Consider the following 57,259-nt stretch of genomic DNA (forward strand, 5'->3'; position numbering starts at 1 on the left):
TCAGGGCAGCCTCGCCGCTGCGCTGCACTTCAAGGCGCAGGGTCTTCATGTTGACCGGGCTCACCTCATGCAACAGCGGCACAATGATGACGCCACCATCCATGATGACTTTCTTGCCGCCTGCTCCGGTTTTGACCAGGCTGACTTCGCGGGTCGCGCGACGATAGAGACGGCCCAGCACAAGACCGATGAATAAAAGTACCGCTAAAATGGTCACAACTGTGACGGCCAGGAATTGAAGTTCCATGCAAATCCTCCTTCTTGGGGTTAAAAAAACTTGGTTAGTCAGACATGCCGACCAGAACGAACCGGTCGCGCCGTCGATCACGCAGAACAAGGACTTCGGTTCCCTGATCCAGCGCATCCTTGTCCTGCAGCGGTTCTGCGCGCAGGTAATGAGTGTTTCCGAACCGATCCATCACGCGCACCTCGGCGGGACGGCCTCGGGATGCAGTGCCCTGCGTGATCACGCCCCGACGTCGGGCGAGCATCCGTTCGGACATCGCTTCGGTTTCGGTTTTGGGCAGAAGGCGGGCAAAAACGCCGCCAAATCCACGTGCGAACCACAGGCCGAAGGCGCAGGCAGGGATCGCGGCCATCCAAGTCGGCAGGTCAAAGTCCAACAGGTCACGCAGGGCCAGTTGCAGACCCATGCCGGACAGACCAAAGCCTGCAAGCAGAACCACCAACCAGATCATGAACGGCATCTTGCCAATGCCCAGCCACCCGAAAGGCCCAGCTGATGCGCCCTCGGGCATCTCGGCCTCAACCTCGGCCAGTTCGAAATCGCCCAGGTCGATATCCGCATCGATATCAAGATCAAAATCAGCGACGTCCAGATCGGGGGCATCGATTACTTCCAGATCAACGTCGCCCTCGCCCGTCATCAGACTGCCGCCCAGCATCAGCGCAATCAGTTCCAGCCCCAGAAGGCCGAACAAGAGCGCAAGCGCAATGGTAAAGGGCACAAACGCACCCTCAAGCAGAAAGCTGAACATCAGCACAATGTCCCTTTTATTGTATACTTTGGTATGCAATTAAGATGGGAGGTCATCTCATTAATTTCAAGAGTTTGTGATTCTATATTTCAACCTATGGATAATCCCGCCAATCCCAGAGTTGCAATCCGGCAGCGCAAAACAAGTCTGTTTTTGAATTCCCGGGGGACTAAAACGACAACACCATGAAAGCCGGGCTTTTGCTGGGCGGTCACATAAGGTAGACGAGCGCGCAGTTAGATACGTGGAAACGGAACATGGCTCGGATTCTCATCACCTCGGCGATCCCCTACATCAACGGGATCAAACACCTCGGCAACCTGATCGGCTCGCAGCTGCCCGCCGATCTTTACGCACGCTATCAGCGTGGCCGGGGGAACGAGGTCATGTTTTTGTGCGCCACCGACGAACACGGCACTCCTGCTGAACTGGCAGCAGCCAAGGCGGGCAAGCCGGTTGCCGAGTATTGTGCGGATATGTACGCGGTACAGGCCGATATCGCCAAGCGTTTCGGGCTTAGCTTCGATCACTTTGGCCGCTCGTCCAGCGATCAGAACAAGCATCTGACCCAGCATTTTGCGGGCAAGCTGGACGAGGCCGGGCTGATCCGTGAGGTCAGCGAAAAGCAGGTCTATTCCATTGCCGACGGCCGCTTCCTGCCGGACCGCTATATCGAGGGCATCTGCCCCAATTGCGGCTATGACCGCGCGCGCGGTGACCAGTGCGAGAACTGCACCAAACAGCTGGACCCGACCGATCTGATCGAGCCGCGCAGCGCGATCAGCGGCTCGACCGATCTGGAGGTGCGCGAGACCAAGCACCTCTATCTGCGCCAGTCGGCGATGAAGGATCAGCTGGATGCGTGGATCGACAGCAAGACCGATTGGCCGATCCTGACCACATCCATCGCCAAGAAATGGCTGCATGATGGCGACGGGCTGCAGGATCGCGGCATCACCCGTGATCTGGACTGGGGTGTGCCGGTCAAGAAGGGCGATCAGGACTGGCCCGGCATGGAGGGCAAAGTCTTCTATGTCTGGTTCGATGCCCCCATCGAATACATCGCCTGCGCCAAGGAATGGGCTGATTCCACTGGCAAACCGGATGCCGAATGGGAACGCTGGTGGCGCACCGACAAAGGAGCGGATGACGTGCGCTATGTCCAGTTCATGGGCAAGGACAACGTGCCCTTCCATACGCTTTCTTTCCCGGCCACCATTCTGGGTTCGGGTGAGCCGTGGAAGATGGTCGATCACCTGAAATCGTTCAACTATCTGAACTATGACGGTGGCCAGTTCTCGACCTCGCAAGGTCGCGGCGTGTTCATGGATCAGGCACTGGAAATTCTGCCTGCCGACTATTGGCGCTGGTGGCTGCTAAGCCATGCGCCCGAGAGCAGCGACAGTGAGTTCACATGGGAGAACTTCCAGCAGTCCGTGAACAAGGACCTCGCCGATGTGCTGGGCAACTTCGTCAGCCGGATTACCAAATTCTGCCGTTCGAAGTTCGGCGAGGCTGTGCCCGAAGGCGGTTCGCACGGTGAACGCGAACAGGCTTTGATCACGGAGCTCACGAAACGCGTTCGGGCCTATGAGGGCTTTATGGAGGCGATGGAGGTTCGCAAATCCGCTCAGGAACTGCGGGCCATCTGGGTTGCTGGGAACGAATATCTGCAAGCCGCCGCGCCGTGGTCGAAATTTAAGGAAGACCCCGAGCAGGCAGCGGCACAGGTGCGCCTGGGTCTGAACCTGATCCGTCTGTATGCCGTACTCAGCGCACCGTTCATTCCCGATGCCTCAGCCCGGATGTTCAGCGCGATGAACACGCTGGACACGGGTTGGCCTGACGATGTCGAAGCCGCGCTGAACGCCCTGCCCGCGGGTCACGAGTTCACGGTTCCCGATGTATTGTTTACCAAGATCGCCGATGAACAGCGCGAGGATTGGCAATCCCGCTTTGCCGGTACGCGCACCTGAGCCATTCAAACGCACATGAGACCAGAGGGGAAACCCTCTGGCCGTTACACCTGCGTTTGACATTACCTTTGTTCCGTCACCCGCTGATTTGCGAGGTGTGGCGGTAAGCCTGCGCTGCGAAAGCATATTTTCTGCACGCAAACGCCTGTCGTGGCGACCAACACGCTTGAGTAATTCGGGCAAACCCGCCATCCTCAAGCCAAGCTCAGATGACTCGGTCGGCTAAACCCGATTGGCGTCGCGCCCTGATTTACCATGACGAGGCAATTATCATGTCCCCTGTACCGATCTTCGCAACATCCCGCTCCGGCAGCTTTTTGCGTGGGATTTTAACCTGTTCGGCGATGGTGATCTGCTCGAGCCTGGCGCAGACCGCCTTTGCACAAGGTGCCGAGGACGCTGCTCCGCCCAAAGTGTCCATCGCAGCCGCCTACACGCAGGAGATTACCGAAGAGGCTGTCTTTATCGGTCGGGCCGAAGCGCTGAACAAGGCGGATATCGTGGCCCGCGTCAGTGGATTTCTGGATAGTCAGAATGTCGAAGACGGCGCATTGGTGAACGAAGGCGATGTTCTGTTCACAATCGAACCCGATCTTTATGAGGCCACGCTTGAAGCGCGAAATGCCGACCTGGACCGGGCGCAGGCAAATCTGGAGCTGGCCAAGGTCGATTTGGCGCGCAAGGAAGAGCTGTACAAGCGAGACGCCACACCGGAATCCGAACGCGATATCGCGCGAGCCAATGAATTGGTGGCCGAAGCCGAGGTCAAAGCAGCGAAGGCCGCAATCCAGCAAGCCGAACTGGACCTGAGCTATACAGAAATTCACGCGCCCTTTACTGGGCGTATCGGACGGGTTGCGATCAGTGTGGGTGACGTGGTCGGACCTACGAACCCGCCTCTGGTGAATATCGTCAGCGAAGCTCCGATTTACGTCAATTTTTCACTAAATGAAAAACAGTTTACCAGCGTTCTGGAAGTGGTAGGCGAGAATGCTGCCAGCCTGGCGGAGAGCAACAAAAGCCCAATCGTCCGCGTGACGCTCCCGAATGGGTCGGAACTGGATGAAGAAGGAAAAATTGTCTTTGTGGACAACAGGATCGACCCTCTGACCGGCGCAATTACCATGCGCGCCCAGTTCGACAATTCCAGCCGATTGATCATTGATGGGGCGTTTCTGAGTGTTCACATTGAAGCCCTGCAACCGACACTGGAGGTTCTGATCCCGCAGGCCGCGTTGCAGCGGGACCAGCGCGGCGCATTTGTTCTGGTCGTCAACGATCAGCAGATGGTCGAACAGCGTTACATCACCACAGGCGACAATTTTGAGACATCTGTCATCGTCAAGGACGGGCTTCGCGAAGGCGAAAGTGTGATCGTCGAGGGATTGCAACGCGTGCGCCCCGGCGTGGCCGTGGACGCTGTTGTCGCGTCTGATCAGCCGGGAGAGTAACAGATGTTCTCAGCCCTGTTCATCAGCCGGCCGAAGCTGGCGCTTGTCATCTCGCTGTTGCTGACCATCATGGGCGGCATCGGCTATCTGGTCCTGCCCGTTGCGCAGTTCCCTGACATCACGCCGCCCGTTGTAAGTGTTTCAGCCTCGTATACCGGCGCGAACGCAGAGACCGTAGAGAACACCGTTGCCGCCCCGATCGAGGCGCAGGTGAATGGTGTCGACGACATGATCTACATGACGTCGACTTCCTCCGATAACGGTTCTTACTCGCTGAACGTGACCTTCGAGGTGGGCACCGACCCTGACATTGCGTCGGTCAACGTGCAAAACCGGGTGGCGCAGGCCATGTCATCGCTGCCAACCGAGGTGACAGCCTCGGGCGTCGTCACGCAAAAATCGTCTACAAACATGCTGCTTCTGGTGACCCTGACATCACCGAACGGCACCTATGACAGTGTGTTTTTGTCCAACTATGCGTCGATCAACCTTAAAGACGCGCTGGCGCGGATTCAGGGCGTCGGCAAGGCCGACGTCCTGACCAATCTGGAATACGCCATGCGGATCTGGATGGACCCGGACAAAATGGCGGCCCTGTCGATCACGCCCGGGGATGTGATCAGCGCCATTCGGGAACAGAATATCGAGGTCTCAGCCGGTTCCATCGGCGCGCCCCCGGTGCCCGAAGGTCAGACGTTTCAATACACGATCAAGACCAAAGGCCGGCTGACATCAGCTGCGGAATTCGGCGATATCGTGATCCGCACAGGTGATGCGGGCTCGATCGTTCGGGTTCGTGACATTGCGCGGGTCGAACTGGGTGCACAGTTTTATGCCGCCTCGGGCTTTTACCAAAGCGTTCCAGCCACGGTGATCGGTATCTATCAGGCGCCGGGCGCCAACGCTTTGGCGGTGGCCGAGCGTGTTCAGACCGAACTGGACCGTCTGTCCCGAACCTTCCCGACAGATGTGGAATATGATGTTCCGTTCAACACCACGGATTTCGTCGAGCAATCGTTAAATGACGTGGTTTCCACCCTGATCCTGACCTTCATTCTGGTGATCTCGGTTGTGTTTGTCTTCCTTGGCAGTTGGCGGGCCACCATCATTCCTGCCGTGGCTATTCCGGTGTCTCTGATCGGAACATTTGCCTTCCTGCTGTTGTTTGGAATGTCGCTTAACACGATCTCGCTGTTTGCCTTGGTTCTGGCCATCGGGATCGTGGTGGATGACGCGATTGTCGTGGTCGAAAACGTTGAACGTATCATTGCCGACGAAGGCTTGCCTCCGGCCGAGGCGACACGAAAGGCGATGGGGCAGATCACTGGCCCTGTCATCGCAACAACACTGGTTCTGCTTGCCGTTTTCGTGCCCGTCACCTTCATGCCGGGTATCTCGGGGCGACTTTACTCGCAATTCGCGGTGACGATCTCGACCGCTGTGGTCATCTCGTCGATCAACGCGCTGACCCTGTCGCCCGCATTGTGTGGTCTTGTGCTGCGCGCACGCTCTGGCCCGCCCAAGGGCATTCTGGCCGTCTTTGAATCGTTCATCGGCGGCATCCGAGGCGGCTATGTATCCATTGTGCGCAAATTGCTGATCCTGCCGGTGGTCTCGCTGGCGATCATCGGCGCCTTCGCTTTTGGCGGCGTGACCATCATGTCGAACACCTCGTCGGGCTTTCTTCCGCTGGAGGATAACGGCTATCTGTTTGTAGACGTGCAACTGCCCGACGCCGCGACGCTGGAGCGGACAGAGACCGTGACCAAACGGGTCGACGATCAGATCCGAGAGATTCCCGGCGTCGCCAATACGGTTCTGGTGAACGGGTTTTCGTTGCTGAACGGCACGATCACCAACGGCGCCGCGATCTTTGTCAACCTTGACAACTGGGAGGAACGGCAGGACGAAGACCTGACCGCCGACGCCATTCTGGGCAAGGTTCTCGCCATCGCGAACGGCGAATCCGCCGCGTCAATCGTGGCATTCAATCCCCCGCCAATTCAGGGTCTTGGCATGTCAGCGGGCGTCGAAATGGAAGTTCAGCAAACCGGTGGCGGATCGCCACAGGATCTGGCCTCGGCTGTCGGCTCTTACGTCTACGCAGCCAACCAGCGGCCGGAAATCGGACAGGCCTATACCACCTTCCGGGCCAACGTTCCGCAGCTGTTCGTCGATCTGGATCGCGAGAAAGCAAAGACCCTGCAAGTGTCGGTCTCAGAGATTTTCCAGACCATGCAGGCGCAGCTGGGGTCGTATTACGTCAACGACTTTAACCTGTTTGGCCGCGTCTACCGCGTCATGATCCAGGCCGATGGCAGCTATCGTGACAATGTCGAGGATATCTCGAACCTCTATGTCCGCTCGACCAAAGGTGAGATGGTGCCGCTGGGCACATTGATCGACGTGGAAAACGTGTTGGGGCCGGTCTTGCTGAAACGGCATAACCTGTTCCGTTCGGCGACGGTGACTGCCGTCCCGGCAGAAGGGTTGTCTTCGGGGGATGCGATCCGGGTCATGACGGAAGAGTCGGAGACCGCCCTGCCCCCGGGTTACACGTTCGAATGGACCGGCACGGCACAACAACAATTGGCGTCCGGCGGGCTGGTGATTGTGATCCTCGGGCTGGCGGTGTTGTTCGGTTATCTGTTCCTTGTGGGACAATATGAAAGCTGGACGATGCCTGTCTCGATCCTTCTGTCGGTGATCGTGGCTCTGTTTGGCGCGGTAGCCGCCGTGGCAATCGTGGGCAGTGACATCAACCTGTATACGCAGATCGGGATGATCATGCTGGTGGGGCTTGCCTCGAAGAACGGGATTCTAATCGTGGAATTCGCGATGGAACAGCGCGCCAGTGGGCGTTCGATCAAGGACGCCGCAGCCGAGGCCGCGTACCAGCGTTTCCGCGCGGTGATGATGACGGCCCTGTCCTTCCTGTTGGGTGTGGTCCCGCTGCTGGCCGCCAGCGGCGCGGGTGCGGCCAGCCAAAAGGCGATCGGGGTCGCCGTGTTCGGCGGAATGCTTGCAGCCACGCTGTTTGGCGTGATCCTTGTACCTGTCCTTTACGCCGTGATGCAGAGTTTGCGAGAGCTTCTGAAGGGCGGCAAGAAAGACCCGGACCCAACTGAAACAGCGGCCTGAGCGCCAAAGCTGAAAGCCCCGCCAAGCTGGCGGGGCTTTTTTTTGATTACTGCATTTGCCTGCTAAAGCTGAGTCGCCATCCACGCATCGATCCGCGCGATCTGGGGTTCAGACAATCGTAGTCCCTGCTTGTTGCGCCGCCAGACAACGTCTTCGGCGCAGCGCGCATATTCCTTGTCGATCAGCCATTTCACCTCTGCCTCGGTCAGTGTCGCACCGAAGGCTTCACCCAGATCTTCGGGTTTTTGCGCCGACCCGAGGATGATACGTGCGTCGGTGCCATAGGCACGTACCAGGCGCTCTGCCCAGGGTCGGTCCAGAAAACCGCAATCCCGCATCAGGGCATCGACCAAAGCCTCCACCCCGTCCACCGGGAAGTCCCCACCCGGCAATGGAACACCCGCCGTCCATGGCCCTGCAAGATCGGGAAAATGCTCGGCCACCTTTTCCAATGCGCTTTCGGCAAGGCGGCGATACGTTGTGATCTTGCCGCCAAAAACATTGAGCACAGGCGCCCCACCCTCGGCGTCCACCTTCAGCGTATAATCCCGCGTGGCCGCCGTCGCGCTGCTGGCCCCGTCGTCGTACAAAGGACGCACACCGGAGTAGGTCCAGACAACATCATCGCGGCTGATTGCGGTTTCAAAATATTTTGACGCGAAGGCACACAGGTAATCCTGTTCGGCTTCGGTACAGACCGGGCGTTCCGACGGATCAGAGTGATCCTGATCGGTCGTTCCAATCAGAGTAAAATCCTGCTCATAGGGAATGGCGAAAATGATGCGACCATCTTCGCCCTGAAAGAAGTAACACTTGTCATGATCGTATAGCTTACGCGTCACGATATGGCTGCCGCGCACCAGACGGACACCCTCGCGCGAGTTAATTCGGATTTTGGTCTGGATGATATCGCCAACCCACGGCCCGCCTGCGTTAATCAGCATCTTTGCGTGGATTTTTTTGACTTCACCACTGTCGCGATCCCTGATCGTAACCTCCCAAAGATCGCCCACACGCTCAGCCGATACAACCTCGGTCCGGACCATGATTGTCGCGCCGCGCGCCTCGGCATCGCGGGCGTTCAGGACCACCAGACGGGAATCCTCGACCCAGCAATCCGAGTATTCATAGGCAGTTTCGAACTTGCCCAGCAACGGCTTTCCTTCGGGCCCCATGCGCAGATTGACCGAGCGGGTTCCCGGCAGAATCTTTCGTCCGCCGAGATGGTCATACATGAACAATCCCAACCGGATCAGCCAGGCTGGGCGCCGGCCGCGCATCCAGGGCATCACCAGCCCAAATAAACGCGAGGTCGGTGTATCGGAATCGAAACGCATATCAGCGTGGTAAGGCAAGACGAACCGCATCGGCCAGCTGATATGAGGCATCGCGCGCAGCAATGTCTCGCGTTCGATCAACGCCTCGCGCACCAGGCGGAACTCAAAATACTCCAAATACCGCAGCCCGCCGTGAAACAGCTTGGTCGAGGCCGAAGACGTGGCCGAAGCCAGATCATTCATCTCGGCCAACGTCACCGACAGACCACGCCCTGCCGCATCACGTGCGATACCACACCCGTTGATCCCGCCACCGATCACAAAAAGATCGGTCACCTCAGCGTTTTGCGACGACATAATCAGCCGATTCCCTATCCGATGGAGTTGCGCGCATTAACCGGATCGGCGCGCGCACCGTCAACTATATTTTTCGATTTCTTTCGATTTTACGCGAATAATCGCGATATCCTAAACTTCGAGTCATTTTCGCGCTGATCTTACCAAGTTTTTATTGCCTTAAGGGGAGAAAAGAACAAAAACGAAAATAACCCCATCCGGAGCACCTCATGTCCCTCTCATTCCGTCAATCCGACATTCTAGACATCGCCAGACAAGACGGTCGCGTCGCGGTCGAGGACTTGGCAGCGCGCTTTGACGTCACTGTACAAACCATCCGCCGCGACCTGACCGAATTGTCAGAAGCGGGACTGCTGGACCGGGTTCATGGCGGTGCCGTCTTGCGGTCTGGCGTCTCGAATATCGGCTACGATGACCGGCGCGCACTGAACGCCGACATCAAGGCAGAGATCGCCAAGCGTTGCGCCGACGGCATCTCGGACGGAAGCTCAGTCTTTCTGAACATAGGCACATCGACCGAGGCCGTTGCCCGGCAACTGCTGTCTCACAGGAACCTGTTGGTTGTGACCAACAACATGAATGTTGCCAACATTCTGGTCGACAATCCGAATTGCGAGATCGTGCTGGCGGGCGGCGTACTGCGCCGGTCGGATGCCGGTTTGGTGGGAAATCTGGCAGTATCGACCATTCAGCAATTCAGATTTGATAACGCAGTCATCGGATGTTCGGCCCTGGATGCGCAGGGCGATCTGCTGGACTTTGATCTGCAAGAGATTCTGGTCAGCCAGACGATAATTGCACAGGCGCGACACACGTGTCTTGTGGCGGATCATTCCAAATTCCAGCGCACAGCCCCCGCGCGTATTGCCTCGCTTGCCGATATCGACACGTTCTTCACCGATGCCCCGTTAAACAGCTCTTTGGCGCGCGCCTGCCAGGACTGGCAGACGGAGATCGTGGTCTGCAGGTACGCTGACGAAACAATGTCTGGTTGATTCGCCCTATCTGCCGAACTTCTACCGCGTTTGGTGTTTTCGAAATGCGGCATCAACTTCGGAAAACGTGCCAAATCCGTTTTACGGCCAACACCGGGCACGCGACGGCGTATATGGGTCGGGCCGCGAGAAACTGATTGACGAACGACGCGGCAACACCTGAGGATAGACACAACCTTCCCAAACGGAGGCAAGGATATGGGACTGTTGGGGCAGCCGCTGGGCTACTATGACTATCTGACATTTGTGGCACTGATCCTGCTGCTTGCAGCCGTGATGGCGCTGTTCCTGTTCATCATGGGGCTGCCCGGACGCATCGCGATCAAGCGCAATCACCCACACGCCGAAGCGGTCAAAATAATGGGCTGGATGGGATTTCTGGCCATAATCCCGTGGGTTCACGCTTTTATCTGGGCCTTCCACGATGGGGTCACGGTCGATATGCGGCGCGGCCCCGATGAAGAGAAAGACGCCATTCGCAAAGAAATCGAACGGCTGGGCGGCGAGGTCAAACCCGAATATCAGGACCGGCCCGACAGCGACCCGACGCAGAAAAGCTAACGCCCAAGGAAATCACACATTATGTTCGTCGCCCTCGGCATCACGCTTTTTTACGTCATTTTCGTTTGGTTCATCTTCTTCAAGGTCAAATGGCTGAAATTCAACATCACCTGGGGCATCGTCTCGTTCTGGGTTGGCGCGCATCTGCTGCTGATCTTTCTGGTCGCGCTGCGGTTCTTTCAGCCCTTCTCGCTCGACAGCCACGTGGTCCGGTCGACCATCCAGATTCTGCCGCGTCTCACACAACCGACCATCCTGACCGAGGTTCTGGTCGAGCCGAATACGCAGGTGACAAAAGGCGATCCGCTATATCGGTTTGACGACACGGTCTTCGCGCTGGCGGTTGAAAAGGCTCAGGCACAGCTGGTCGGGGCCGAGCAGAACGCCAAAATCCTGGAACAGGATGTGGTCGCCGCGACCGAAGCTGTTGAACGCGCCAACGCGCAACTGGACTATGCTTTCACTCAGCAAGCCCGATACGAGGCGCTTGTTCCGGCAGGTGGCGCCCGGCAGGACGAGCTGGATCGCTGGAACGAACAGGTGACCGAGGATGAGGCCGCGGTGAAGCAGGCACTGGCCAACCTCAAGAAAGCGGAACTGGCGCTCGAATCTCAGATTGACGGGGTGAACACAGGCATTCTGCAGGCCCAGGCGGAACTGGCCGAAGCCAAGTATTTCCTCGAGAACACAACGATTTATGCGCCTGAAAATGGAATGATCGTATCGCAACAGGCCCGCCCCGGGCTGGTGGTCGGCGATATTCGGCTAGGCGCAATCGCCAGTTTCGTGACCGAAGACAACCCCTATATCCTTGCCACGTTCCGGCAGCAGAACCTGAAATTCGTGGAACCCGGGCAGCCGGTCGAAGTGGCGCTGGACCTGTATCCCGGCGAAATCCTTCCCGGCAAGGTCGAGGCGATCTGGTGGGCCACGCGTCAGGGCCAGTACCTTCCCTCGGGGCGGTTGCCAGGGTTCGAATTGCCCGAGCTGCCCGGCCGCATCGCCGTCCAGATCAGCGTTGAGCTGCCCGAACACCATATCTTGCCTGCAGGCGGGCATGCAGCGGTGGCCATCTACACCGGGCAAGGCAAAAGCTTTGAATTCCTCAGACGCATCAATATACGCCTGTATTCTTTCGCCAACTTCATCAGACCACTGGATATCTGACCATGGGAAAATCGACCTTCCGACGTCTGATGGGATCGGCGATCTGCGCCGCTTTTTTGGTCGGCTGCGCGCCGGTCGGGCCGGATTTTGTTCGGCCAAACTCTCCGGTCGTGAAACAGTGGATCGAGGTCAACAGCCCCGATGCCAATGCCAGCGGACTGACATCGCGCAGCGCGCCCGTGGTGAAATGGTGGGAGACATTCAACGATCCCACCCTGAACACACTGATCGCCGAAGCCTATGCCCAAAACCTGACATTACAGGTGGCCGGAGCCCGCGTCTTGCAGGCCCGAGCCCAGCTTGGCATTGCTTTCGGAGAGCTTTATCCGCAGTCGCAGGCCATCGGAGGCTCGATTGAACGGCGTCAGATCAGCGAGAATTTGGGGCCGATTTCCGACATCAACCGGATCATTCCTTTGGACACCGAGTTTTCGACCTCGCAGGTCGGGTTCGATGCGCAATGGGAACTGGACATCTGGGGGCAGCAGCGGCGCGGCGTACAGGCCGCCCGGTCCAATCTGGCGCTGCAGGTTGCCAATTACGACGACGCTTTGGTGACACTGACCGGGGATGTGGCCGCGCTCTACATCAACATTCGGGCCGTGCAGGAGGGTCTTGGTGTCGCGCGCGAGAATATCAGGCTGCAACAAGAATCTGCCGACCTGACTCAACTGCGGTTCAACAACGGTGTCACGACCGAGCTGGACGTGCAGGAATCCACCGCCTTGCTGAACAACACCAAGGCCGTTGTGCCACAACTGGAAACCGAGTTGCAGCAGGGCAAGAACGCGATGGCGGTTTTGCTGGGCACCACACCATCGCGGGTGAACAGCATGCTCAGCCGCTCGGGGACCATCCCATCGGCGCGGTCCAATGTCGCCGTGGGCGTTCCTGCTGAATTACTGCGGCGTCGCCCGGATGTGCGGGCGGCAGAGTTGGCCGCCGCAACGCAATCGGCGCAGGTGGGAATCGCGCTGGCCGATCTGTATCCGCAGTTCATCCTGTCTGGGTCGATCGGGCTGCAGGCCTCGGGCGGGCGCGATCTGTTTTCGTCCAACAGCACGACCGGGCTGGCCAGTGCCGGGGTCGTCTGGAACGTTCTGAATTACGGACGGATCAAGAACAACGTCCGGGCGCAGGACGCGGCGTATCAGGCGTTGATCGCCAATTACCAGAATACGGTCCTGTCCGCCTATTCCGAGGTTGAAAGCGCCATGGTCGCTTACTCCGAGGCCCGCAAACAAGTCACATTCTACCAACGCAGCGTCGAGGCATCGCGCAAAGCCTCTGAAATAGCGGTCAATCAGTACCGCGATGGCATCGCCGACTATTCGCGGGTCCTGAACACGCAAACCGCGCTGCTGCGATCCCAATCCAATCTGATTCAGGCGCAGCAAGAGGTCTCGGCCAATCTGGTGTCCGTTTACAAAGGGCTGGGTGGCGGCTGGCAAATCCGGCAGAATCAGGAGTTCCTGCCAGAAACGGTTCTGGCCGAGATGGCATACCGCACAGACTGGGGTGATCTGCTGGAGCAGGCCCCGACACGCGCCAGCCTGAACTAGGGATTATTTGGTCAACCCGCGCAGGCCGCCCGAGATCAGGATATTCACCTCGTATAGAATACGCGGAGCCGCCAGCCCGCCGGGGCTGGCCAGGTAATTCGGGCTCCATTCCGGGTCGAATTTCTGCTTGAACGACCGTAGCCCCTCAAAATGATAGAACTGTTCGCCATGCTCGTAGACGAACCCGCCGATCCGGTTCCAGAGCGAGGCCAATTGCCGGTTTTCAATTCCCGAAAACGGCGCAGCACCCAGCGAAAACCAGTGAAAGCCCTGCTCGGACCCCCATGACATCATCTCGGCAAACAGCGCGTCCATCACAAAGCTGGGGCTGTCGGGCTCATATCGCATCAGGTCCAGCGACAGTTCCGACTTGTTGCCGCCCTGAAACAGATTGGCAAAGGCCATGATCTTGCCCGCTTCGTTACGCAGGACCGCGTGGTCAAAATAGGACAGGTACTTCTCATCAAACCCACCCAGCGCAAATCCCTTTTCCTCACCCGACTTGCCCGACAACCAGTGATCTGAAATAGCCTTCAACTCTGGCAGAGCCGGCGCAAGATCCTGTTTCGGAATGATCTCGAAAACATAGCCCTCGCGCGCAGCGCGGTTCCTGGCCTGACGGAAGCGTTTGCGCGATTTGCCGTCCAATGTGAAGTCCTTGAGCGGGACCCGCGCGACCTCGCCGATTTTCAGAATCGACAGGCCCAGATCAAGGAAAGTCGGCAAGTATTTGGTCGACACGCTGTAGAAGGCGCACAGCTTGCCCTCGCGGTCAGCCCGTTCGCGCAACTGCCAGATCAGCTGTTGGCCTGCCGCCTCGTCGCCTACCGGCTCACCTTTGGTAATCAGCGCGTTGCCGGTATCGGCATAGGCGAGGAATGCGCTGTCATCCGGCGCAATCAGGAATTGCTTGTCTCCGGTCAGCGAGATTTGGGATTCGGTGTCCTCACACTCCATCACCAACCGTTCGACCACTTCGGGGATCTCTGTGCGGACTGGTGCCGGTATCTCGCGCCCGAACAAGGAATTCACAGCGACCACACCAAGGATCACGGCCACCACAAGGCTGGAGCGCAAGAACCGCGAAGCATCCCCGTTCCAGGCAAATTCCCACCACAAGGCGTTTTGGTATTCGACATGCGAATAGGCAAACAAACCGACCCAGAAGATCACCGCAAGCAGCGCGACCACGCTGACCAGCCAGGGGATATTCAGACGAAACACCGACGCGCCGCTAACCCGGTAGAACGCATCGCGGAAACTCGCCAATAGCGCGATGGTCGCCAGCATCGAAAGCGCCTCATGCGTGTCCAGCCCCTTTGCCAGCGAGGCGGCAAACCCCGCCACCATCAGCAACATGGCGACAATCCACGCGCGATAGAGCTTGCGGAACAATCCGCGCGAGACCAGCAGCAGCAGGACCCCCACGGCGCTGCCCAGCAGATGCGAAGCCTCGACAAAGGACAGCGGCAGGACCTCTCGCAGAACGCCCAGCTTTTGCGAGCTGCCCGGCAATGCGCCCGAGACCAGCAGGATCACCCCCGCCACTGCGGCCACCCCGGCAGCGACCATCGGAATGATCGGGCGGATCGCGCGGTAAAGCCATGTCGCCGCGCCGCCAATCCGACGTCTGTGATGGATGGCCGATGCCCCCGCGATTGACACGGTGGCAATGCCAAACGGCAGGAAAGTATAGACGGCGCGATACAGCAAGAGCGCGGCAATCACATCAGATCGGCCCGATGCGCCGAGGCCCGCGATTAACGTGGCCTCGAACACTCCGATACCACCCGGCGCATGGCTGATGATCCCAACGGCGATGGCCGCGATATAAATCGTGAAGAAATATGGAAACCCAACACCCAAATCATCGGGCATCAGAACATACAGGGCCATAGACGCACCGAACAAATCGCCAACGGCGGACACGGTCAGCAATCCCGCCAGCTTGCCCCCGGGCAGGTTAAATCCAAACCCGCCATAGCCCAATCGGCGCCCGCCACTGGACAACCAGACAAACAGCCCCGCCAGTGCCGCCAGCAGACTCAGGCCGATCACCGTCTCGACCGTCTCGCTGATCGGCACAACCTTGGCGACACCGTCGGGATGGAAGGTCAGCAGCAATCCCAGCAGCAGCACGAACCCCATCCAGAACGCCACCCACGACGTGGCAATCACCCCCGCAACACGCCCCAGATCCAACCCGAGCGAGGCATAAATCCGGTACCGGATGGCCGTACCCGTGATGTAGGAAAAGCCCAGACAATTGGACACCGCATATCCGCTGGCCCCGGCGAGCCCAGCGACCGGCAAAGGCACTTTGCCATCAGCTACACTCTGCACGGCCAGGACGTCGTAAAAGGACAACGACAGAAAGCTGACGGCGGTCCAACACAGCGCAAAGAACATGAGCCGCCAGGATGTTCCTGCAATGTCGGTCTGAACATCCGACCATTTCACATGCACCGAGAGGTCATGCAGCACAAACAGCGCCAGCAACGTCACCAGCACCGGCACGGCGATCTTGACCAACGGCCTCTCCAAAAGCGCCGTGACGCGCGCAGCCATGCGTGCCACGCGCGACTCGTCCTGTGCGATGTCTGAGTTCATTGCGAACGCCCCTGCCCCATTGCCACTGACCATGCCGATTTGTCTAAGCATCCGTTCAGAACGGCTTTGGGCCAGAGCTTTGCACAGATTCGGTCGATGGCAAAGATCAAGGAAACGTCAGTCATGTTCGCCCCTTACGCGTAGACAGCAGCAGATTGGTTTCAGACCGTGTTACTCCGTCGATCCGCCGGATCTGGAACAGAACCTCATCCAACTCGACCAGAGTTTCAGTACCGATCTCGGCAATCAGATCCCAACTGCCGTTGGTGGAATGAACCGCCCTGACCTGCCGCATAGCCGCGATGCGAGACATGATCCGCTCGGTGCCACGCCCCTCGATCTCCAGCATCATCAAACCTCGAACGGGGCTTTCCGAAACGGCCTGTCGGGTTACCACGGTGAAACCGACAATCTCGCCGGACTGCTTGAGCCGGTGCAACCGGCTGCGCACCGTCGTCCGTGTCACGCCCAGAACATCAGCCAGTTCCGACAGCGACGCCCGGGCATCCCTGTGCAACGCATTCAGCAGCTTGTTATCCAGTTCGTCCATATTTCTTTACCAAAACGAAAGCTCGCATTTCATTTTGAGCATTTTGCTCTCTTTTCGCAACCCAACACGCGCCCATAGATAGGCTTATGGACAAAAGAGACCTCATACTGATCGGCGCCCCCATGGACGCCGGAAAACGGCGGCAAGGATGCCGCATGGGACCTGACGCCTATCGTGTGGCCGGGCTGGCCGAAGCGCTGACCGATCTGGGCCACGCCACACGGGATGTGGGGGATACGCAACCGGATCCGGTGGACACACCCGATCATCCGCACCTGTTTGCACTGCCCGACTGCGTCGGCTGGACCCGCGCACTTAGCCGGGCGGCGCAAGAGGCCGCGCAAGACGGGCTGCCCATTTTTCTGGGTGGGGATCACGCCCTGTCGATGGGAACCGTTTCCGGCATGGCGGCGCATGCGCACGGTATCAACAGACCTCTGTTCGTTCTGTGGCTTGATGCGCATAGCGACTTCCACACTCCAGACAGCACCGCCAGCGGCAATCTGCATGGCACGCCCGTGGCCTATGTCACCGGTCAGCACGGGTTCGAGGCCTTCCCACCATTGGCCGCCCCGGTCCCGACACACCGTGTGGGCATGATCGGGTTACGGTCCGTCGATCCGGCCGAACGGGCGCGGCTGGAAGAAGACAACGCGATGCTGGCTGACATGCGTACCGTGGACGAACACGGTATCAAAGCCCCGCTGCTGGCTTTTCTCGACAAAGTACGAGCGGCCAACGGGCTGCTTCACGTGTCACTGGATGTCGACTTCCTCGACCCATCCATCGCGCCCGCAGTCGGTACGACCGTACCCGGTGGCGCGACCGTACGCGAAGCCCATCTGGTGATGGAGTTGTTGCACGAAAGTGGCCTTGTCTGCTCGCTGGACCTGGTCGAACTGAACCCCTTTCTTGATGAACGCGGCCGCACCGCGAAACTGATGGTCGACCTGACGGCATCCCTGTTCGGCCGCCGCATCTTTGACCGCCCGACCCGGAGCTTCTGATGACCCAACCCTCTGACAAAGCCCTCGTCCCTTTTGTATCCGTCGACAACATGATGCGACTGGTGCATCACGTGGGCGTCGAACGCATGATCACCGAAATCGCAGATCAGATCGAAGCCGATTTCAAGCGCTGGGAAAGCTTTGACAAAACCCCGCGCATCCCGGCCCATTCTCCCCACGGCGTGATCGAGTTGATGCCAACCTCGGATGGCGAGGCCTATGGGTTCAAATACGTCAACGGCCACCCCAAGAACACCTCGGAAGGGCTGCAGACGGTAACCGCATTTGGATTGTTGGCCGATGTCTATACCGGCTATCCGACTTTGTTGACCGAAATGACCCTGCTAACGGCCCTGAGAACGGCGGCGACCTCTGCGCTGGTGGGACGCTATCTGGCCCCTAAACACGCGACAACCATGGCCATGATCGGCAATGGCGCCCAATCCGAATTCCAATGTCTTGCCTTCAAAGCAATGTGCGGGATCAAGACTGTCCGGCTGTATGACACGGATCCAAACGCGACTCAGAAATGCGCATCCAATCTTCAAGGAACTGGTCTGACAGTCATCTCCTGCACAACGCCCGAAGATGCCATCGAAGGCGCACAGATCATCACCACATGCACGGCAGACAAGAAATACGCCACGATTTTGACCGACAACATGATCGGCCCGGGGGTTCACATCAATGCCATCGGCGGCGATTGCCCCGGCAAAACCGAGCTGCACCGTGACATCCTCTTGCGGTCTGACATCTTCGTCGAATACCCGGAACAAACCCGTATAGAAGGCGAGATCCAGGCTCTGGAACAGGATCACCCGGTGACCGAACTGTGGCAGGTCATGACCGGCACAGCCAAAGGCCGCACGGACGACCGCCAAATTACTCTGTTCGACAGTGTCGGCTTCGCAATCGAAGATTTCTCATCCTTGCGTTACATCAAAAGAGCCATCGAAGGCACGGATTACTTTACAGCTCTGGATATGCTCGCGGATCCAGACGATCCACGGGATCTGTTCGGTATGCTTATGCGGGCCACATAACATCCGCAAGGTAAGGGGGCTCTGCCCCCGCCGCGGCAAGCCGCGTCTCCCCCGGGAGTATTTTTTGAAAAGATGAAGAGAATACCTGTACTTCATCTTTTTCAAAATACTCCGGAGCGCGAGGCAGAGCCTCGCAAAAAACTACCCGGCAAGCGACGGCAGATACAATACAATCCCCGGAAAGGCTACGAGCAACGCGATCGTCATCGCATCCGCAAGGAAGAATGGGGTTACGCCTTTGAAAACGTCCTGGACGCTCAGATCCGGTCGGACGCCTGCCACAACAAAACAGTTCAATCCTATCGGTGGGGTGATCAGGCAGAACTCGGCCATTTTCACAACCAGAATACCGAACCAGATGGCACACATTGGTCCGGACATGCCAAAGGCGCTTTCCGCTGCGCTGACAGTTTCACCACCGTTGAGAGCCATCACGGCAGGATAGACGACCGGTAACGTCAGAAGCAGCATTCCGATCGCATCCATGAACATGCCAAGCACAGCATAAGCCAGCAGGATGCAGATCAGAATTAGCATAGGCGACATGTCCAGCGATGTGATCCAGTCGGAAAACGCGCCCGGCAGATCCGCGAATCCCAGGAACCGGACATAGATCAGCACGCCCCAGATGATCGCGAAGATCATTGCTGTCAGTTTAGCGGTTTCAAGCAGCGCCGATTTGAATTGCTGCCAGCGCATCCCGTGAAACAGGGCAAAGCAGAACACGATGAATGCCCCAATTGCACCACCTTCGGTCGGTGTGCCCCAGGCCTGATCGCCAAACGGATTGTAGACAAAGCAGATGATGATCAGGATGACGGCAACAATGGGCAGCGCCCCCGGCAGGGCGGCAAATCTCTGTTTCCATGTAAATCCGGTGACCGGGGGGCCTACGGATTTGAACACAACAGCAATACCTACGATCAACAGACCGTAGATCAAGGCAGAGAACGCGCCGGGAATGAACCCCGCCAAAAGCAGTTTGCCCACATCCTGTTCGACAATGATCGCATAGATCACAAGGATCGCCGAAGGCGGGATAAGCGAGGCGAGTGTGCCGCCGGCGGCAACGACGCCTGCAGCAAAGCGTTTGTTGTAACCTACGCTCAGCATTTCGGGAATGGCGATACGGGCAAAAACGGCCGATGTTGCCACCGATGCGCCGGACACAGCTGCAAAACCGGCCGTGGCAAAAATCGTCGACACTGCCAACCCGCCCGGAACCCAGGCGACCCATCGTTTGGCCGCCTCGAACAGGGCTCGTGTCAGACCGGCGTAATAGGCCAGATATCCAATTAGGATGAATGTCGGGATCAGGCTTAAGGTATGCGAGGCGACCTTGGAATGCGGCACCTGCCCGGCTGTTTTTACGGCCACGGTCAGCGCCTTGCCGAACCGGTCGGGATCATAGCCGAACTTGGCCCAGAAAATCCAAACCAGACCGATCAACCCGGCCAGACCGGCAGCGAAGGCCACGCGCATCCCCACAACAACCAGAACCAGCAACCCACCGGTCACCCAAAGGCCAATGTCAATTGTATCCATGGGTCAGGCTTGCCCTTCGAATTGCTCGGCTTCCGCTGCGGCCTGAGCAGCGGCATCCTGCACCAACGGTACGGCGACCGGGCTTTCAAGGCCAAGAAGGAAGGCGCGGCCATAGCCCCAGACCTGCACCATCAGGCGTGCGCAAAGCACCGAGAAAGCAATCGGCGCCAGTAACTTGGCCGGCCAGATCGGGATGCCGATATCAATGGAGCTGTCGCGGCTCCACAAAGGCGCGCCAAAGTCGAAAGAGCGGTCGAAATGGGACCAGCTGCCCCAGACCAACGCCAGCATCAGAAGCAGGATCAACAGGACCGAGATCAGCTCGAACAGCCAAAGTGCACGTCCCTTGAGACGTGAGATCACGATGTCCATTCGGATATGCCCGCCATCCCGCTGGACATAGGATATACCGAGAAAGGCGATCAGCGGCATCGCTTGTTCGATCCAGTCCACATATCCGGGAAGCGGCGCGTTGAAGGCGTTGCGCCCGCTGACAGAAACAACTGCCAGCACCATCAGCCCAAAGACCGCCATACCGCTGATCAGCGCCAGCACGCGTTCGAGTTTTAACAAGCTGTGATCCAGACGGCTGAGTCGACTGCCGTCTTCCAGCACCGTGGCCTGTCCTGCCATCGCGGTGATCCTTTACTTCGACAAGCTCCGGGCGCCTGGAAAGCGCCCGGTTCTGCGCGATCAGTTGCCGCCGCGCTGCTGTTTCAGAGTCGCCTGAACAAGATCATAAAGATCCTGTGCCGGAAGACCTTGCGAAGACATGGTGGCGATCCATTCCTCGCGGATGGGATCAGCGGCTTTGGTGCGGAATTCGTCGATCACCGACTCGTCGATACTGACCTTTTCGACGCCTTTTTCGGCCAGAACGCCATCCCACTGCTCAAGTAGCCCGGCATAGTTTGCCAGATAGTGATCAATGGCCTCGTCGATCGAGCTGTTCAGAGCCTCGCGATGATCTGCAGGCAGAGATTCATATGCGTCGATGTTCACGACCACCGGGCAATTCACCGTGCCGGGGTTGAGGTTGGCCGTCCACCAGTCGGCCTCGTTAATGGTACCGAAGGACAGATGCGCATGCTGGGCGAAGGCGACGGTGTCAACAACGCCCGATTCCATCGCATTAAACGCTTCGGTCGCTGGCACGGATGTCGGGACACCGCCCACGGCCTCGAATGCCTGACCAAGACCACCTGTGGCACGCACCCGCATTCCGTCAAAATCCGCAAGCTTGTCGCGCGGATCACCGGTGCCGACCAGATTATACTGTGGCATGGGCGAGGTCATGATGATGCGCGCATTCCACTGCGCCATCTCATCTTTGACGGCCGGATGATCGTATACGGCGTGGCTAACCGCAACCTCTTCGTCCAGCGTGTTCACGCCGAGGAAAGGCAGTTCCAGAACGGTGATCGCGCGGTTCTTGTCCCGGTGATATCCGGCGCAGAACTGTGCCATCTCAAACGCCCCGATCTCGATCCCATCCAGGTTTTCGCGCGGCTTGGACAGACCACCATAGCTGACATTGATGGTGAACTCTCCATCGGTTTTCTCGCTCACCAGCTCTGCCAGCTTTTCCACATGTTCAGTAAAGGCGCGACGTTTGCCCCAGACCGATGCGTTCCATTCGGTTGCTGCAGCCTCGGTTACAAAAGCCGCCGCCAAAGCGGCCACAGCGGCGCCGCTCAACATCTTTTTCATCATGAAGTCTCCCTTTGGTGCGCCCCTTTCCCGAGGCGCTTGGACTTCAAGCTAGCGCCAACATAAAAATGTGCCAACCCCTGCTGCCTCTTTACCGAGCGACAGGCGGGATGTGTCATGCGCTAACAACCTGAAGATGCGTTTTAGATGCAGATTATTGTCGTTTCTCGCGGCCTGACTCAAACACTTGTCAATGACATCTATGTTTCGGCAAATTAACGTTTTTCTATAAATTTTTTCACATACATTTACAGTTTAGACCATAGATAAGAAATTTATTTACAAACTAATCCATAGATTTCGGTAATTTATTTCCTTGTTTTCATATCTCCGTATTATTCGGTATTGGGAGGAAGCGGATCGACATTGCCGGTTCTGCGGGCAAGAAAGATCCTACGAATTTCAGTCCTAGAGGGAGGAGCCTCAGAATGACCACCGCTGTTCCGGCAGATGCCAAAGTTTATCCGCCAAACGCAGAAACCGTGGCGCGCGCGCATGTCGATGCCGAGAAATATGACCAGATGTATGCAGCATCTGTGGCCGACCCCGAGGCTTTCTGGGGCGAGCAAGGCAAGCGTGTCGACTGGATCAAGCCCTTTACGCAGGTCAAGGACGTCAACTACGATTTCGGCTCGGTCAAGATCAACTGGTACGCGGATGGTACACTGAACGTATCCGCCAACTGCCTGGATCGCCACCTGAAAACACGCGGCGATCAAACAGCAATCATCTGGGAGCCGGACGATCCAAAGGACCCCGCCCAGCACATCACCTATGCCGAGCTGCATCGCCGCACCTGCCGGATGGCCAACATTCTTGAATCGATGGGCGTGCGCAAGGGCGACCGTGTGATCATCTATCTGCCGATGATCCCCGAGGCCGCCTATGCCATGCTGGCCTGTGCGCGCATCGGCGCGATCCATTCGATTGTCTTTGCCGGTTTCTCGCCGGATGCGCTGGCCGCTCGGGTAAATGGCTGCGACGCCAAGGTTGTCATCACGGCAGACGAAGCGCCCCGTGGCGGGCGCAAGACGCCACTCAAGTCGAACGCCGATGCCGCGCTGCTGCACTGCAAGGACACCGTGAAGTGTCTGGTAGTCAAGCGTACCGGAGGCCAGACCACATGGATCGACGGCCGCGACTTTGACTATAATGAAATGGCGCTGGAGGCCGACGATTACTGCGCCCCCGCCGAGATGAACGCCGAAGACCCGCTGTTTGTGCTCTACACATCCGGCTCGACCGGTCAGCCCAAAGGTGTTGTACACACAACCGGCGGCTATCTGGTCTATGCCTCGCTGACGCATGAGGTCACGTTCGACTATCACGAGGGCGACGTGTACTGGTGTACTGCGGATGTGGGCTGGGTCACGGGCCACAGCTATATCGTCTATGGCCCGCTGGCCAATGGCGCGACCACGCTGATGTTCGAAGGCGTGCCGACCTTCCCCGATGCGGGCCGGTTCTGGGAGGTTTGCGCCAAGCACAAGGTCAACCAATTCTATACCGCTCCCACCGCGATCCGAGCGCTGATGGGCCAGGGCAACGAATGGGTCGAAAAGCACGATCTGAGCGATCTGCGCCTGCTGGGCACCGTTGGCGAACCGATCAACCCCGAAGCGTGGAACTGGTACAATGACGTGGTTGGCAAAGGCAAATGCCCCATCGTGGACACATGGTGGCAGACGGAAACCGGCGGCCACATGATGACCCCCCTGCCCGGCGCGCATGCGCTCAAGCCCGGCTCGGCCCAGAAACCGTTCTTTGGCGTTCAGCCTGTGGTTCTCGACCCTCAATCGGGTGTCGAGATCAACGGCAACGGTGTCGAGGGCGTTCTGTGCATCAAGGACAGCTGGCCCGGCCAGATGCGCACCGTTTGGGGCGATCATGAGCGGTTCGAGAAGACCTATTTCTCGGATTACAAAGGCTATTATTTCACCGGTGACGGTTGTCGTCGCGACGAAGACGGCGATTACTGGATCACCGGTCGCGTCGATGACGTGATCAACGTCTCGGGCCACCGTATGGGCACCGCCGAAGTGGAAAGCGCGTTGGTCGCGCATGCTGCGGTCGCCGAGGCTGCCGTTGTGGGTTATCCCCATGAAATCAAAGGGCAAGGCATCTATTGCTATGTCACCTTGATGAATGACCGTGAGCCTTCGGATGATCTGCTGAAAGAGCTGCGCACTTGGGTCCGGACCGAGATCGGTCCGATTGCCTCGCCCGACGTCATTCAGTGGGCCCCGGGCCTGCCCAAGACCCGTTCGGGCAAGATCATGCGCCGTATCCTGCGCAAGATTGCCGAGAACGACTTTGGCGCGCTGGGTGATACGTCAACACTGGCCGATCCGTCGGTTGTCGATGATCTGATCCAGAACCGGGCGGTGAAATAATGACCATCGCAGCGACAACAACACCAGCCGCGTTGATCCTTCTCGGCCCTCCGGGTGCCGGGAAAGGCACACAGGCGCGGATGCTCGAGGACAAGTTCGGTCTGGTTCAGTTGAGCACCGGAGACCTGCTGCGCGCAGCGGTCGCAGCCGGAACCGAAGCAGGCAAGGCGGCAAAGGCCGTAATGGAAGCGGGTGAACTGGTCAGCGACCAGATCGTCATCAACATCCTGCGCGACCGCATGGCCGAGCCCGACTGCGCCAAAGGCGTCATTCTGGACGGCTTTCCGCGCACCACGGTTCAGGCACAGGCTTTGGATGACCTGCTGTCGGAAAGCGGACAGAAGATCAATGCTGCCATCAGCCTCGAAGTCGAGGACGCGGAGATGGTGACCCGAATTTCTGGTCGCTACACCTGCGCTATGTGCGGTGAAGGCTATCACGACACGTACAAGGTACCTGCCGTCGAAGGCAAATGCGACAACTGTGGCAGCACCGAATTCAAGCGGCGTGCGGATGACAATGCGGAAACCGTGGCTTCGCGGCTGTCGGCCTATCACGCACAGACTGCGCCGCTGATTGACTATTACCAGGGTCAGGGCGTTCTGAAACGCCAACCGGCCATGGGAGAGATCAACGCAATCGCGAACGATCTAGAAACGATCGTCGGCGAAGCGATGTCCTGAAAAGGGGGGAGATAAGCCTTAGGGCTTTGATCCCAAAACAGAATACTTCGAAGGACCCGCCTTGGCGGACCAGAGAAGTTTTGTCTGACGTCACGGGGCGTCTGGCACAATCGAGAAGCGGCCCAACGCACTGGAGGAGTTGGGCAACGGGCCGCCCAACGAGAAAGCGAAGGAGGAACCGCATGGCGGATCAATCTACAAACTCCGCGCAGGCTGCCGAGTCCGACAAGGGCTATTGGCAGGCCAACCTGCGCCTCATCTACATCAGCCTCATCATTTGGGCGCTGGTCTCGTTTGGATTCGGCATTCTGCTGCGTCCGCTGCTGTCGGGCATCTCCGTCGGAGGTACAGATCTGGGCTTTTGGTTCGCTCAGCAAGGATCGATCCTGGTCTTTTTGGTGCTGATCTTCAACTACGCCTGGCGCATGAACAAGCTGGACGCTGAATACGGCGTCGACGAGGAGTAACAGCATGGACCAGTTTACCATCAACCTGCTGTTTGTCGGCGCATCCTTTGCGCTGTATATCGGCATCGCGATCTGGGCCCGTGCGGGATCCACGTCGGAATTCTACGCCGCTGGTCGCGGCGTTCACCCGGTCACCAACGGTATGGCGACAGCGGCAGACTGGATGTCTGCGGCCTCGTTCATCTCGATGGCGGGCCTGATTGCCTTTACCGGCTATGACAACTCGACCTTCCTGATGGGTTGGACCGGCGGCTATGTGCTGCTGGCACTGTTGCTTGCGCCTTACCTGCGTAAGTTCGGCAAATTCACCGTCTCGGAATTCATCGGCGACCGTTTCTACAGCCAGACCGCACGGATCGTTGCGGTGATCTGCCTGATCGTGGCTTCGGTGACCTACGTGATCGGTCAGATGACCGGCGTTGGCGTGGCCTTTGGCCGCTTCCTCGAAGTGTCCAACACCTCGGGCCTGCTGATCGGTGCTGCCGTTGTGTTCGCCTACGCGGTGTTTGGTGGGATGAAAGGCGTGACCTACACTCAGGTCGCTCAGTACTGCGTGCTGATCACCGCCTACACCATCCCGGCGATCTTCATCTCGCTGCAGCTGACCGGTACTCCTATTCCGGCACTGGGTCTGTTCGGTGACACCGCTAGCGGTGAGCCCCTGCTGACCAAGCTGGATGCCATCGTGACCGAGCTGGGCTTCAACGAGTACACGACACACCATTCGAACACACTGAACATGGTGCTGTTCACGCTGTCGCTGATGATCGGTACCGCCGGTCTGCCGCACGTGATCATGCGCTTCTTCACCGTGCCGAAAGTGTCTGACGCACGTTGGTCCGCTGGCTGGGCGCTGGTTTTCATCGCGCTGCTGTACCTGACCGCCCCTGCGGTTGGCGCAATGGCCCGTCTGAACATCAGTGACATGATGTGGCCCAATGGTGGCATCGAAGGTGGCGCTGTCTCGGTCGAGGAAATCGACACCGATCCGCGCTATGACTGGATGGCCACGTGGCAGAAAACCGGTCTGCTGGACTGGGAAGACAAGAACGGCGACGGCAAAATCCAGTACTACAACGACAAGTCGGACGCTCTGAACGCGATTGCCGAGGAAAAAGGCTGGGCGGGCAACGAACTGACCAAGTTCAACCGTGACATCCTGGTTCTGGCCAACCCCGAGATTGCCAACCTGCCGGGTTGGGTGATCGGTCTGGTCGCTGCCGGTGGTCTGGCTGCTGCTCTGTCGACCGCTGCGGGCCTGTTGCTGGCGATCTCGTCAGCTGTGTCCCACGACCTGATCAAGGGCGCGATCAACCCGCAGATCTCGGAAAAAGGCGAGCTTCTGTCGGCACGGATCGCAATGGCTGTGGCCATTGTTGTGGCAACCTATCTGGGTCTGAATCCTCCGGGCTTCGCGGCGCAGACAGTGGCCTTGGCCTTTGGTCTGGCGGCTGCCTCGATCTTCCCGGCGCTGATGATGGGGATCTTCTCGACCCGCATCAACAACACCGGCGCGGTTGCAGGTATGCTGGCTGGTCTGGTCGTCACACTGGTCTACATCTTCCTGCACAAGGGCTGGCTGTTCATTCCGGGCACCAACTCGTTCACCGATGCTGACCCGCTGCTGGGCCCGATCAAGTCGACCTCGTTCGGCGCGATTGGTGCAATGGTCAACTTTGCTGTCGCCTACTTCGTTTCGGGCGCAACCAAAGAGACCCCGCAGGAGATCAAGGATATGGTCGAAAGCATCCGCATTCCCCGTGGTGCGGGCGTAGCTCAGGATCATTGAGCCTGATGCGGCCCTGGGCTAAGCTCACAGGGCCGCGTCTTTCGACTGACTGCTCCCGCCCGGCACACCACCGGGCGGGATTTTTCCTAAGTACACCCGAGTCATACGATGCCCCTGTCCCAAGACGAAATCACCCGGTTTCTGAAATCCGTCCATCCATATGACGCGTTGCCGGATGACGCTTTTGACGAGTTGATCCGTCAGATCGACGTGTGGGAAATCAAAGAGGACGCCCCTGTCTATGAGTTGGGTCACCCCCTGCCCGGCGTCTTTGTCATCTACGAGGGGCAGGTTGAAATCACGGATGAGAACGGCTCGGTCGTCTCTCATCTGGGACTGCGCAATTCTTTTGGCGAACGCGGGCTCTTGAAGGACGGCAAAGCCTCTACCAGAGCACGGGCCCATACATCGTCGATCCTGATCGTTCTGCCGCCCAAACTGGTGCTGGACCTGATCGACAAACATGATGTCGTCTCGAAATTCTTCAATCGCACACGCGAGTCCAAAGCGGGACCGCAAAGCCTCGCGACCAGCACCATCGACGTGCTGATGGCGCGCGATCCGGCCACCTGCCTGCCCAAAACCCCGGTTCAGAAAGCCGCGCAGATCATGCGCGACAAACACATATCCTCGCTCTGCGTCACGGAAGAAGATGCACTCAAAGGGATTGTCACCCTTCGGGATATCTCGGGCAAATTCGTTGCCGGAGGAATGCCCCAGGACACGCCAATCTCGGCCATCATGACGGCCGACCCGATCACACTGGCCCCAAGCGACGTCGGATCGGATGTTCTCCACGTGATGATGGAACGCGGGATCGGCCACATTCCGGTGTCCGAGGCCGGACGCCTTGTGGGGATCGTCACGCAGACTGATCTGACCCATTATCAGGCCGTGAACTCGGCCGAACTGGTGCGCCGCATCGCCGGTGCAACAACGGCGAAACAGATGGCCGGCGTGACAGCGGAAATTCCGCAATTGCTGGTGCAACTGGTGGCTGCCGGAAATCGGCATGAGATCACCACCCGTCTGATCACCGACATCGCCGATACAGTGACCCGACGTCTTCTGGCGCTGGGTGAAGAAAAGTTTGGCCCCCCGCCCGTGCCATATCTGTGGCTGGCCTGCGGCTCGCAAGGTCGGCAGGAACAAACCGGAGTATCCGATCAGGACAATTGCCTGATGCTGGATGACAGTGTCACCGATGACGACATGCCCTATTTTCACGCGCTGGCCAAATTCGTGTCGGACGGTCTGGATGTCTGTGGTTATTTCTATTGCCCCGGCGACATGATGGCGACCAATCCGCGCTGGTGTCAGCCGGTGCGCGTCTGGCGCGATTACTTCAAGGGTTGGATCGCCAAACCCAACCCCGAGGCACAGATGCTGGCCTCGGTGATGTTTGACCTGCGTCCGATCGGTGGCACGACCGAGTTGTTTTCAAACCTTCAGGCCGAGACACTGAACGCCGCGCAAGGCAATTCGATATTCGTAGCGCATATGATTTCGAACTCGCTAAAACACACGCCGCCTTTGGGTCTGTTGCGGGGCTTCGCCACGATCCGGTCGGGCGAGCACCGCAATACGTTGGATCTCAAACACAACGGCGTTGTTCCGGTGGTGGACCTTGCCCGTATTTACAGCCTGCAAGGCAAGCTGCCCGAAGCCAACACGCGCGCGCGTCTGAAAGCGGCTGAGCTTGCCGGTGTGCTTAGCCCCTCGGGCGCGCGGGATTTGCTGGACGCCTATGATCTGATCGCGGAAACCCGGCTGGAACATCAGGTTCATCTGATAAAATCGGGCAGCGCACCGGATAACTACCTGCCGCCCTCAGATTTGTCCGACTTTGAGCGAAGTCATCTGCGCGACGCCTTTGTCGTGGTAAAGACGATGCAATCGGCGGTGGGTCACGGCAAGGGAATGCTGGGCTAGCGTCACCCGCACAGGATCGCCTTCGGCGACCGTATTTGGAACAATAAGAAGGGGCGGTAGGCGCCTGAAGGGTGGAGGATACAGATGTTTCTGGAACTGATCGGCACGATTTTTGCGGGGGTCGCTTTTGCGGGCCTTGTTTTGGTGCTGAACAAGCTGACCGGAGGCCGCTTGCCCCGCTGGGCCATGCCGGTCGCAGCGGGCCTGGGGATGATCATCATGACAATTGTCAGCGAGTATTCATGGTACGACCGGACAAGGGAAACCCTGCCCCAAGAACTGACCATCGTGCAGGAGGTCGAAAGCCGCGCCTTTTATCGCCCCTGGACCTATGCGATCCCGTTTGTGGACCGCTTTGCAGCAATCGATACCGTCTCAGTTCGTACCAATGAAAACCTGCCCGAACAGCGCCTGGTGGATTTGTATTTCTTTGGCCGCTGGGCCCCCAGATCGATGGTCCCTGTGGCGGTGAACTGCGCTGACAACAGCCGCGCCAATCTGGCGGACGGGGCCGAGTTTGCCGATGACGGAAGACTGTTGAACGCGGACTGGTTCGTCGCTGGCGCAGGCGACCCGATCATCGAGGCAACCTGCGGAGTCTGATCATGCTGAACCATCTGAGTCTGCGTCTGAGGATTTTTCTGTTCTTCTGCCTGCTGGCTCTGGGCGGTGTCGCGCTCAGCTGTGCCGCGCTTTGGGTCGGGTATCAGCGGCTTGACCCACAAAATGCCGCAAGCGCCTTTGTGTTCAGCGGCTTGTTGACCTCGTTCGGGTTGCTGGCCCTGATCGCCGGGGTCTGGCTGTTGTTCGACGACAACGTGGCCAAACCCATCGAAAGGCTCTCGGCGCAGTTGCGCGCGCGGGCCCATGCGGGTGTCAGCGCCGATCTGGACGTGCAGGCGGCGCGGTATTTGGGCGATCTGGCCCCTGCTGCTGCCGGTCTGGCCGAGCAATTGTCGGTCAGCACCCTGTCCACTGCCGAAGCCGTCGCCGCCGAAACCGCGCATCTGGCCACAGAGAAACAACGCCTGACCGCCCTGCTGACCGAGATTCCGGTTGCGATTCTATTGGCCGGTCCCACCCACCAGATCGTGCTTTATGACGCGCAGGCGGCCGAAGTGCTGGCCCAGATCGCACATCCCCGTCTGAATGCCTCACTCTTTGATTATCTGGAGCGGAAGGGACTACAGGATGCTTATACACAATTGTCCAAAACCGGATTGGACGTGACCTGCACGCTCAACAGCGCGGATGGGAAGCAATCCTATTCGGCTCGGATGAAACCGCTAGGTGACGCGCCAGGTTACATGCTTGTGTTCGAGGACAGCGTCGCCCGGATACAGCCCGAAGAGGCACGCCCGTTGGTCTATGATTTTGATCTGCTGGACACCCCCGGCGATGATGCTTTTGAGAACCGGCAGCTCTCGGACCTTTGCTTTGTTGTCTTCGACACGGAAACGACCGGGCTCTTGCCGCATAAGGACGAGATCGTGCAGATCGGTGCAGTGCGGGTCGTGAACGGACGCATCGTGGAGGGCGAGCGTGTGGATGTGCTGGTTGATCCCGGCATGCCCATTCCGCCGGCTTCGACCAAGGTTCACAAGATCAGCGACACTATGGTTCGTGGGGCACCTGATATTGTCGAAGCCGGACGCAGCTTTCATCAGTTTGCCCGCGATGCAGTCATCGTGGCCCACAACGCACCATTTGATATGGCGTTTCTGCGTCGGCACGCGAAACGGATGGATGTTGAATGGGACCACCCCATTCTGGACACCGTCCTGTTATCCGCCGTCCTGTTCGGGGCCAGCGAGACCCACACTCTGGACGCTGTGTGTGAACGGCTCAGCATCACCATCCCCGCCCAATTGCGGCACACCGCACTGGGCGATGCCGTCGCTACGGCCGAAGCGCTGGTCAAGATGCTGCCGATGCTATCGGCGCGCGGCATGGTGACCTTTGGTGATGTCATCGCGGAAACGCGGAAACATGGACGCCTGCTGGAAGATCTGAACTGATCATAAATCGCGGATGTGCCGCAAGCTTTCCATGGACAAACCGGACCGCCCGTGGCACCTGACATCTGCCCAGGACACGAGCGCGCGATGACCGAAAGAACATTCACCCCCGGCCCGGACCAAGGTCCTGCCTTTCGCGAGGCCTTGGGGTGCTTTGGCACCGGCGTCACCGTGATCACGACGCAGACCGACACCGGGCCGGTGGCGATCACTGTCAACTCCTTCGCCTCGGTATCGCTGGACCCGCCGCTGGTACTTTGGTGTCTGGGCAAAGAGTCGAACCGGTTCGATGCGTTCAGCACCTGTCAGACATACTCGATCCACGTCATGGCGCAGGACCAGCATGATCAGGCGCTGCGTTTTGCCCGCAACGGTCTGGACTTCTCTCACGCCGATTGGCAGAGCGATCCGGCGGGGCGACCGCAGCTTACGGGATGTCTGGCGCGATTTGACTGCCGCCTGTTTGACTGCCACGAGGCTGGCGACCACCTCATCCTGGTCGGACATGTAGAACAGGTCATGCATCGCCCCGGTCAGGGCCTGATCTTCAAACGCGGGCAGTTCGGCGGCTTTGCCGATCTGATCTGATCACTCGTCCAGTGAACCGTGTACAGCCAGCGCCTCCAACTCGGCGTCCTGCGGTGTTATCACGCGAAACGCTTCGTGCACCCCTGCCCCTGTCAACTCACGCGCGACGGTCAGCAGCGTGTTTGGCCCATGTTCGTCACACAACTCAGACATATGTGCGATTTCAGCTTGCGCCACGCCCTTGGCCGCCTCGATCGAAGGGGCTCCGTAGAACTGCACGAAATGCTGGGCCAGACTTTCGGTTATCTGTTCAATTTCAGCGGGTTCCACCTGTGTCACAGCAACGAATGTTACCCGGCCAAAGGTCTCAAGCCCAAGCCATCCATTGGCAAACGCCTGCCGGGGTTTGCCCGACAGATCGCCCTCGCCCCAGTTCGAAAACTCGAATCCACCCGAGATGCACCACTCGCCGGTGCGGGCCGGAGAGTGAAATACGTTCATGTCGCTTTCGTCGAAATGGATCGCTCGGGCCAGTTTCATGTTCGGTTCTCCAATAGATCTGTGAGCGGGCTCAGCCGCGTGTCCGCTCCGTCGCGGATCAACATGCCGAACCGCTCATCCGTGCCCAGAAACACGCCGGTCTCGTCAAAAGGTTCGCCCACACCACGTAACAGGCCCATCCACTCGGCGTGCAGCGGCGCATTGCCGTCTTCCTGCCAGCGATTGAGCCAGGTCAACATGTGCCGCGACCAGCTTTCGACCAGTTGTGTGGGCGAAACCTCGGCGCAGCCTTCGTCATAAAGCGCGGTGATATCCGGGTTTTCGCCCGGCGCATCGCTGGTTTGCATCAGGGCCAGTTCCCAGCCGACGATCAGCCAATCGGGTTCGGCGTCCGGACTGGCACCAGACGCAGCGACCCGAAACATGCCGCATTTCGCACCGTTCACGCAGATCGGACCATCCCAGTCCAGGTGAACGGCCACTTCGGGCGGGGCCAGCGCGCCCAGTGCGTTCTGGAACCCCACGGCACAGAGCGGCAGCATCGCGATCGCGTCCTGCAAGGGGACCTCGGGCGCGAAAACGATGGCGACCCGCAGGCGGTCGGCCTGAATGTTGTAGACCACCGTCCCCGCATCGCATCCCAGCGCCGCCATGGCTTGCGCCCTTTCAAACGGATCCTCTCCGCCCAGAACAGGATGGCCGACCAGCAAGGGGGGAAAGACCGGCTCGGTCATGCGTTCCCCTTGGCGATCAAATCACGCGCGATCTTGCGGAACGCGTCGGCCTGAGCGCTGTCGGGCTTGCTGACCACAATGGGCGCGCCTCCATCTGCTGCGACGCGGATATCCAGATGCAGCGGGATTTCCCCCAGCAGAGGCACACCCAGCGCCTCGGCCTCGGAGGCCACACCGCCATGGCCGAACACATGCTCTTCATGTCCGCAGTTCGAGCAGATGTGGGTCGACATGTTTTCAATCATGCCCACAATCGGTGTCTTGAGCTGGTTGAACATGTCGATCCCCTTGCGGGCATCAATCAGCGCCACGTCCTGCGGGGTCGAGACAACTATCGCGCCGTCCACCTGGAACTTCTGGCTCAGCGTCAGTTGCACATCGCCCGTGCCGGGCGGCAGGTCGACGATCAGCACATCCAGTGCGCCCCATTGCACCTGATTCATCATCTGCTGCAACGCGCCCATCAGCATCGGACCACGCCAGACAACCGCCTGGCCTTCATTGGTCATCAGACCCATGGACATCATGGTCACGCCGTGATTGCGCAGCGGCAGGATCGTCTTGCCATCCGGGCTGGCCGGACGACCTGAGACACCCAGCATCCGAGGCTGCGACGGGCCATAGACATCCGCATCCAGCAGGCCGACGCGACGCCCCTCAGCCGCCAGCGCGCAGGCGAGGTTGGCTGAAACGGTCGACTTGCCCACGCCCCCCTTGCCCGAAGCCACGGCGATGATCCGATCCACACCCGGCACCGCTTGCGGTCCGGTCTGTGACGGCTTGGGTTTGGGTTTCAGGTCCGGCGGCGCCTTGTCGGAATGCGCCGTCAACATGGCCGAAACCTTCGCCACGCCGTCAACCATCTGCGCAGCTTTTTCGGCGGTCGCGCGCACCGGCTCCATCTGTTCGGCGTGTTTGGGATCGATCTCCAGAACGAACCGCACGGTGTCGCCCTCGACATTCAGCGCACGCACCACACCAGCGCTGACAATGTCCTGTCCCGAGACCGGATCAGTGATCTTTTTGAGGTTCGCAAGAACCGCGTCACGAACACTCATGCCTGTAACCCTTTGATTTTCCCAACCATGTGGTTGCTGTTCATTGCATGTGTCTCCGTCTCTTTCAGTTTATTTGACGCATTTGATGTCCTGCCGCTAGGCTGCACCCATGCGCGTTGTCCTTTTGTGCCTGAGCCTGACGCTCGCCGCCACCCCCTCTTGGTCGCAAGAGGCTTTGGGACTGGCAGCCCCGCCCGAGGTAGCAGCCTCTGGTCTGTTGCAACATATCCTTCCGCGCTTCTCTCTCAAGACCGGGATACGGGTTATTGCCGATGATACGGGCGTTTTGACTCTGGAACCTTCTCCGCCCGGCGATCCGGTTTTTGCCCGTGATGGTGTGATATATCACTTGCGGATTGGTGAAGATGCCAAACACGAACGGTTCCGCGACTGGCTGCTGTCCGATATCGGCAAGCGCACGGTGGAAGGGTTCGCCCCTGAAAACGGCGCGCCTTTTTCGGCGGAATTCGAGGTCGCGGCCGTGCAGGACGAGATCGTGGTTGATGGCGACGCTGTGTGGGGCGAGGAGTTGTCGATGACCCATTGCGGGCGATGTCACGTGATCGGCCCGCAGAACCGGATGAACGGTCTGGGTTCGACGCCTTCTTTTGCCGTCTTGCGCGCCATGCCGGACTGGTCGGAACGGTTCGAGGCTTTCTTTGCCCTCAACCCGCATCCGGCCTTCACGCAGATCGACGGGCTGACGCCGCCTTTTGATCCCACGCGCCCCTCGCCCATCCATCCGGTCGAGATGACGCTGGACGAGCTTGAGGCGATTCTGGCCTTCGTCTCGGTGATCCGGGCCGCCGATCTGGGCGCGCCACTGCAACTTCAGTGATCCTTCCGTTTCGAGAAGTAGTCCTCGGTCGTGACCACTTTGGGACGAGGTGCGGATTGGAACGGATTGTCCTGCTGCTGGAATTGCGCATTTACCCGGCAATTGTCGCACATCTGGATCATCCGCGCCTTGTCCGAGGTGGCAAACATAGGGTGCGTGCCCGACAGCTTCTCCATGATGCGTTCCACCGTGGACTTCACGCCAAACAGCGCACCGCATTCTACACAGGCAAAAGGTTCTTCCTCGTTCAACACCTGCTGTGACAGGGCCGCGTCGCTCAGGTCCAGTTGCGGGATCAGAGTGATCGCATCCTCGGGGCAGATGGTCCTGCACATGCCGCATTGCAGGCACGCATCCTGCTGAAAATTCAGCTGCGGCTTGTCCGGGTTGTCGATCAATGCGCCGGACGGGCACAGCGATACGCAGCTGAGGCACAGCGTACAGCTGTCGGTATTCACCGCAACGGCCCCATAGGGCGCGTTCTCGGGCAATGGCAAAGGCACCTCGGCCTGCGGGTTCAGCGCCTGCGCCGCCAGCCGGGCAATTTGTCGGCGGTTCCCCAAAGGCAGCACTGGCTCGGTCAGAGGTTTCGGTACATCCTGCGCATACAGCAGGTCCGACATCGCGTCCGGGTCAGCCTCGTCAATCAGACCCAGTTTTCCGGACCCCGCGATGGCTGCCGCCAGTTCCAGTTCCATGTCCAGCGCGTCGCGCTCGGTCGTCGGGGACAGCAGGATATCGACGCGTGCGAAGCCATGCGCCAGTGCCGCCAGCATCTCGGCATGGCCAAAGCCCGAAATCACGTCGAGCTCCAGCGAAATGACATCCGCGGGCAAGCCACGCCCGAACCGTGCCGAAAGTCGGATCATTTCGGCCCCATGAGCGGTGTGCACTAGCAACCGGGGGCTTTCACCCCCGGCCCGCCGATAGGTGCGGGCCAGAATATGCATCCGGGACAATAGCGCGGAGACGGGCGGGTCTTCATACATGATCGCTGTCGAGGGACAGACCGCCGCGCATTCCCCGCATCCCGCACAAATCATGGGATCAATCGCGACATGTTCACCCGCCGGGGTGATGGCGCCGGTCGGGCAGATATCAAGGCAGTTCGTACACCCGACCTGTTCGGCGCGGGAATGGGCACAAAGCGTTTCCTCCAGCCGCACATAAAGCGGCTTTTCAAAGGTTCCGACCAATTGCGCAGCCTCAAAGGCCAGACGTTCGACGGCCACCGTATCCTTGGGGTCGGCGCGCAGGTACCCTTCGCGCTTGGCCGGAGCTTGCACCAGAGGTGTATCACCCGTCAGATCCAGCACGATATCGCAGGCGGAGTGCCCACCGTCGCGCGGCGCAGACCACACGAACGTTCCACGCCCGCCGGGCTCAAGCTGTTGCAGCCCGTCCAGGCGCATCGTGAACCCGCCCAACGCCCCGTTAAGCTCACGGACCCTTCCGCGTACCACATCATAAGCACGCGACATCGGCTCGGTGTCGTCAGTGCAAAGAACAGTTACGGCCAGCGTGGCCGACAGCCGCTCGGCCAGATCAAACGTGACCGCGCCCGGGCCAATGATGAAACAGGTGCCTTCACTGATTACATCCACGCTGGGCGTAATCGGTTGCGGCACCAGTGCCTCGGCTGCAAGCGCCGCCATCTTGGCGGCCGCCTCACCGCCCTCGTCCGACCAACCCGCGCGATCGCGAAGGTCCACGAACCCCGGGGCGTCAATCTGCAATTCTTCGGCAAGCGTCCGAAACACGTCCTGTTCCTGCCCGCAGGCAATAACAGTATCACCTTCTTGCAGCAGCCCTGCGGCAAGCTCTAACTCGCGCGTACACAGGGCGGTGTGCACCCTCGAACATGCAACATCACAGGTCGATGCAATCAATTCGGCATCCACAGACTGGGTCCCTGCGCAGTCACATAATAGTATTTTGGTGCTCATATCCCCTCCCAGGTCGCCGCTCCATCCCACAGCACAGTAGGCTGTCGCCCCGAAGTGACAATGTAAAGACCGCGGTTTTCGCTAAAATTCCGTGGTCTGAGGCACCCCAAAGCCCTGTATTCGCAGCAATCCGCATCACCGCTCAGGGTTACCCTACGACCATCTACGACTAAGGTCGTAATGCCGGGGCTTGGCAGAAGATCAAATTGTGTACCATAGTGGACGTGGGGAAGGCAGGGGAGAGCCTTCCGGGGAGGACTGCGTGGCGAAGGCCGCAAACCAGATTGAAATGCCAATCGGCGTCGTCGTGCGCAAAACACCCGGTGTGACCCGCTGGGCGAAATGGAATTGGCGTGCCGTCGCCGTCCTGCCCGGTGCGGGCCCGGCGGACTGGCATGAGATGCGCCGCGAAGGTGAGGCGGTTGAGTACCATGCCGCGACCCTGCCCCTGACCCTGTGGGCGGACGAAACCGAAGCGTACATGGTCAATCTGTCGGATGGGCAACCCTCGATCTATCTTGTCCTGCGTGACGCTTTGGACGGGCAGCGTCCGATGGATGCAGTGCTGGTAACGGCGTCCCCCTATGAAGGTCAGGATTACGCAGATACCGGTGAAGAGATTGTCGAGAAAATTCCGATGACCGACGGGCTGATTGCCTGGGTGCGGGATTTCGCGCTGGAGCATCACCGCGATGAGATCTTCGTCAAACGAAAGCGCGACAAGAAACGCACCGATCTGGTCGAAGATGGCAAGGGCGATGCACGCATCCGACAGGCCTCGGACGTCTACCGCGCACCGCGCAGGATCATCCAATGACCCAGACCCGCGATTTCTGGTCACGCCGCAAGGCCGCTGTTCAGGCCGAAGCTGAGGCCGAAGCTCTGGCCGCCGAGGAACAGATTATCGCGGCTCAGCAGGCCGAACTGGACGAAAAGACCGACGCCGAGATATTGGCCGAGTTCAATCTGCCGGACCCAGATACATTGCAGGCCGGAGATGACGTCTCGGGCTTTATGGCCAAGGCCGTGCCTGACCGGTTGCGTCGCCGTGCGCTGCGCAGGTTGTGGCGATTGAACCCGGTTCTCGCGAATGTTGACGGGTTGGTCGACTATGGCGAGGACTACACCGACGCCGCCTGTGTGATCGAAAACCTCCAGACCGCCTATCAGGTTGGTAAAGGCATGCTGGCCCATGTCGAAGCCTTGGCGGCAGAAGCCGAGCAAGACGAGGTTGAAACGGAACCTCAGGAAACCGAAGACGAGCCCGAGGCTCAGCCGGATACAGCCGAACATGTTGAACAATTGGCTGCAGAACCTGTGTCGACGCCCGAAATCGACGAGGCGGAAGAGCATGCAGAGCTCGCCCCTGCCCCACGCCGCATGAAATTTGAATTTGAAGGATAACCTGATGACCGCAAGCGAAGCGCAACAGATTGATGTCTCGGCCGAGGATCGCCTGCGCGCGGATTTCTACAACTTTCTCGGGCTTCTGCTGGCAGCCCCACCCGATCAGCTGTTGCTGGATCAGGTCGCGGGTCTTGGCGGTGATGAGACCGATCTGGGTCAGGCCATTCAGGCCATGGCGCGGGTGGCCAAGGTCACCAAGCCCGCCGCTGCCGAGCGCGAGTTCAATGCGCTGTTCATCGGCTTGGGCCGGGGCGAGTTGCTGCCCTATGCCAGTTTCTACCTGACCGGGTTCCTGAACGAAAAACCTTTGGCCCAGTTGCGCAATGACATGGCGTCACGCGGGATCACCCGCGCGCAGAATGTATTCGAGCCCGAAGACAATATCGCCTCGTTGATGGAGATGATGGCGGGCATGATCGTTGGCCGATTTGGCTCTGCGGCCTCGCTGGACGACCAGAAAGCGTTCTGGAGCAAGCATGTCGGCCCGTGGGCCACGCATTTCTATTCGGATTTGGAAGCAGCCGAGAACTCGGTTCTTTATGCCTCGGTCGGCACGGCCGGTCGGGTATTCATGGAGATCGAGCGCGAGGCCTTCCGGATGACGACAGCGTGACAGGCTGTCATTCGCCAGCGCCCGGATCCGGGCGCTAAACTGCAAATGGGAAAGGAGACCCCCATGAGCAAGACCAAGGAAGAAGGCGCAAGCCGCCGCGACTTCCTCAAACTGGCCGGAACCGCAGCGCCCGCTGCCGTTGCCGCCGCCACCCTGACCGGACAGGCCGAAGCAGCCGAGTTGCCCACGGACGAAACCCGGATGCAGGACACCGCGCACACGCGCGCATATCTGGACAGCGCCCGGTTCTGATACCGGACGAGGTCACACCCGACAGACGGTTGCGATTGGCCCTGACGTCGGTTTCGTGAAGTACCAAGCCAGCCGTGGCTGACACGGCGCGCAAGGGAGGAAAGTAATGCTTAGGAAAAAGACCAACGGGGTTGCGAGACGCCCCCAGCGGACAAGTATCCTGTCCCAGGTCGGCGAGAAAACCGTCGATCGCCGCGCATTCCTGCGTGGCTCGGGCCTGACGATCGGCGGCCTTGCCGCGATCAGCGCCACGGGTGGAACCGTGACGCCAGCCAGCGCCCAGACAGCGGCCAATCAGGCCGTCGAAAATATCAAATCCGTATGCACCCACTGCTCGGTCGGCTGTACCGTCGTTGCCGAAGTGCAGAACGGCGTCTGGGTCGGGCAGGAACCCGGCTGGGACAGCCCGTTCAATCTGGGTGCGCACTGCGCCAAGGGGGCCTCGGTTCGCGAGCACGCCCATGGCGAACGCCGCCTGAAATACCCGATGAAAAAGGAAGGCGGAGAGTGGAAGCGCATCAGCTGGGAACAGGCGATCGACGAGATCGGCGACGGCATGATGAACATCCGCGAGGAATCCGGACCGGACAGCGTGTACTGGCTGGGGTCCGCGAAACACAATAACGAACAGGCCTATCTGTTCCGCAAGTTCGCCGCCTACTGGGGCACGAACAACGTGGACCATCAGGCCCGTATCTGCCACTCGACCACTGTTGCGGGCGTTGCGAACACATGGGGCTACGGCGCCATGACCAACTCGTACAACGACATGCACAACAGCCGGGCCATCTTTATCATCGGTGGTAACCCGGCCGAGGCGCACCCCGTCTCGCTGCTGCATATCCTGCGCGCGAAAGAGCAGAACAACGCCCCTCTGATCGTCTGCGACCCGCGCTTTACGCGCACCGCGGCCCATGCGGATGAATATGTCCGCTTCCGCCCCGGCACCGACGTCGCGCTGATCTGGGGTATCCTGTGGCACATCTTCGACAACGGCTGGGAAGACAAAGAGTTCATCCGCACCCGTGTCTGGGGTATGGACCAGATTCAGGAAGAAGTGCGCAAGTGGAACCCCGAAGAGGTTGAGCGCGTCACCGGCACGCCCGGCTCGCAGCTGCGCCGCGTCGCCCGGACCATGGTGAACAACCGCCCCGGAACCGTTGTGTGGTGCATGGGTGGGACGCAACACACCAACGGCAACAACAACACCCGCGCCTACTGCGTGCTTCAGCTTGCGCTGGGCAACATGGGCACATCGGGTGGCGGCACCAACATCTTCCGCGGCCATGACAACGTGCAGGGCGCGACGGACCTTGGTGTGCTGTCCCACACCCTGCCCGGCTACTATGGCCTGTCGAAAGGTGCATGGGGTCACTGGGCCCGTGTCTGGGGTGAAGAGCCCGAATGGTTGGCAGGTCAGTTCGCCACGATCAAGGACAAGGAAGGCAAGGACAAACCGCTTCAGAACGAACGCGGCATCCCGGTCTCCCGCTGGATCGACGGTGTTCTGGAAGACCCGGCCAACATGGATCAGGACAACAATGTCCGTGCCATGGTTCTGTGGGGCCACGCGCCCAACTCGCAGACCCGGATGACGGAAATGAAGACGGCGATGGAAAAGCTGGACATGCTGGTCGTGATCGACCCGTATCCCACCGTTTCCGCCGTTCTGCATGACCGCACCGATGGTGTCTACCTGCTGCCCGCCTGTACGCAGTTCGAAACCCGTGGCTCGGTCACGGCCTCGAACCGGTCGCTTCAGTGGCGCGACAAGGTGGTTGATCCGCTGTTCGAAAGCCTGCCGGACGAGGTCATCATGGCCAAGTTCGCTAACAAGTTTGGCTGGGCAGATCGGTTCTTCCGCAATATCGAGATGGACGACCCGGAAACCCCGAATGTTGAAAGCATCACGCGTGAATTCAACTCGGGCCTCTGGACCATCGGCTATACCGGTCAGTCGCCGGAACGTCTGAAAAGCCATATGGCAAACCAGCACACGTTCGACAGAACAACGCTGCAAGCCATCGGTGGACCCAACGACGGCGAGTATTACGGTCTGCCCTGGCCCTGCTGGGGCACGGCCGAGATGGGTCATACGGGGACACCGAACCTGTATGATATGTCCAAGCCGGTGGCCGAAGGCGGCCTGACCTTCCGCGCCCGTTTTGGCGTGGAACGCGACGGCGACAACCTGCTGGCCGAAGGGGTCTATAGCGTCGGATCGGAAATTCAGGATGGTTATCCGGAATTCACGATGCAGATGCTGATGGACCTTGGCTGGGACGGTGACCTGACGGCTGAGGAACGCGCGGCGATCGACGCCGTTGCGGGTCCTGAAACCAACTGGAAGACCGACCTTTCGGGCGGTATCCAGCGGGTTGCGATCAAGCATGGCTGTGCGCCCTTCGGGAACGCAAAGGCCCGCGCGGTCGTCTGGACCTTCCCGGATCCGATCCCGCTGCATCGCGAGCCGCTTTATACCAACCGGCGCGATCTGGTCGAGGACTATCCGACCTACGAGGACCGGCATGCCTATCGCCTGCCTACCCTTTATGCTTCGATCCAGAAGAACGACTTTTCAAAGGATTATCCGATAATCCTCACGTCAGGTCGTCTGGTCGAATATGAAGGCGGCGGTGAAGAAAGCCGGTCGAACCCGTGGTTGGCCGAGCTTCAGCAGGACATGTTCGTCGAGATCAACCCGCGCGATGCCAACAACCTTGGTATCCGTGACGGGCAACAGGTCTGGGTCGAAGGTCCCGAAGGCGGAAAGGTCAAGGTGATGGCGATGCTGACCAACAGGGTCGGTGCCGGTGTGGCCTTCATGCCATTCCACTTTGGCGGCCATTTCCAGGGCGACGATCTGCGGTCGAAATACCCCGCCGGTGCAGACCCCTATGTCTTGGGCGAAAGTTCCAACACCGCCCAAACCTATGGCTACGATTCAGTGACCCAGATGCAGGAGAGCAAGTGTACTCTCTGCAAGATCTCGGCAGCGTAAAGGAGGACGATAATGGCTAGAGCAAAGTTTCTCTGCGACGCTGAACGATGCATCGAGTGCAACGCCTGTGTCACCGCGTGCAAGAACGAACACGAGGTACCATGGGGCATCAACCGCCGCAGGGTGGTGACGATCAATGACGGCAACCCGGGCGAACGCTCGATCTCGGTGGCCTGTATGCATTGTTCGGATGCGCCTTGCATGGCGGTGTGCCCGGTCGACTGCTTCTATCAGAACGAAGAAGGGGTCGTCCTGCACTCCAAGGACCTGTGCATTGGCTGTGGCTATTGCTTTTACGCGTGCCCCTTCGGTGCGCCGCAATACCCGCAGGCGGGCAATTTCGGATCGCGCGGCAAGATGGATAAATGTACCTTCTGCGCTGGCGGCCCCGAAGAAACGCACTCGACCGCAGAGTTCGCCAAATATGGTCGCAACCGGATTGCCGAGGGCAAACTGCCCATCTGCGCCGAGATGTGTTCCACCAAAGCCCTGCTTGCCGGTGACGGCGACGTGGTCTCGGCCATCTACCGCGAACGCGTTGTGGCGCGCGGGTTTGGCTCGGGCGCCTGGGGTTGGGGCACCGCCTACGACCAGAAAGACGGCTAAGGTCTGACCGAAGCTTGACAGCCCCCGCCCTGTGCCGGGGGCTGTTTTACTCTTGCCGGTGGCCGCGTGTCGGCCGCCGCAATTCCTGACCGTGGTGGAGCGCCTATGACCGACGATATCTACTGGCTGTTGAAGCTGGATTTGAACCCCGAAAAGCAGTCTGAATTCGAGGCCCTGATGGCTGAAATGGTTGCGGCCACATTGCAGGAAACCGGTGCCAAAAGCTATGAATGGCACCAAAGCGAAAACGCCATTCACATCTACGAACGCTATGCCAGTTCTGACGATGCGATGATTCATATGCAAAATTTCGGGGCAAATTTTGCAGATCGGTTTATGTCTTTGCTTACGCCGGTTCAGCTTGATGTCTACGGCCCCGCGAAAGACGACCTTAGGGCGGCACTGTCCCCCGTCGGTGCTGTCTTTCACACGCAGATCGGCGGCTTTGATCGCTGACACGACCAAGAATAGGAAAAGAATCCATGCGCCTGATCCATTTTCTGCTCGTCTCACTTTTCCTGACCGGAGCTGCATGGGCGCAGGACGCCTCGGAACAGCCTGCGCCGGATCGCTCGGCAACGGGCGGGGCCACGACGCTTGAAGATATCCTGGCCCGGCAACGCGGCGAGAAGGTGGACAATGCCTATCGCTCGGAAAATACGGGCCAAGGTAATGTCGAAGGGTTGCTGGGACAGTTCGGGACAAATGGCATCGCGTCAGACAGTGATGTCTACCGCGCGCTGCGCTATGGGTCAGCGGATGTCACCGTGTCGTCTCAGGGTCCCGCAGCCAGTGTACTGATCCAGGATGGCGGCATGTGGTGGTGGGCCTTCCGCACCGGACCGTTGCGCGAATACGGCACCTATATCATTGCAGGCATGGCCGCCGTGATCCTGCTGTTCTTTCTGATCCGTGGAAAAATCCGCATCGACGGAGATAAAACAGGCCGCACTGTCACCCGCTTCAACAGCTTCGAACGCTTCGGTCACTGGCTTTTCGCCGGGTCGTTTCTGGTTCTTGGCCTGACGGGCCTGCTGACCCTCTATGGTCGCGATTTCCTGATCCCGGTCTTCGGAAAAGAAGGGTTTGCCGCCATTGCACAAGGTTGCAAATGGCTGCACAACAATTTGGCCTGGGCCTTTATGCTGGGCCTGATCATCGTGACGGTGAACTGGATTGCCCATAACATTCCCAACCGGACCGACCTGAAATGGCTGGCTGCAGGTGGCGGCCTGTTCACCAAGAACAGCCATCCGCCCGCCAAAAAGTTCAACGCCGGTCAAAAGGTGATCTTCTGGGCCTGCATCGTTCTGGGCGTGTCGATCAGCCTGTCGGGCCTGTCGCTTCTGTTCCCGTTCGAGATGCCGCTATTTGCCAAAAGCTTCCAGATCGCCAATTCAACTGGGCTGCCTCAGATGATGGGTTTGACCCTGCCGGTACAGATGTCACCGCAGGAAGAGATGCAATACGCGCAGGTTTGGCACGTGATGATTGCCTATGTCTTCATTGCCATCATCATCGCTCATATTTACCTCGGCTCGGTCGGGATGGAGGGCGCGTTTGACGCCATGGGCACCGGCGAGGTGGAAGAGCAATGGGCGCGCGAACACCACTCGCTGTGGCTGAAGGAGGTCCAGGAAAAAGAGGCCGGCAAGGCGGCGGCCTCGCCCGCTGAATAGATGCGCAGGTTGGTTCTGGCGCTGGCGTTGGTGCCGCTGCCCGCGTTCGCTGAGTTCTATACGCTCAAAGGTCATGGCGGCCCGATCATGGGGATCGCCACGGCCCCCGACGGGAGGATTGCCACGGCAAGCTTCGACAACTCGGTCGGGATCTGGTCGGATCAAATGCCCGAATGGCTGGAGGGTCACGAGGCTGCTGTAAACGCAGTCGCCTTCAGCGGCACGGAAATCTATTCCGCAGGCGACGATTTCACCCTGCGCCGCTGGCCAGGCGGCGAGGTTGTGGGTCAGCACAAAGGCAAGATCGTTGGTATCGCGGCTTCAAAAACGCATGTTGCCACTGCCAGCTGGGACGGCACAATTGGCTTGTGGCCTGTGGACGGCTCGCAACCTCAGATGTTGAGTACAGGCAGCGGTGTGAACACGGTTGTGTTCTCACCCGATGGGTCACAGCTCTATTCGGCCGGGGTGGACGGGGCCCTCCGACGATGGGATGTGACCACCGGGCAGGAAACCCAGCGGTTGGTCGAACATGGGTTCGGCATCAATGAACTGGTCCTTAACGCGCAAGACAACTGGCTCGCCTATGGCGCCGTAGACGGCGTCACCCGGATTCGCGATCTGAACACCGGGGAAGAACGTGATTTCACCCTCGACCGCCGCCCCATACTGGCCCTGGCCCTCAGCCCCGACCGCCGTCTGTTGGCCGTCGGTGATGGCGAGGGCTATATCATGGTCATCGACACCACAGACTGGCGCATCGCCCAGGATTTCCGCGCCACCCTGCGCGGTCCGGTTTGGGCACTGGCCTTTTCCTCTGACGGTGAAAACATTCATGCGGGCGGGATTGACGAGGCGATGTATAGCTGGCCCATTGCCAACCTGCGCGAACAGGAACGGATGGCCGCATCCGAACCAAGCTTTCTGAAAAATCCCGATCAGATGACCAACGGAGAACGCCAGTTCGCCCGCAAATGCTCCATCTGCCACAGCCTGACACCGGATAACCAACGCCGCGCCGGACCGACGTTGCACGGTGTCTTCGGACGCAAAGCCGGAACACTGCCGGGATATTTCTACTCGGAAACCTTGCAAGACTCTGATATCATTTGGAATGACGAAACGATAAATGCCCTTTTCGACGAAGGGCCCGACCACTACATTCCGGGATCAAAGATGCCCATGCAACGGATCACGCAGGCCAACGACCGAGACGACCTGATCGCCTTTCTGCGCCGCGCCACGGCACCGGAAAACTGAGCTGGAGGACCCTATGAAAGCCTTTGCCGCCGCCGTTGTCGTCATGGTCGTAATCACCGTGGCCGCGCCGAATGTTCTGGACCAGATCGGATTCAGCACGGCCGATACCGGGTCCGGCGCAGCTGTGCGCCTCGACTGAATGCCAGAATACCTGACCACCAGAGAGCTTGCCGATCTCTTACGTATCGGCGAGCGCAAAGCCTATGATCTGGCCTCATCCGGTGAAATACCCTGCGTCCGGGCCATGGGCAAACTGCTGTTTCCCCGAACCGAGATCATCGCCTGGCTCAACGCATCACGATCCGGTCCCCAGGTTGCCCAGCCCCCCCTGCCCCCGATTGTCGCCGGATCCCATGACCCGCTGCTCGACTGGGCGCTACGTGAAAGCGGCTCGGAACTGGCAACTTACTACGATGGCTCCTTTGACGGGTTGACCCGGTTAAGCCAACGCACCGCCCAAGCCGCCGCGTTGCACATCCACGAAGATGGCGGGTTCAATACGGAAACCTTGCAAAGCACCTTGGGCGAAGCGCCGGTCGTCCTGGTGGAAATCGCGCAGCGCCAACGCGGCCTGCTGCATGCGCCCGGCGTCGAACTTTTGACCTCCTTTGCCGATCTCAAAGGTCGCCGCGTTGCCCTGCGTCAGGACAACGCCGCCAGTCAGCGGTTGTTTGATGCCCAGCTCCGGTCCCATGGTCTGTCGCGAGACGATCTGACCACACTGCCCACCTGCGCCCGAACCGAAGAAGAATTGGCGATCGCGTTGCATGATCGCAAGGCTGAAGTAGGCTTCGGTCTGGGCGCACTGGCCAACCTTTACGACCTTGGGTTCACACCAACCCATACCGAACGGCTCGACCTCGCCATCTGGCGACGCGCCTATTTCGATTCACCGCTGCAAAAACTACTCACATTCCTCCAGTCCCCGCGCTTCGCCACCCGCGCACAGGAATTGGGTGGATATGAATTGTCGGGACTGGGAACAATCCATCGAAACGGGGCCAGCGGCTGACCCGCGGTCCTGCCCCTTCATCTTTTCCAAAATACTCTCGCCGGAGGCATTGGCCGCAGGCCAATTCAGCGCGCGTTGGGAAAGAACACCTGCTGCCCGTCCAGAGCGAAAGACGCAATCGCCGCCTGCCCATCCGGCCCCACCAGCCAGTCTATGAACCTCTGCCCCGCAGCGGCCCGCACCGCAGGGTGTTTCTCCGGGTTCACCAAAATGACCCCATACTGGTTGAACAGGCGTGGATCCCCTTCAACCATCACCTCCAGATCTCCTCTGTTGCCAAAGGATTGCCAGGTTGCGCGATCGGTCAGCACATAGGCATTCATGCCACTGGCCACGTTCAGCGTCGCACCCATCCCCGAGCCGGTCTCGCGGTACCATCCGCCCGACGCACCGGTCGGATCAAGGTCGGCAGCGGCCCAATGCCCCATCTCGGCTTTGTGCGTACCGCTGTCATCGCCACGAGATGCAAATGGCGCTTCGACCGCAGAAACGGCGCTGAGCGCCGCCACGATATCCGTGCCACCCTTCACTCCGGCGGGGTCGGACTTCGGTCCCACCAGAACAAAATCGTTATACATCACGTCGAGCCGCTCGACGCCCCATCCCTCGGCAACGAATTTCTCTTCAGCGGGTTTGGCGTGCACCAACAGGACATCCCCGTCCCCGTTGGTGGCGTTGCGAATGGCCTGACCAGTGCCAACAGCCACAACCCGGACATCAATCCCGGTTTCTGCTTCAAAGCCCGGCAAAATATAGTCCAGCAAACCTGAATTCTGTGTCGAGGTCGTGGACTGCACAATGATGAAAGGGGCTTCGGCCTGTAACGCCGTTGCGGAAAAGCCCAAGCTTATCAAGGCCGCCCGAACAAGGTTCCGGATCATTCCATTCTCCGTCGTTATGGTTAGGTCACCAGCCCGCCAGCAAGATAGCGGCGCGAGGCATCACTTTCAGGCGCATCCAGCACCTGTTTGGCGGCTCCATGTTCGACCACATGGCCACCCTGCATCATGATGATGTCCGCAGCCAACCGCCGCGCCTGCCCGATGTCATGGGTGACCATCACGATACGCACGCCCCGGTTCGAGGCTCTCAGGATCATCCGCTCGATCATCTGCGTGGCGCTGGGGTCCAGCGCGCTGGTTGGCTCGTCCAGAAACAAGGTCTCGGGGTCCAAAGCCAAAGCACGCAATATGGCCAGACGCTGCGCTTCCCCTCCTGATAGCGAGCGCGCGGACTGCCGTGCTTTGCCCTCAAGTCCGCCCTCGGCCAGCAATGCGTCAATACGGGTTCGTCTGGCAGCCCGCGTCAGGTGCTGACGTTTAAGGACAAAGTCCAGATTGGCCGAAACCGACCGACGCAGCAGCACGGGTTGCTGAAACACCATCGCTTGCCGGGCCTTGCGCTTTTCGTTCAGGGCTTGTCCATCCTGCTCGATGCTTCCATGATCGGGCGCAATCAACCCGTGCAAACACCGCAACAGCAGACTTTTGCCCGCACCATTGGGCCCAAGGATCAAGGTCGGCCCCGGGCCATCCAACTCCAGGTGCGGCACATTCAGCAGGGCCTTGCCCTTGCGCGAGATGTGCAGGCCTTTCACCCTCAGACACCCGGCCATGTCACAAACCAGATCACGCATGGCGCAACCCCTCTTGTTCGGCCCGCAGGCTGACAGCACTGACCATGGCGTTCACGGCCACGGCGATTCCGATGAGGATCGCTCCTAGCGCCAGAGCCAGCGCCAAATTGCCCTTCGAGGTTTCCAGCGCGATCGTCGTCGTCATAACCCGGGTCACATGATTGATGTTGCCACCGACGATAATCACTGCCCCGACCTCGGCAATGGCGCGACCGAACCCGGCCAGCAAAGCCGTAACCAACGCCAATCGGGCGTCCCACAACAAAACCGGCACCGAGGCCAGACGGGACACCCCCAGCGACCGCAGCTGCTCGGAATATTCCTCGGCCAGCATCTCGATCACCTGTCGGGTCAACGCCGCGACGATGGGCGTGACCAGCACCACCTGAGCGATGATCATCGCCGTCGGCGTGTAAAGCAATTCCAACACACCCAGAGGACCAGACCGCGACAGCATCAGATACACAAGCAAACCGACCACGACCGGAGGAAAGCCCATCAGCGCGTTCATCAGGATGATCAGCATCCGCCGTCCCGGGAACCGGGCCACGGCGAGCGCTGCCCCTACAGGCATTCCGATCAGCGCCGAAATCATCACCGCAAAAACAGAAACTTTCAGGGACAGAAACACAATCGCCCAAAGCTCTGCATCCCCGTCAAGGATCAGAGCCAGGGCCGAACTGAATTCTGATGCAAAACCCTGCATTTTCTTCCGTGTTTTTGCAAGTTCGTACAAATTGCATGTATTTACAAGAGAATACTAAGCCATTTGAGCCGCAAGTACAGACACAATTCCGACACCCCGAACAAGAAACGCGGCCCCACTGGGACCGCGTTCCGAAGCGTTGAAGTCTGGATCAGTTCAAGGCCGCATCGGTAATCTTGTGTGTCCAAGCACCCTCGGGCGTTTTGGTGATGACCGGGTCAGACCCGCCAGCCAGCAGCGTGCTGACGGTACGGTCAAAGTCTGCGGGGTCAAGCGAGCCGTTCGACCCTGCGGTGAGCTTGGCAATTTCCCCCATCATGCGCTGTTGATGCTCTTCGGTCTGGGCGCCCGTTGCGTCGTTTTCCAGCACGATATCAGCCGCTTCATCCGGATTTTCTTCGGCGTATTTCCAACCCTTCATCGAGGCGCGGACAAAACGTTCCATCTTGTCGACAAAAGCCGCGTCGTTCAGGTTTTCTTCCAGCACGTACAGACCGTCTTCCAGCGTGGCAACGCCTTGATCTTCGTATTTGAAGGTCACCAGCTCGTCCGGGTTCACGCCCGCGTCAATGACCTGCCAATATTCATTGTAGGTCATGGTGCTGATACAATCGGCCTGCCGCTGCAACAGTGGATCAACGTTAAAGCCCTGCTTCAACACCTCGACACCGCTTTCACTTTTGCCGTCGGTGCTGATCCCCAACTGGCTCATCCAGCTCATGAACGGGAATTCATTGCCAAAAAACCAGACCCCCAGCGTGCGGTTCTTGAGGTCGTCGGGCGAGGCAATCCCTGCGTCTTTCCAACAGGTCAACATCATGCCCGAGCTTTTGAATGGCTGCGCGATATTCACCAAAGGCAAACCTTTTTCACGAGCGGCCAACGCGGCAGGCATCCATTCGACGGTGACATCCGCCCCGCCGCCCGCAATGACCTGTGTCGGTGCAATATCCGGCCCGCCAGGCAAAATGGTGACATCCAGCCCTTCTTCTTCGTAGAACCCTTTGTCGGCGGCCACATAGTAGCCAGCGAACTGTGCCTGCGTTACCCATTTCAACTGCAATGTTACTTCATCCGCCGACCAGGCCGCCGTGGCTGTCAGGCCCAAGGCGGCAACCGCCCCGCTGAGTAGCTTATTCATCTTCATCTTCTCCTAGTTGTTGTTGCCCCTTTTTCGGGGTCTGTTGAAGTTTTGTTATCCTCGTTGTGACGGGTGCCAGAAAGTCACTCCCTTTTCGATCATGGCGACAAGTCCGTAGAATGCTGTACCAGCCAGCGCGGCGACCACGATCTCGGACCAGACCATGTCCAGCGCCAACTGGCCGACGCTGGTTGATATCCGAAAACCCATTCCCAAGGTCGGCGAACCGAAGAATTCGGCCACGATTGCGCCGATTAACGCCAGAGTGGTCGAAATTTTCAACCCGTTGAAAATGAACGGCATCGCCGCAGGCAGGCGCAGTTTCACGAAGCTCTGCCAATAGGTTGCCGCATAAGTCTCCATCAGATCGCGCTGCATGGCAGAAGCTTCGCGCAGCCCGGCGACGGTGTTCACCAGCATCGGAAAGAACACCATCACAACGACAACCGCCGCTTTCGAGTGCCAGTCGAACCCGAACCACATCACCAGAACCGGAGCCGTTCCCACAATCGGCAACGCTGCCACGAAATTCCCAACGGGCAGAAGGCCCAGACGCAGGAATTCCCACCGGTCAACCGCAATCGCCGTCAGGAAGGCCGCACCGCAGCCGATCAGATACCCGCTCAGCGCGCCTTTGATGATGGTTTGCACGAAATCTGCCCAAAGGATCGGCAGGCTGTCGCCAAAGCGGACGGCAATCACCGATGGTGCCGGCAGAATGATCAGAGGTACCTCAAGCCCGCGCACCACAAGCTCCCAGATGCCGATAACCGTCAGGCCGAAAATCAGCGGTGCCAGGAACCGAACCATCTGACTGTCAGCCTGCGGACCGCTCGCCAGACGACTGTTCAGCCACCAGCCAAACAGCCACAGAAGAATTGCACCCAGGACAAGGATCATGGCGCTATTCCCATTCGTTTCAGAACCGTGCGCTCCAGCAAGCCCAGCAACCCGACCAAACAAGCCGCCAATATAGCCGCCCCAAACAAGGCCGACCAGATTTGCACCGTCTGCCCGTAGTAGCTGCCCGCCAGAAGCCGCGCACCCAGCCCGGCCACCGCGCCGGTGGGCAATTCGCCGACGATGGCCCCGACCAACGAGGCCGCAATACCGATCTTGAGCGAGGCAAACAGGTAAGGCATCGACGCGGGCAGGCGCAGTTTCCAAAAACTCTGCGATTTGCTGGCGCTATAGGTCCGCAGCAGGTCCAACTGCATCGCATCCGGGCTGCGCAACCCTTTGACCATGCCCACGACGACCGGGAAAAAGCTGAGATAGGCCGAAATAATCGCCTTTGGGATCAGCCCCTGTACCCCGATCGAATAGAGCACCACGATGATCATCGGGGCCAGCGCAATGATCGGAATGGTCTGGCTGACAATGGCCCACGGCATCACCGACAGGTCCATCACCTTGCTGTGCACGATCCCGACAGCCAGCAGAATGCCCAGTCCCGTACCAATCGCAAAGCCCAGCAACGTCGCGCTGAGTGTGATCCACCCATGATAGACCAGTGACCGCTTGGACGTGATCTTCTTGTTGACGGTGGAATCCCATAACTCCGACACCACATCATGAGGCGCAGGCAAACGCGGGCGGTTTTGCTCCCACGTGTCCGGGATCGCGAAAGCATTGTCCCAGACAAGCACAATGTCATTTTCCTGCAACCGCTCTTTTGCGGTTGGAGGATCCACTTCTTCACCCGCACGTTCAGCCGCGTTCAGCGCGCTGTCGATGTTCATCGGAATGCAGGCAATATACCACGCGACCACAATCGCTGCGATCACCACCATGACTGCCACAAACTGTTTCATGCCCGCCACTCCATCCGAATGACCGGAACCGTGTCGGGCGGGGTCGGAGGTTCAGTGCCCGTTTCGACAAACCCCTCGCGCCGGTAAAACCGCTGCGCGCCCCGGTTGGGCACATGGGTTGTCAGCCACAGGTAATCGCGCCCGTCCTTGGCCTGGTCTAACAGCCGTTTTCCAATCCCCTCACCTGTGCGCAGACAATAGAGCGCGCCCACTTTGCATTCGACCGGATCGACGGACATATAACAATCCACCGGATCACCCGAGACCCAAATCTCGCGCTGCGGGAATGCTTCGCGGATCAGATCGGCCAGTTTCTCTTGCGGCAATTCTTCGGGCATCCAGTCCGTTTCTTCGAGCCAGGTTCTGACCACCCGCGCACAGGCCGCCACATCCTCGGGGCTCGCGCGTCTGATCTCGGCGCCCGCCATCAGACCTCATCCCCATGACCGGCACGCAAACCTTCCCGCACCCGATGAGCAACCTCGATAAACTCGGGCGTGTCCCTGATATCCAGAGGCCGCTCTTTCGGCAGAGGGCTGTCGATCACATCCGTGATCCGCCCGGGCCGGGGGCTCATGACGACGATCTTGGTGCTCAGATACACTGCTTCGGGGATCGAGTGTGTCACAAACCCGATGGTCTTTTCCGTCCGCGCCCACAGGTCCAGAAGCTGTTCATTCAGATGGTCGCGCACGATCTCATCCAATGCCCCAAACGGCTCGTCCATCAACAGGATATCCGCGTCAAAGGCCAAGGCCCGCGCAATGCTGGCCCGCTGCTGCATCCCGCCGGACAATTGCCAGGGAAATTTGCCGCCAAATCCAGCAAGATCAACGAGTTCCAGAACACTCTTAACCCGCTCTTCCTGCTCAGAAGCCGAATAACCCATGATCTCAAGCGGCAGCTTGATATTCTTTGAGATGGTCCGCCACGGATACAGACCCGCCGCCTGAAACACATACCCATAGGCCCGCTTGCGCCGCGCCTCGTCCGGGGTCATGCCGTTGACGGACAAGGCCCCCCCGGTCGGATGTTCAAGCGCCGCGATACAGCGCAGAAACGTGGTTTTGCCGCAGCCCGACGGGCCGATAAAACTGACGAAATCGCCCTTGTTGATGGTCAGGTTCACATCTTTCAGCGCGTGAACCGGGCCATCGTTGGTTTGGAAGGTGAGGTCGAGGTTCTTCGCTTCTACTACTGCGGAGGTATCGTGTGTATTTGAAGGCATGATCACTCAGGATTAGGCAGGGCGACCCCAGCCGCAATCATAGCAGCGGGGACACCGAATATAAGTAAGAAGGCGTTCTGAAAGGGCTGACTTGCCAGAGCAAAAGCCCAAAACAGCACACTTACCGCCCCCCAAGAAAACACGGCTACGGCAGCTGACGCGACTATTGTGGGCCCGCGACGGCCGATTGGAAGATTGTTGGAGACACGGCGCACAATCACAAAAACGACACAGCCCGGAAATAGCGCGCAAAGCAGTATCGGACCCCAGATTGGCCACCCCAACATCAAAGTTAGCAGCAACATCGACAATAGAGAGGGAAACACATTCGCAATACCAATTTCTGTCAGAGCGAACAATGTACCGAGCACCCAAAACGCAATCACAGCGATCGCCGTGGCAAGAACGGCGAACGTGATAAACTGTATCGGAGATGGATATTCCGCGCCTCGAGTCAATGCCTACACCCCCGTCGCCGGAATCCCCGTCCGCTCAACTGGCCTCGGAGCCGTCAGTTCCTTCCATGTACTCAGCGCCCTGTTCACATGGGTATTCGCCTCCCGAGCCACGAACTTACCGTGTCCTTCCTGCGTTTGGATTTCACCATCATGCACCGCTACCACGCCACGTGTCAGCGTGAACCGAGGCAACCCGCGCACCTCCTTGCCTTCGAACACGTTGTAATCGATCGACGACTGCTGAGTATCCGCGCTGATCACCTTGGCCTTGTCCGGATCCCAAACCACCAGATCTGCGTCAGCGCCCACCAGAACCGCCCCCTTTTTCGGATAACAATTCAATATCTTGGCGATATTTGTTGAAGTGACGGCCACGAACTCGTTCGGCGTCAAACGTCCGGTGTTCACCCCATGGGTCCAGAGCATCGGCATCCGGTCCTCCAGCCCTCCGGTCCCGTTGGGGATCTTGGTGAAATCGCCCACACCATAGCGCTTCTGCTCGGTCGTAAACGCGCAATGATCCGTAGCCACTACGCTCAGCGTCCCCGATTGCAAACCGTTCCACAGACTGTCCTGATGCTGCTTGTTCCGAAACGGAGGGCTCATGACCCGCCGCGCCGCGTGCTCCCAATCGTGGTGGAAATACTCGCTCTCATCCAATGTCAGGTGCTGGATCAGAGGTTCCCCCCACACCCGCTTGCCCTGCATCTTGGCCCGGCGAATGGCCTCATGCGCCTCTTCACAGGACGTGTGAACCACATAAAGCGGCACACCAGCCATGTCGGCAATCATGATCGCCCGGTTGGTCGCCTCACCCTCAACCTGCGGCGGGCGGGAATAGGCATGCGCCTCGGGGCCCGTATTCCCTTCGGCCAGCAGTTTTGCACTCAACTCAGCCACCACATCCCCATTCTCGGCATGCACCATGGCAGTGCCGCCCAACTCCGCCAGACGTTTGAACGATGCAAACAGCTCATCGTCATTCACCATCAGCGCGCCCTTATACGCCATAAAGTGCTTGAATGTGTTGATGCCGCGCGTCTCGATCACCGTCTTGATGTCATCAAAAACCTGCTCGCCCCACCAGGTCACCGCCATGTGGAAGGAATAGTCACAATTCGCCCGCGTCGATTTGTTATCCCAGCGCTTGAGCGCGTCCAGCAGACTTTCCCCCGGATTGGGCAGCGCGAAATCCACGACCATGGTGGTTCCACCCGCCAAGGCCGCCCGCGTCCCGCTTTCAAAATCGTCGCTGGAATAGGTCCCCATAAACGGCATCTCCAGATGCGTATGCGGATCAATCCCCCCTGGCATCACATAACAGCCGGTCGCATCCAGTTCCTTGTCACCCCGCAGGTCCGGGCCAATCTCGGCAATCACCCCAGCCTCAACCTTCACATCCGCCTTATAGGTCAGATCAGCCGTCACAACGGTCCCGTTCTTGATCACAGTGCTCATCTTAAACTCCCTGATGCGGTCTACGCCGCTTGCTTCATCTGGCTAAAAATATCCCGGGGGAGTCGCCCTCGGGCGACGGGGGCAGAGCCCCCTATTCCACGATCCCAGCCGTCTCAACAACCGCATGAAACAGAACATCAGCCCCGGCAGCAGCCCACGCCTTGCTGATCTCTTCGGCTTCATTGTGGCTCAACCCATCTACGCACGGGCACATCACCATCGCCGTCGGCGCGACCCGGTTGATCCAGCAGGCATCATGCCCGGCACCCGAGATGATATTCCTATGCGAATACCCCAACCGCTCGGCCGCATCGCGTACTGCGGCCACGCAGCCCTCATCGTACTTCACCGGATCAAATCCACCAACCTTCTCGAATTCGATCTGAAGCCCCATCTCATCGACAATATTCTTCGCCGCGACCCGCAACCGGTTCTCCATATCGGTGATCACCTCCAACTCGGGCGAGCGGAAATCGACTGTAAACACCACCTTCCCCGGGATCACGTTGCGCGAGTTCGGATAGACATCAATATGCCCGGCAGCACCCACCGCATGGGGTGCATGCGACCACGCAATCTCATCCACCTTCTCCAGAATACGTGCCATCGCCAGTCCGGCATTCTTACGCATCGGCATCGGAGTAGATCCGGTATGCGCGTCCTTTCCGGTCACGGTGACCTGAGTCCAGCTCAACCCCTGACCATGCGTGACAACGCCAATATCCTTACCCTCCGCCTCCAGAATTGGGCCTTGTTCAATGTGTAATTCAAAGAAAGCATGCATCTTGCGCGCACCAACCTCTTCGTCACCACGCCAGCCAATACGGTTCAGCTCGTCTCCGAACGTCTTGCCCTCGGCATCCTCGCGCGCGTAAGCCCAGTCCTGAGTGTGCATTCCGGCAAACACGCCTGACGACAACATCGCCGGGGCATACCGCGTCCCCTCCTCGTTGGTCCAATTGGTGGCCACGATCGGATGCTTGGTCTTGATGCCCAGATCATTCAGCGTTCGAATAATCTCCAACCCGCCAAGAACCCCCAGCACACCGTCATACTTGCCACCCGTAGGCTGCGTATCCAGATGCGACCCGACATAAACCGGCAGGGCATCCGGGTCCGTTCCCGCGCGATGAGCAAACATATTGCCCATCTGATCCAACCCCATACTGCAGCCCGCATCCTCACACCATTTCTGGAACAATGCCCGTCCTTCGGCATCCTCGTCCGTCAAAGTCTGACGATTATTCCCCCCCGCAACGCCGGGTCCAATCTTGGCCATCTCCATCAGGCTGTCCCACAACCTGTCGCCATTGATCCTGAGGTTTTGCGCCGGAGCTGCCATCTTGTTCTTCCCTGTGCTCGCGAGTTGGCTCGCTTTTGATGTCTTGATTTGACCATCTGGTCAAACTCACGCTATCACGGGTTCGAGATCAGTCAAGAAATTGCATAGCAAAGCCGGATTTTTCGGCATAAGCGCAGCCCGCCTGTCAAAAATGAGACGCCCTGTAAACATGCCCAAAGATCGCGCCCCAACCCGCATCCAAAAAAAGAACCGCGCGGCAATCCTGGATGCGGCCTTGAACGTGTTCTCGGCTCATGGATTTCGGGGCGCAACGGTCGATCAGATCGCAGCCGAGGCCGGCCTGAGCAAACCGAATCTGCTTTACTATTTTCCCTCCAAGGACGCGATCCATACGGCTTTGCTGTCGGGCCTGCTGGAAACCTGGCTAGCGCCCTTGCACGCCTTGGATGCGCGGGGCGATCCGCTGGAAGAAATCCTCGCCTACATCCAGCGCAAACTTGAGATGAGCCGCGATCTTCCGCGCGAAAGCCGCCTGTTTGCCAATGAATTGGTACAGGGTGCCCCGCGGATTTACGATTCTCTGTCGGTTGATCTCAAGGCGCTGGTCGACGAAAAAACCACAATATTGACCAATTGGATGGATGACGGAAAGATTGCCCGCGTACATCCCTATCACTTGATATTTTCCATCTGGGCCCTGACCCAACACTATGCGGATTTTGACGTGCAGGTGCGAGCAGTGTTGGACAAAGAAGACCCTTTTGAAGGGGCCGGGCCATTTATCGACACGCTCTACCGCAAACTTCTAACGCCTTAGGGAAACGTTAACCGCGATTGACCAAGGTTGA

52 protein-coding genes (1 of these 52 running past the window's edge) are annotated in these 57,259 nt (G+C 59.0%); 30 read left to right on the forward strand and 22 right to left on the reverse strand.

Features of this window, described 5'->3' with window-relative positions; genetic code table 11:
* Nucleotides 1–247, reverse strand: partial view of a flotillin family protein gene (locus ACR0K4_RS05615; protein WP_480853185.1) — the beginning only. Its footprint begins 1,424 nt before the window's first position; only the first 247 of its 1,671 coding nucleotides appear in the window; its start codon is at nucleotides 245–247; the stop codon falls past the left edge of the window.
* A gap of 34 nt (nucleotides 248–281) precedes the next feature.
* Entirely contained in the window at nucleotides 282–998 is a 717-nt protein-coding gene (locus ACR0K4_RS05620) for an OB-fold-containig protein (RefSeq protein WP_480516369.1), read from the reverse strand.
* Between the two features lie 257 nt (nucleotides 999–1,255).
* Between ACR0K4_RS05620 and metG the strand changes: the two genes are divergently transcribed.
* From metG to ACR0K4_RS05635, 3 genes are all read left to right on the forward strand, one after another.
* A complete protein-coding gene (gene metG / locus ACR0K4_RS05625) occupies nucleotides 1,256–2,974 on the forward strand; it encodes a methionine--tRNA ligase (RefSeq protein ID WP_480853186.1) in 1,719 nt (572 codons plus the stop codon).
* A 344-nt stretch (nucleotides 2,975–3,318) separates the two neighbouring features.
* Nucleotides 3,319–4,425 carry an efflux RND transporter periplasmic adaptor subunit gene (locus ACR0K4_RS05630; protein WP_480853401.1) on the forward strand — a complete coding sequence of 369 codons (1,107 nt, stop codon included), beginning with the start codon at nucleotides 3,319–3,321 and terminating at the stop codon, nucleotides 4,423–4,425.
* A 3-nt stretch (nucleotides 4,426–4,428) separates the two neighbouring features.
* Entirely contained in the window at nucleotides 4,429–7,566 is a 3,138-nt protein-coding gene (locus ACR0K4_RS05635; protein WP_480853187.1) for an efflux RND transporter permease subunit, read from the forward strand.
* 62 nt (nucleotides 7,567–7,628) lie between these two features.
* Here ACR0K4_RS05635 and glpD read toward each other — a convergent pair whose 3' ends face one another.
* A complete protein-coding gene (gene glpD / locus ACR0K4_RS05640) occupies nucleotides 7,629–9,200 on the reverse strand; it encodes a glycerol-3-phosphate dehydrogenase (RefSeq protein WP_480853188.1) in 1,572 nt (523 codons plus the stop codon).
* A gap of 209 nt (nucleotides 9,201–9,409) precedes the next feature.
* Here glpD and ACR0K4_RS05645 point away from each other — a divergent pair, with 209 nt between their 5' ends.
* The 4 genes from ACR0K4_RS05645 (at nucleotide 9,410) to ACR0K4_RS05660 (ending at nucleotide 13,485) form a co-directional block, all read left to right on the forward strand.
* Nucleotides 9,410–10,195, forward strand: coding sequence for a DeoR/GlpR family DNA-binding transcription regulator (locus ACR0K4_RS05645; protein ID WP_480516361.1), 786 nt, complete (start codon nucleotides 9,410–9,412; stop codon nucleotides 10,193–10,195).
* 198 nt (nucleotides 10,196–10,393) lie between these two features.
* Nucleotides 10,394–10,756, forward strand: coding sequence for a DUF3302 domain-containing protein (locus tag ACR0K4_RS05650; RefSeq protein WP_480853189.1), 363 nt, complete (start codon nucleotides 10,394–10,396; stop codon nucleotides 10,754–10,756).
* A gap of 21 nt (nucleotides 10,757–10,777) precedes the next feature.
* Entirely contained in the window at nucleotides 10,778–11,923 is a 1,146-nt protein-coding gene (locus ACR0K4_RS05655; protein ID WP_480516357.1) for an HlyD family secretion protein, read from the forward strand.
* 2 nt (nucleotides 11,924–11,925) lie between these two features.
* Nucleotides 11,926–13,485: an efflux transporter outer membrane subunit gene (locus ACR0K4_RS05660; RefSeq protein ID WP_480853190.1), complete on the forward strand. Its 1,560-nt coding sequence runs from the start codon at nucleotides 11,926–11,928 to the stop codon at nucleotides 13,483–13,485.
* A gap of 3 nt (nucleotides 13,486–13,488) precedes the next feature.
* Here ACR0K4_RS05660 and mprF read toward each other — a convergent pair whose 3' ends face one another.
* Both mprF and ACR0K4_RS05670 read right to left on the reverse strand, forming a co-directional pair.
* Nucleotides 13,489–16,095: a bifunctional lysylphosphatidylglycerol flippase/synthetase MprF gene (mprF, locus tag ACR0K4_RS05665; RefSeq protein WP_480853191.1), complete on the reverse strand. Its 2,607-nt coding sequence runs from the start codon at nucleotides 16,093–16,095 to the stop codon at nucleotides 13,489–13,491.
* Nucleotides 16,096–16,216: 121 nt separating this feature from the next.
* Nucleotides 16,217–16,645 (reverse strand): Lrp/AsnC family transcriptional regulator, encoded by a 429-nt coding sequence (locus tag ACR0K4_RS05670; RefSeq protein WP_480853192.1) that lies wholly within the window; start codon nucleotides 16,643–16,645, stop codon nucleotides 16,217–16,219.
* Between the two features lie 86 nt (nucleotides 16,646–16,731).
* Here ACR0K4_RS05670 and rocF point away from each other — a divergent pair, with 86 nt between their 5' ends.
* Entirely contained in the window at nucleotides 16,732–17,652 is a 921-nt protein-coding gene (rocF, locus tag ACR0K4_RS05675; protein ID WP_480853193.1) for an arginase, read from the forward strand.
* A complete protein-coding gene (locus ACR0K4_RS05680) occupies nucleotides 17,652–18,695 on the forward strand; it encodes an ornithine cyclodeaminase (protein ID WP_480516347.1) in 1,044 nt (347 codons plus the stop codon). Before rocF ends, ACR0K4_RS05680 begins: the two co-directional genes overlap by 1 nt.
* A 141-nt stretch (nucleotides 18,696–18,836) precedes the next feature.
* On the opposite strand, the gene ACR0K4_RS05685 is transcribed toward ACR0K4_RS05680, so the two are convergent.
* The 3 genes from ACR0K4_RS05685 to ACR0K4_RS05695 are packed head-to-tail and all read right to left on the reverse strand — an operon-like array spanning nucleotide 18,837 to nucleotide 21,950.
* Nucleotides 18,837–20,240, reverse strand: a complete 1,404-nt coding sequence (locus ACR0K4_RS05685; protein ID WP_480853194.1) for a TRAP transporter large permease — start codon at nucleotides 20,238–20,240, stop codon at nucleotides 18,837–18,839.
* Between the two features lie 3 nt (nucleotides 20,241–20,243).
* Nucleotides 20,244–20,873: a TRAP transporter small permease subunit gene (locus tag ACR0K4_RS05690; protein WP_480516343.1), complete on the reverse strand. Its 630-nt coding sequence runs from the start codon at nucleotides 20,871–20,873 to the stop codon at nucleotides 20,244–20,246.
* 60 nt (nucleotides 20,874–20,933) lie between these two features.
* Entirely contained in the window at nucleotides 20,934–21,950 is a 1,017-nt protein-coding gene (locus tag ACR0K4_RS05695; protein ID WP_480516341.1) for a C4-dicarboxylate TRAP transporter substrate-binding protein, read from the reverse strand.
* Nucleotides 21,951–22,378: 428 nt separating this feature from the next.
* Between ACR0K4_RS05695 and acs the strand changes: the two genes are divergently transcribed.
* From acs to ACR0K4_RS05735, 8 genes are all read left to right on the forward strand, one after another.
* On the forward strand, nucleotides 22,379–24,343 hold the full coding sequence (gene acs, locus ACR0K4_RS05700) for an acetate--CoA ligase (RefSeq protein WP_480516339.1): 1,965 nt from the start codon (nucleotides 22,379–22,381) through the stop codon (nucleotides 24,341–24,343).
* The gene (locus tag ACR0K4_RS05705; RefSeq protein ID WP_480853195.1) at nucleotides 24,343–25,026 is read left to right on the forward strand and encodes an adenylate kinase; all 684 of its coding nucleotides are present in this window, start codon (nucleotides 24,343–24,345) and stop codon (nucleotides 25,024–25,026) included. The genes acs and ACR0K4_RS05705 overlap by 1 nt, the downstream gene beginning before the upstream one ends.
* Before the next feature lie 182 nt (nucleotides 25,027–25,208).
* On the forward strand, nucleotides 25,209–25,493 hold the full coding sequence (locus ACR0K4_RS05710) for a DUF4212 domain-containing protein (RefSeq protein ID WP_480516335.1): 285 nt from the start codon (nucleotides 25,209–25,211) through the stop codon (nucleotides 25,491–25,493).
* A gap of 4 nt (nucleotides 25,494–25,497) precedes the next feature.
* On the forward strand, nucleotides 25,498–27,282 hold the full coding sequence (locus tag ACR0K4_RS05715) for a sodium:solute symporter family protein (protein ID WP_480853196.1): 1,785 nt from the start codon (nucleotides 25,498–25,500) through the stop codon (nucleotides 27,280–27,282).
* A gap of 108 nt (nucleotides 27,283–27,390) precedes the next feature.
* Nucleotides 27,391–29,214 (forward strand): putative nucleotidyltransferase substrate binding domain-containing protein, encoded by a 1,824-nt coding sequence (locus ACR0K4_RS05720; RefSeq protein ID WP_480853197.1) that lies wholly within the window; start codon nucleotides 27,391–27,393, stop codon nucleotides 29,212–29,214.
* 84 nt (nucleotides 29,215–29,298) lie between these two features.
* Nucleotides 29,299–29,817 (forward strand): hypothetical protein, encoded by a 519-nt coding sequence (locus ACR0K4_RS05725; protein WP_480853198.1) that lies wholly within the window; start codon nucleotides 29,299–29,301, stop codon nucleotides 29,815–29,817.
* A 2-nt stretch (nucleotides 29,818–29,819) separates the two neighbouring features.
* Nucleotides 29,820–31,232, forward strand: a complete 1,413-nt coding sequence (locus ACR0K4_RS05730; protein WP_480853199.1) for a 3'-5' exonuclease — start codon at nucleotides 29,820–29,822, stop codon at nucleotides 31,230–31,232.
* Between the two features lie 87 nt (nucleotides 31,233–31,319).
* Nucleotides 31,320–31,820, forward strand: coding sequence for a flavin reductase family protein (locus ACR0K4_RS05735; RefSeq protein ID WP_480853200.1), 501 nt, complete (start codon nucleotides 31,320–31,322; stop codon nucleotides 31,818–31,820).
* On the opposite strand, the gene ACR0K4_RS05740 is transcribed toward ACR0K4_RS05735, so the two are convergent.
* From ACR0K4_RS05740 to ACR0K4_RS05750, 3 genes are read right to left on the reverse strand one after another with little or no spacing between them, the layout of a single operon-like run.
* Complete coding sequence (locus ACR0K4_RS05740) at nucleotides 31,821–32,300, reverse strand: DUF6505 family protein (protein ID WP_480516323.1); 480 nt, start codon at nucleotides 32,298–32,300, stop codon at nucleotides 31,821–31,823.
* On the reverse strand, nucleotides 32,297–32,995 hold the full coding sequence (locus ACR0K4_RS05745) for a biotin/lipoate--protein ligase family protein (protein WP_480516321.1): 699 nt from the start codon (nucleotides 32,993–32,995) through the stop codon (nucleotides 32,297–32,299). Before ACR0K4_RS05745 ends, ACR0K4_RS05740 begins: the two co-directional genes overlap by 4 nt.
* Complete coding sequence (locus ACR0K4_RS05750) at nucleotides 32,992–34,053, reverse strand: Mrp/NBP35 family ATP-binding protein (protein ID WP_480516319.1); 1,062 nt, start codon at nucleotides 34,051–34,053, stop codon at nucleotides 32,992–32,994. Before ACR0K4_RS05750 ends, ACR0K4_RS05745 begins: the two co-directional genes overlap by 4 nt.
* Before the next feature lie 109 nt (nucleotides 34,054–34,162).
* Between ACR0K4_RS05750 and ACR0K4_RS05755 the strand changes: the two genes are divergently transcribed.
* The gene (locus ACR0K4_RS05755) at nucleotides 34,163–34,891 is read left to right on the forward strand and encodes a c-type cytochrome (RefSeq protein WP_480853201.1); all 729 of its coding nucleotides are present in this window, start codon (nucleotides 34,163–34,165) and stop codon (nucleotides 34,889–34,891) included.
* On the opposite strand, the gene ACR0K4_RS05760 is transcribed toward ACR0K4_RS05755, so the two are convergent.
* Nucleotides 34,885–36,837: a 4Fe-4S binding protein gene (locus ACR0K4_RS05760; RefSeq protein WP_480853202.1), complete on the reverse strand. Its 1,953-nt coding sequence runs from the start codon at nucleotides 36,835–36,837 to the stop codon at nucleotides 34,885–34,887. The genes ACR0K4_RS05755 and ACR0K4_RS05760 overlap by 7 nt on opposite strands.
* A gap of 262 nt (nucleotides 36,838–37,099) precedes the next feature.
* Here ACR0K4_RS05760 and ACR0K4_RS05765 point away from each other — a divergent pair, with 262 nt between their 5' ends.
* From ACR0K4_RS05765 to ACR0K4_RS05815, 11 genes are all read left to right on the forward strand, one after another.
* The gene (locus ACR0K4_RS05765) at nucleotides 37,100–37,654 is read left to right on the forward strand and encodes a DUF3305 domain-containing protein (protein ID WP_480853203.1); all 555 of its coding nucleotides are present in this window, start codon (nucleotides 37,100–37,102) and stop codon (nucleotides 37,652–37,654) included.
* A complete protein-coding gene (locus ACR0K4_RS05770) occupies nucleotides 37,651–38,241 on the forward strand; it encodes a DUF3306 domain-containing protein (RefSeq protein ID WP_480516311.1) in 591 nt (196 codons plus the stop codon). The genes ACR0K4_RS05765 and ACR0K4_RS05770 overlap by 4 nt, the downstream gene beginning before the upstream one ends.
* A gap of 4 nt (nucleotides 38,242–38,245) precedes the next feature.
* Nucleotides 38,246–38,857, forward strand: a complete 612-nt coding sequence (locus ACR0K4_RS05775) for a TorD/DmsD family molecular chaperone (RefSeq protein ID WP_480516309.1) — start codon at nucleotides 38,246–38,248, stop codon at nucleotides 38,855–38,857.
* 63 nt (nucleotides 38,858–38,920) lie between these two features.
* The gene (locus ACR0K4_RS05780; protein WP_480516307.1) at nucleotides 38,921–39,109 is read left to right on the forward strand and encodes a twin-arginine translocation signal domain-containing protein; all 189 of its coding nucleotides are present in this window, start codon (nucleotides 38,921–38,923) and stop codon (nucleotides 39,107–39,109) included.
* 106 nt (nucleotides 39,110–39,215) lie between these two features.
* On the forward strand, nucleotides 39,216–42,110 hold the full coding sequence (locus tag ACR0K4_RS05785; protein ID WP_480853204.1) for a formate dehydrogenase subunit alpha: 2,895 nt from the start codon (nucleotides 39,216–39,218) through the stop codon (nucleotides 42,108–42,110).
* 12 nt (nucleotides 42,111–42,122) lie between these two features.
* Nucleotides 42,123–42,716, forward strand: a complete 594-nt coding sequence (fdh3B, locus tag ACR0K4_RS05790) for a formate dehydrogenase FDH3 subunit beta (protein ID WP_037307340.1) — start codon at nucleotides 42,123–42,125, stop codon at nucleotides 42,714–42,716.
* A 105-nt stretch (nucleotides 42,717–42,821) separates the two neighbouring features.
* On the forward strand, nucleotides 42,822–43,172 hold the full coding sequence (locus ACR0K4_RS05795; protein WP_480516303.1) for a putative quinol monooxygenase: 351 nt from the start codon (nucleotides 42,822–42,824) through the stop codon (nucleotides 43,170–43,172).
* 26 nt (nucleotides 43,173–43,198) lie between these two features.
* Complete coding sequence (locus ACR0K4_RS05800; RefSeq protein ID WP_480853205.1) at nucleotides 43,199–44,395, forward strand: formate dehydrogenase subunit gamma; 1,197 nt, start codon at nucleotides 43,199–43,201, stop codon at nucleotides 44,393–44,395.
* The gene (locus ACR0K4_RS05805; RefSeq protein ID WP_480853206.1) at nucleotides 44,396–45,655 is read left to right on the forward strand and encodes a c-type cytochrome; all 1,260 of its coding nucleotides are present in this window, start codon (nucleotides 44,396–44,398) and stop codon (nucleotides 45,653–45,655) included.
* Nucleotides 45,656–45,668: 13 nt separating this feature from the next.
* Nucleotides 45,669–45,794 carry a hypothetical protein gene (locus ACR0K4_RS05810; protein ID WP_480853207.1) on the forward strand — a complete coding sequence of 42 codons (126 nt, stop codon included), beginning with the start codon at nucleotides 45,669–45,671 and terminating at the stop codon, nucleotides 45,792–45,794.
* Entirely contained in the window at nucleotides 45,795–46,667 is an 873-nt protein-coding gene (locus ACR0K4_RS05815) for a substrate-binding domain-containing protein (protein WP_480853208.1), read from the forward strand.
* Nucleotides 46,668–46,732: 65 nt separating this feature from the next.
* Here ACR0K4_RS05815 and ACR0K4_RS05820 read toward each other — a convergent pair whose 3' ends face one another.
* The 10 genes from ACR0K4_RS05820 to ACR0K4_RS05865 all read right to left on the reverse strand — a co-directional run bounded on the left by ACR0K4_RS05820 (nucleotide 46,733) and on the right by ACR0K4_RS05865 (nucleotide 56,450).
* Nucleotides 46,733–47,548, reverse strand: coding sequence for an ABC transporter substrate-binding protein (locus tag ACR0K4_RS05820; protein WP_480853209.1), 816 nt, complete (start codon nucleotides 47,546–47,548; stop codon nucleotides 46,733–46,735).
* A 20-nt stretch (nucleotides 47,549–47,568) separates the two neighbouring features.
* A complete protein-coding gene (locus ACR0K4_RS05825) occupies nucleotides 47,569–48,303 on the reverse strand; it encodes an ATP-binding cassette domain-containing protein (protein ID WP_480853210.1) in 735 nt (244 codons plus the stop codon).
* Nucleotides 48,296–49,009 carry an ABC transporter permease gene (locus ACR0K4_RS05830; RefSeq protein WP_480516289.1) on the reverse strand — a complete coding sequence of 238 codons (714 nt, stop codon included), beginning with the start codon at nucleotides 49,007–49,009 and terminating at the stop codon, nucleotides 48,296–48,298. Before ACR0K4_RS05830 ends, ACR0K4_RS05825 begins: the two co-directional genes overlap by 8 nt.
* Nucleotides 49,010–49,160: 151 nt before the next feature.
* Nucleotides 49,161–50,150, reverse strand: coding sequence for an ABC transporter substrate-binding protein (locus tag ACR0K4_RS05835; RefSeq protein WP_480516287.1), 990 nt, complete (start codon nucleotides 50,148–50,150; stop codon nucleotides 49,161–49,163).
* A 54-nt stretch (nucleotides 50,151–50,204) separates the two neighbouring features.
* The gene (locus ACR0K4_RS05840; protein WP_480853211.1) at nucleotides 50,205–51,050 is read right to left on the reverse strand and encodes an ABC transporter permease; all 846 of its coding nucleotides are present in this window, start codon (nucleotides 51,048–51,050) and stop codon (nucleotides 50,205–50,207) included.
* Nucleotides 51,047–51,964: an ABC transporter permease gene (locus tag ACR0K4_RS05845; protein WP_480853212.1), complete on the reverse strand. Its 918-nt coding sequence runs from the start codon at nucleotides 51,962–51,964 to the stop codon at nucleotides 51,047–51,049. The genes ACR0K4_RS05840 and ACR0K4_RS05845 overlap by 4 nt, the downstream gene beginning before the upstream one ends.
* On the reverse strand, nucleotides 51,961–52,392 hold the full coding sequence (locus ACR0K4_RS05850; protein ID WP_480853213.1) for an N-acetyltransferase family protein: 432 nt from the start codon (nucleotides 52,390–52,392) through the stop codon (nucleotides 51,961–51,963). Before ACR0K4_RS05850 ends, ACR0K4_RS05845 begins: the two co-directional genes overlap by 4 nt.
* The gene (locus ACR0K4_RS05855; RefSeq protein ID WP_480853214.1) at nucleotides 52,392–53,192 is read right to left on the reverse strand and encodes an ABC transporter ATP-binding protein; all 801 of its coding nucleotides are present in this window, start codon (nucleotides 53,190–53,192) and stop codon (nucleotides 52,392–52,394) included. The genes ACR0K4_RS05850 and ACR0K4_RS05855 overlap by 1 nt, the downstream gene beginning before the upstream one ends.
* A 461-nt stretch (nucleotides 53,193–53,653) precedes the next feature.
* A complete protein-coding gene (gene hydA / locus ACR0K4_RS05860; protein WP_480853215.1) occupies nucleotides 53,654–55,108 on the reverse strand; it encodes a dihydropyrimidinase in 1,455 nt (484 codons plus the stop codon).
* Nucleotides 55,109–55,199: 91 nt separating this feature from the next.
* A complete protein-coding gene (locus ACR0K4_RS05865; protein WP_480853216.1) occupies nucleotides 55,200–56,450 on the reverse strand; it encodes a Zn-dependent hydrolase in 1,251 nt (416 codons plus the stop codon).
* Between the two features lie 169 nt (nucleotides 56,451–56,619).
* Between ACR0K4_RS05865 and ACR0K4_RS05870 the strand changes: the two genes are divergently transcribed.
* On the forward strand, nucleotides 56,620–57,228 hold the full coding sequence (locus tag ACR0K4_RS05870; protein WP_480853217.1) for a TetR family transcriptional regulator C-terminal domain-containing protein: 609 nt from the start codon (nucleotides 56,620–56,622) through the stop codon (nucleotides 57,226–57,228).
* Nucleotides 57,229–57,259: the final 31 nt, after the last annotated feature.

It is taken from the genome of Ruegeria sp. K11 (assembly GCF_056531905.1).

Excerpts from the sequence above, each read along its gene's own strand:
- ACR0K4_RS05755 (WP_480853201.1), top strand. The coding sequence starts at position 34,163 with ATGCGCGTTGTCCTTTTGTGCCTGAGCCTGACGCTCGCCGCCACCCCC.
- ACR0K4_RS05770 (WP_480516311.1), top strand. The coding sequence starts at position 37,651 with ATGACCCAGACCCGCGATTTCTGGTCACGCCGCAAGGCCGCTGTTCAG.
- ACR0K4_RS05620 (WP_480516369.1), bottom strand. The coding sequence starts at position 998 with ATGTTCAGCTTTCTGCTTGAGGGTGCGTTTGTGCCCTTTACCATTGCG.
- rocF (WP_480853193.1), top strand. The coding sequence starts at position 16,732 with ATGGACAAAAGAGACCTCATACTGATCGGCGCCCCCATGGACGCCGGA.
- ACR0K4_RS05730 (WP_480853199.1), top strand. The coding sequence starts at position 29,820 with ATGCTGAACCATCTGAGTCTGCGTCTGAGGATTTTTCTGTTCTTCTGC.
- ACR0K4_RS05760 (WP_480853202.1), bottom strand. The coding sequence starts at position 36,837 with ATGAGCACCAAAATACTATTATGTGACTGCGCAGGGACCCAGTCTGTG.
- ACR0K4_RS05850 (WP_480853213.1), bottom strand. The coding sequence starts at position 52,392 with ATGGCGGGCGCCGAGATCAGACGCGCGAGCCCCGAGGATGTGGCGGCC.
- ACR0K4_RS05780 (WP_480516307.1), top strand. The coding sequence starts at position 38,921 with ATGAGCAAGACCAAGGAAGAAGGCGCAAGCCGCCGCGACTTCCTCAAA.
- ACR0K4_RS05745 (WP_480516321.1), bottom strand. The coding sequence starts at position 32,995 with ATGACCGAGCCGGTCTTTCCCCCCTTGCTGGTCGGCCATCCTGTTCTG.
- ACR0K4_RS05835 (WP_480516287.1), bottom strand. The coding sequence starts at position 50,150 with ATGAATAAGCTACTCAGCGGGGCGGTTGCCGCCTTGGGCCTGACAGCC.
- glpD (WP_480853188.1), bottom strand. The coding sequence starts at position 9,200 with ATGTCGTCGCAAAACGCTGAGGTGACCGATCTTTTTGTGATCGGTGGC.
- ACR0K4_RS05710 (WP_480516335.1), top strand. The coding sequence starts at position 25,209 with ATGGCGGATCAATCTACAAACTCCGCGCAGGCTGCCGAGTCCGACAAG.
- ACR0K4_RS05705 (WP_480853195.1), top strand. The coding sequence starts at position 24,343 with ATGACCATCGCAGCGACAACAACACCAGCCGCGTTGATCCTTCTCGGC.
- ACR0K4_RS05805 (WP_480853206.1), top strand. The coding sequence starts at position 44,396 with ATGCGCAGGTTGGTTCTGGCGCTGGCGTTGGTGCCGCTGCCCGCGTTC.
- ACR0K4_RS05660 (WP_480853190.1), top strand. The coding sequence starts at position 11,926 with ATGGGAAAATCGACCTTCCGACGTCTGATGGGATCGGCGATCTGCGCC.
- ACR0K4_RS05815 (WP_480853208.1), top strand. The coding sequence starts at position 45,795 with ATGCCAGAATACCTGACCACCAGAGAGCTTGCCGATCTCTTACGTATC.
- ACR0K4_RS05750 (WP_480516319.1), bottom strand. The coding sequence starts at position 34,053 with ATGAGTGTTCGTGACGCGGTTCTTGCGAACCTCAAAAAGATCACTGAT.
- ACR0K4_RS05775 (WP_480516309.1), top strand. The coding sequence starts at position 38,246 with ATGACCGCAAGCGAAGCGCAACAGATTGATGTCTCGGCCGAGGATCGC.
- ACR0K4_RS05820 (WP_480853209.1), bottom strand. The coding sequence starts at position 47,548 with ATGATCCGGAACCTTGTTCGGGCGGCCTTGATAAGCTTGGGCTTTTCC.
- ACR0K4_RS05825 (WP_480853210.1), bottom strand. The coding sequence starts at position 48,303 with ATGCGTGATCTGGTTTGTGACATGGCCGGGTGTCTGAGGGTGAAAGGC.
- ACR0K4_RS05740 (WP_480516323.1), bottom strand. The coding sequence starts at position 32,300 with ATGAAACTGGCCCGAGCGATCCATTTCGACGAAAGCGACATGAACGTA.
- hydA (WP_480853215.1), bottom strand. The coding sequence starts at position 55,108 with ATGAGCACTGTGATCAAGAACGGGACCGTTGTGACGGCTGATCTGACC.
- ACR0K4_RS05870 (WP_480853217.1), top strand. The coding sequence starts at position 56,620 with ATGCCCAAAGATCGCGCCCCAACCCGCATCCAAAAAAAGAACCGCGCG.
- ACR0K4_RS05735 (WP_480853200.1), top strand. The coding sequence starts at position 31,320 with ATGACCGAAAGAACATTCACCCCCGGCCCGGACCAAGGTCCTGCCTTT.
- ACR0K4_RS05650 (WP_480853189.1), top strand. The coding sequence starts at position 10,394 with ATGGGACTGTTGGGGCAGCCGCTGGGCTACTATGACTATCTGACATTT.
- metG (WP_480853186.1), top strand. The coding sequence starts at position 1,256 with ATGGCTCGGATTCTCATCACCTCGGCGATCCCCTACATCAACGGGATC.
- ACR0K4_RS05655 (WP_480516357.1), top strand. The coding sequence starts at position 10,778 with ATGTTCGTCGCCCTCGGCATCACGCTTTTTTACGTCATTTTCGTTTGG.
- ACR0K4_RS05680 (WP_480516347.1), top strand. The coding sequence starts at position 17,652 with ATGACCCAACCCTCTGACAAAGCCCTCGTCCCTTTTGTATCCGTCGAC.
- ACR0K4_RS05845 (WP_480853212.1), bottom strand. The coding sequence starts at position 51,964 with ATGAAACAGTTTGTGGCAGTCATGGTGGTGATCGCAGCGATTGTGGTC.
- ACR0K4_RS05810 (WP_480853207.1), top strand. The coding sequence starts at position 45,669 with ATGAAAGCCTTTGCCGCCGCCGTTGTCGTCATGGTCGTAATCACCGTG.
- ACR0K4_RS05695 (WP_480516341.1), bottom strand. The coding sequence starts at position 21,950 with ATGAAAAAGATGTTGAGCGGCGCCGCTGTGGCCGCTTTGGCGGCGGCT.
- fdh3B (WP_037307340.1), top strand. The coding sequence starts at position 42,123 with ATGGCTAGAGCAAAGTTTCTCTGCGACGCTGAACGATGCATCGAGTGC.
- ACR0K4_RS05670 (WP_480853192.1), bottom strand. The coding sequence starts at position 16,645 with ATGGACGAACTGGATAACAAGCTGCTGAATGCGTTGCACAGGGATGCC.
- ACR0K4_RS05715 (WP_480853196.1), top strand. The coding sequence starts at position 25,498 with ATGGACCAGTTTACCATCAACCTGCTGTTTGTCGGCGCATCCTTTGCG.
- ACR0K4_RS05830 (WP_480516289.1), bottom strand. The coding sequence starts at position 49,009 with ATGCAGGGTTTTGCATCAGAATTCAGTTCGGCCCTGGCTCTGATCCTT.
- ACR0K4_RS05855 (WP_480853214.1), bottom strand. The coding sequence starts at position 53,192 with ATGCCTTCAAATACACACGATACCTCCGCAGTAGTAGAAGCGAAGAAC.
- ACR0K4_RS05635 (WP_480853187.1), top strand. The coding sequence starts at position 4,429 with ATGTTCTCAGCCCTGTTCATCAGCCGGCCGAAGCTGGCGCTTGTCATC.
- ACR0K4_RS05785 (WP_480853204.1), top strand. The coding sequence starts at position 39,216 with ATGCTTAGGAAAAAGACCAACGGGGTTGCGAGACGCCCCCAGCGGACA.
- ACR0K4_RS05795 (WP_480516303.1), top strand. The coding sequence starts at position 42,822 with ATGACCGACGATATCTACTGGCTGTTGAAGCTGGATTTGAACCCCGAA.
- mprF (WP_480853191.1), bottom strand. The coding sequence starts at position 16,095 with ATGAACTCAGACATCGCACAGGACGAGTCGCGCGTGGCACGCATGGCT.
- ACR0K4_RS05630 (WP_480853401.1), top strand. The coding sequence starts at position 3,319 with ATGGTGATCTGCTCGAGCCTGGCGCAGACCGCCTTTGCACAAGGTGCC.
- ACR0K4_RS05800 (WP_480853205.1), top strand. The coding sequence starts at position 43,199 with ATGCGCCTGATCCATTTTCTGCTCGTCTCACTTTTCCTGACCGGAGCT.
- ACR0K4_RS05645 (WP_480516361.1), top strand. The coding sequence starts at position 9,410 with ATGTCCCTCTCATTCCGTCAATCCGACATTCTAGACATCGCCAGACAA.
- ACR0K4_RS05865 (WP_480853216.1), bottom strand. The coding sequence starts at position 56,450 with ATGGCAGCTCCGGCGCAAAACCTCAGGATCAATGGCGACAGGTTGTGG.
- acs (WP_480516339.1), top strand. The coding sequence starts at position 22,379 with ATGACCACCGCTGTTCCGGCAGATGCCAAAGTTTATCCGCCAAACGCA.
- ACR0K4_RS05685 (WP_480853194.1), bottom strand. The coding sequence starts at position 20,240 with ATGGATACAATTGACATTGGCCTTTGGGTGACCGGTGGGTTGCTGGTT.
- ACR0K4_RS05720 (WP_480853197.1), top strand. The coding sequence starts at position 27,391 with ATGCCCCTGTCCCAAGACGAAATCACCCGGTTTCTGAAATCCGTCCAT.
- ACR0K4_RS05690 (WP_480516343.1), bottom strand. The coding sequence starts at position 20,873 with ATGGCAGGACAGGCCACGGTGCTGGAAGACGGCAGTCGACTCAGCCGT.
- ACR0K4_RS05840 (WP_480853211.1), bottom strand. The coding sequence starts at position 51,050 with ATGATCCTTGTCCTGGGTGCAATTCTTCTGTGGCTGTTTGGCTGGTGG.
- ACR0K4_RS05725 (WP_480853198.1), top strand. The coding sequence starts at position 29,299 with ATGTTTCTGGAACTGATCGGCACGATTTTTGCGGGGGTCGCTTTTGCG.